Below are 57,671 nucleotides of genomic sequence, written 5' to 3'. Positions count from 1 at the left end.
CTTAAGTCTGCCTTGTCATTATTAAACTGCTGATACAATAACTCTTGAAACTTTACATCAGTTGTTTTGAAACCATATGTATTCGAATTTGCTATATTATTACCAATTGTATCTAATTGACTGTGTAATTGTGACATCGTATTTGTAGCTGTAGTCATGGTGCGTAGCATTCAATTGTCCCTCCAATCTGGCCTGCTAGTCTAAGCGCTATACTCTAAAAAGGCGTTCGCACTTTTCTTTATTATACTCTTCCAACTTCATTTACTGCTTTTTCCATGCTTTTATCGTAAGCTTGCAAGACTTTTTGGTTTGCTTCAAATGCACGATAAGCCGTCAACATATCTGTCATGGTTCTTGCAGTATCTACATTGGAACCCTCGACATATCCTTGTTGCATCGAAAAACTAGCATTTTCGGTGTCATATGCAGAAGTTAGGTTCGTACCATCAGATGTTTGAAATAAACCATTATCTTGCTTCATAAGCGTTTCAGGTTGTGCTGAAAATGAAATACCAATTTGCGCTACCGCCAAACCATCCTCATAAATTTGGCCATCTGATTCAACTTGAAAATCGTCGTTTTGAAGCTGTATACGCTCGCCTTCTGAATCTAGTACATACAAACCATTTGGATTCGTTAAGAAGCCTTCAGCGTCAATTGTGAAGCTTCCATTACGAGTATACGCTTCACCACCGGCAGAATTCTCTAATCGGTAAAAAATCGCACCTGTTTGACCAGTTTCCGCGTCTTGAGGTAATTGTCCATCGATTAAAGCAATATCTGTATTCAATTCAGTTTCTTTCAATTGGCCTTGTGTTAACAAACCAATTGTTTCTTGCATATATACCCCAGTATTTAGCTCGCCAACTCCTGTTAACTTTTTACCATTTAACGTCCCCTCGGAACTGAGTCTAGATAATAGCATATTTGGAAATGATCGAATGGTCGTTTGGTCTGCTTTATACCCAGGCGTATTGGCATTTGCCATATTATTCGTTAACAATTCAGTTTTTCTTTGTTGTGCAATCATGCCTGATGCAACAGTTTGAAATCCACGAAACATTTGTAGGACTCCTTTAGATTTAATGTCTTTCGCAAAGCACTTCGCAGAAAAACAGTGCTCCGACAGTAATAGGCTCTTCCGCTTTTCTTCTTATTGTTTAATTTTATCGATATGATTTAGCATTATTCCTGTTCCTATTGCAACGCAGTCCATTGGGTTTTCTGCAACAAATACAGGAACTTTTAACTCTCCCATAAGAAGGTGATCTATTCCGTGTAACAGTGCTCCACCACCGGTAATAATAACGCCACGATCAATAATATCTGCAGACAATTCAGGCGGTGTTTTTTCTAATACATTTTTCGCTGCTTGTATAATAAGAGCTACTGACTCACGTAATGCTTTTTCGATTTCCACAGATCTAATCGTAATTGTTCTAGGTAATCCACTAACCATATCACGTCCACGTATATCCATCTCTTCATGACGGCTATCTGGGAATACAGTACCAATTGTTATTTTAATATTTTCTGAAGTACGCTCCCCGATCAGTAGCTTGTACTCTTTTTTTATGTACTGAAGAATATCATTATCAAAAACATCCCCAGCGACTTTAATAGATTCCGAAGTTACGATATCACCCATCGAAAGTACGGCTACATCCGTTGTACCTCCACCGATATCGACAACCATATTACCACTTGGTTGGAAAATATCCATTCCAGCACCAATGGCAGCTACTTTTGGTTCTTCTTCCAGATAAATTTTCTTACCACCTGATTTTTCAGCAGCTTCACGAATGGCTTTTTGCTCTACACTCGTAATATTCGTAGGGCAGCAAATAAGGATACGTGGCTTTGATAAAAACCCTTTTACATTTAGTTTATTGATAAAGTGCTTTAACATAGCTTCCGTTATATCAAAATCAGCAATAACCCCGTCTTTCATAGGACGAATTGCCACGATATTACCAGGTGTTCTTCCTACCATCTGACGAGCTTCTTCTCCGACTGCAAGTACCCTATTTGTATTGCGATCTATCGCTACAACTGACGGCTCGTTTAAAACAATCCCTTTTCCTTTTACGTGAATGAGTACATTCGCTGTACCTAAATCAATTCCTATATCCTTGGCAAACATCACCTACGTTTCTCCTTCCCCACTAAACCTTTTTATCTAATTTTTTTCGTTATATTTCTAACTTATAATAGTATCATAAAAAAGACTTAAATACACCATTTAATACTACCTACAATCAAAAAGCTTGACAACAGAAAAAAGGTCGTGACTTGTTACAAATCACGACCTTTCCTATCTTCCTTTTTCGTTCTCCATTTTTGTTTCGTTGCTTCTCCACCTCGCAAATGCCTAACTGATTTATGGTATGCAAGAATTTCTTTAACTTCCTTTGCAAGCAGTGGATCTACTAAATGGAGTCTTTCCGTTAAATCTTTGTGAACAGTGCTTTTAGAGTGACCTGTTGTACTCGCTATGGCACGTACAGTTTTCTTTGTTTCAATGACCATCTCACCTAGCCGTATGCATCTATGACGAATTGTTTCGTGCACAAACTCTTCCTTTCCTTAATAAAGGAATACTTTTCATCACTTTATGCATACGTATAGGCTAATATGAATGATTGCTACTGCTGAATAAGGTTAAAATGCTAGTAATGATTCTGGATTGATCAATACACCATCTTCATACACTTCAAATTGCAAGTGAATTCCTGCTGTTGGATTCCATTCATTTTCTGCTGCAGTTGCTAGTGCTTGACCTTGCTCTACTTCGTCTCCTACTTTTACTAGAATGCCAGAAACTGAACGATAGGTAGTCTGCATTCCATTTGAGTGCGAAATAATAATTTCATCGCCTTCAAATGGATCTAAGTTTACTTCTTCAACTTTCCCACTCATTGCTGCTACTATTTCAAAAGGTTCGCCATTCATCGATAATGTCACACCTGTGTTGGTTACAAAAGTTTGATTGAACACAAGCAATGAATTTTCGCGTGTTGTTTCATCGGCTTCCATATCGTAATAGTGTTGCACAATTTCAACGCTTTCTAGCAATGTTTCTTTGAAAGGATATTTCATGGATTCTGCTTTCGCATTGGTCTCAATTACTACTTTTTCCGGGTCACCTGTATCGGTCCATTTAGATTCTTCTGCCGTGTCGCTTGTAACATACACATTATAACCCCAAATCATTCCAACAAATGCTACCGAAAACCCCGTATAAATTAGTGGCCAAAACCACGGCTTTTTCGGATTTGTATTCTTCTGAGAAGGCTTGTTCGTTTGTTCTTCTCTCATTTTCATCACCTCTAGTTGCTATTGTTTGCAATTGAGGAAGATTTTAAACATGAAGATAAAGATTTTATTTTTGTGCCCGTATAATAATGGAGAAGGATATCTTTGGAACCAACGGAATCATTCGCCAATACTTCCGCCCCGTATTGGCTCATCCCAACTCCGTGCCCATATCCAATAGTTTCTACAACCACTCTGTCGGTATCAAAACGAATATCAAAATCTGTAGAGGGTAGTCCTAATAATGTGCGTACTTCTCTACCAGTCCATGTTTTTCCATTCATTTGGAGTGATTCCACACGATTGGAATCTGTATTTGTAACTTGAAACGTTTGAATTATTTGGTCGGACCACTTTAATCCAAATGTGGATGCCCACTCTTTTTGTGTAAATTCAAACTGCTGGTTGACTTTTGGTGAGTACTGTTCCTCTTCTTTACTTGGGACTGAAACGAGGTAAGGAATCACATTTCCAGAATAATTTTCCGCACTTTCTGTTAATCCGTTACTAGTGGAAAAGAACATGGCAGTAATCAGTTCATCATTATAGACAATTATTTCTCCTGCAGTAGCTTTCACTACCTTTTCAAGTTTGGCTTCATATGATTCAAACGAAGCCCCCCACTTTTTCTTTCGCTCATCCTTACCTATATATACTTGCTTCTGTACAGTCTTAGAGATAGCCTTTTCTCCATAATCTGTCTCCCTTAGCACATACGTTCTTGCAGCAATAGACTGTGCCTTTAAAGCTTCTTCATGGAAAGTAATGGGCATTTCAGCAGCAACTACTCCTAAAATATATTCCTCCAGTGGGATCTTCTCTTGTACCCCCTTTACTTCGATTAATATAGGACAAGCAATTTCTTGCATGTGTTCTGGTGGAGCTACTAGTTCATCTTTTTCTTTCATCAATAAAAATGGTAACGACAAGAGGCCTATGCAAAGGAGTATTAGTAGAATATTTTGTTTCATAGAAATATAATATGTACCGGGATGCAGAAAAATGAGTTTTGCTAGAAAAAACTATATTTCTACTGGAATGTGAGTAGGACGGAGAGGAGCAGATACTGAGTTCCACTAAAATCCCCTCTAGTTACACACAAACACTCTCGAGTTCCACACAAACACTCTCAGTTACACACAAACCTCTCAGTTACACACAAACCTCTCAGTTACACACAAACACTCTTGAGTTCCACACAACCCTTCTCGAGTTACACACAAACACTCTTGAGTTCCACAAAACCCTTCTCTGGTTACACACAACCCTCTATCAAAATACAAAAAAACACAAAAAACTCCGTGCATGTATGAATGCACGGAGTTTTACATATATTAGACGAATTGAACAACTTTTTCTGATTCTTCGCTTCCAATACGCTCGATGTCTGCACCTAATGCAGCTAATTTTTTATCGAAATCGACATATCCACGATCTAAGTGGAACAGCTCAGTTACGCGAGTGATGCCTTCCGCGACAAGACCAGCAAGTATTAGAGCTGCTGCTGCGCGTAAATCAGTTGCGGCAACTTCGGCACCTTGTAACTCAGATGGAGATTCCATGATTACTGAGCGTCCTTCGATTTTCATGTTACCATTCATGCGACGGAATTCTTCGACATGCATGAAACGATTTTCGAATACAGTTTCGGTAATAATTCCTGTTCCATGAGAAGTCATCATCAATGCCATCATTTGTGATTGCATGTCAGTTGGGAATCCAGGATGAGGCATTGTTTTAATATCTACAGATTTAAGTTGGTTTGTTGCACGAATACGCAGTCCATCTTCTCCTTCTGAGATTTCAACGCCCATTTCTTGCATTTTAGAAATAAGTGCAGTCATGTGTTCTGGTACAGCATTTTCAATAATTACATCGCCTCTTGTGATAGCAGCTGCAACCATGAATGTACCAGCTTCGATACGGTCAGGAATAATATGATGTTCAGTACCGTGTAATTCAGTTACACCTTCAATGCGAATTGTATCAGTTCCAGCGCCTTTTACTTTTCCGCCCATTTCATTGATGAAGTTAGCTAAATCGACAATTTCAGGTTCTTTGGCAGCATTTTCGATTAAAGTAACACCTTCAGCTAATGCTGCTGCTGTCATAATATTTTCAGTTGCACCAACACTTGGTACGTCTAAATAAATTTTAGCCCCTTGTAAACGACCATCAATTTCAGCTTCTACATAACCATGGCCAAATGAAATTTTAGCACCCATTGCTTCAAAGCCTTTTAAATGTTGGTCAATTGGACGTGATCCAATTGCACAACCACCTGGAAGCGCAACACGAGCAAAACCATTACGCGCCAAAATTGGCCCCATTACTAAAATAGATGCACGCATTTTACTCACAAACTCAAATTGTGCTTCACTTGAAAGTTTATCCTGAGAATCAATAAGAACTTCATTTTTTTCTGGACTGTACGTTATAGTCGTATTTAAACTTCTTAACACTTCATTTATTGTCAAAACATCAGCAAGTGTCGGCACATCTTTTATTACATTAATACCCTTTGTAGCCAGTAAAGATGCTGCTAATACTGGAAGTACTGCATTTTTTGCACCTTCCACACGAACCTTACCATTTAAAGTTTGACCACCCTTAATAATAATTTTTTCCAATTCTTTCCCTCCGCGTTCTATATATTCATATTATATTTTATTGTATTTAAACAAAGACGAATGATGTTAGTATTTAGTAATTCAAAACAGTACTCATCATACTATTAAATTTGCTTATATACAAGCATTCAAAGCCCTATTTTCCAATGGAAATGTTATATTTTTAAAATTGCTTTAGTATACGTACATACAAGTGATTTCGTGTAGTTAATGTTAAATTACCCGAATTAGTACATCATAAAACCTATTTCCAAATATAATTTCCCAGGAAATAAGATACGATTCTACATGATCATACAAACTATCCCTGTATTTGCATGATCATGTAGAATCTAGTTTATCCAAAAATGTATTGAAGTTGATTAGACCAAGATGTTAAATCCAAGAAAAAACTTGCAACAGTTGAACCTATAACTATACTCGTCAAAATATAAAATAATTGTGCTTGAAATACTTTATTTTTTTTAATGAATTTCTCAATCATTAATGCCTGTAATGCATAGAATGAAATACCAATGAAAAATACATTCGCTAATATTGCAATAATTGCTTGCTCGCCATTTAGTAGTCCCATCTCCGCACTCCTTTTCAACCATCTTCCTTAGAATGTTACTTCTAAAAATGATAAAAAACGGACAGATATGAATCTGCCCGTTCGATACTAAATTCATTATCTGAATAAAATTAAATGTTACCCTCATGAACGTTGATACGATTCATAGCACGTTTCAAAGAAAGGTTTGCACGTTCAAAATCAACTGCATCTTGTTTCATTTGAAGACGTTCTTCTGCACGTTTCACAGCTGCTTTTGCACGAGCTAAATCGATACTTGAAGCAACTTCAGCAGATTGAGTTAAAATTGTTACCTTTTCAGGACGAACTTCAACAAATCCACCAGTTACTGCTACGTACTCTGATTTTCCATCTTTTTTTAACTTAACTGCACCAACTACAAGTGGTGCAACCATTGGAATATGTCCAGGTAAAATACCGATTTCACCAGATGCAGTATTAGCTATAACCATGTCTACTTCAGAATCGTATACCGGGCCGTCGGGAGTGACAATATTGACTGTAAGTGTCTTCATATTTTTACCTCCTGGTCCGATTTATTATACTTCTACGCCCATGCCTTTAGCTTTTGCAATAACTTCTTCAATGCGTCCAACTAAACGGAAAGCATCTTCTGGAAGGTGATCATATTTTCCATCAAGAATTTCTTTGAATCCTTGAACTGTTTCTTTAACAGGAACGTATGAACCTTTTTGACCAGTAAATTGTTCTGCAACATGGAAGTTTTGTGATAGATAGAACTGAATACGACGAGCACGGTTAACCGTTAACTTGTCTTCGTCTCCTAATTCATCCATACCTAAAATTGCAATGATATCTTGAAGCTCTCTGTAACGTTGTAATGTATATTGCACTTGACGTGCAACATCATAATGCTCTTGTCCTACAATTTCAGGAGAAAGTGCACGAGAAGAAGAAGCTAAAGGATCTACCGCTGGGTAAATACCCATTTCAGATAATTTACGCTCTAAGTTTGTTGTAGCATCTAAGTGAGCAAAAGTTGTTGCTGGAGCTGGATCCGTATAGTCATCGGCTGGTACATAAATCGCTTGGATTGATGTAACAGAACCAGTATTAGTTGATGTAATACGCTCTTGTAATTGTCCCATTTCTGTAGCAAGTGTTGGTTGGTAACCAGCTGCTGAAGGCATACGACCTAAAAGAGCTGAAACCTCAGAACCTGCTTGTGTGAAACGGAAGATATTATCGATGAATAAAAGTACGTCTGCACCTTGTTCATCACGGAAATATTCAGCCATTGTAAGACCAGATAATGCTACACGCATACGTGCACCAGGTGGTTCATTCATTTGACCGAATACCATTGCTGTTTTCTTAATAACGCCAGAATCGCTCATCTCATAGAATAAGTCATTTCCTTCACGTGTACGTTCACCAACACCAGCGAATACCGAAATACCACCGTGCTCTTGAGCAATGTTGTGAATAAGTTCTTGGATTAGAACTGTTTTACCTACACCGGCACCACCGAATAGACCGATTTTACCACCTTTAATATAAGGTGCTAGAAGATCTACTACTTTAATACCTGTTTCAAGAATTTCAATTTCTGTTGAAAGATGTTCAAATGTTGGAGCTGAACGGTGAATTGGATCACGGCGTTCTGATGCTGGTATTTCTTCTCCTAAGTCAATAACTTCACCAAGTACGTTAAATACACGTCCTAATGTAACGTCACCAACTGGAACAGAGATAGCTCTACCATGATCTGTAACTTCTGTACCACGCTTAAGACCATCTGTTGATGACATAGCAATTGTACGAACAGAGTCATCCCCCAAGTGTAAAGCTACTTCTAGCGTTAACGTAGTAGGCGCTTCGTTTGGACGCTCAATTGCTACAGTTAATGCATTATAAATAGCTGGTAATTGGCCGTTGTCAAACTTAACGTCAACAACTGGACCCATTACTTGCAATACTTGTCCTTTGTTCACTACTGTTCCCTCCTGTCTTACTTTTCTATCTTCGACTATTCTAAAGCCGATGCACCGCCGACAATTTCCGTAATTTCTTGCGTAATTGCTGCTTGTCGTGCTCGGTTATAAACTAAAGTTAAACCGCTAATCATGTCAGCTGCGTTATCTGTAGCATTCTTCATTGCAGTCATACGTGCTGAATGTTCACTTGCCTTACCGTCGAGTAATGCACCAAAAATAAGACTTTCCGCATATTGTGGAAGTAACACTTCTAGAATTGCTTCAGCTGAAGGCTCAAATTCATAAGAAGCATTAGTTGTAGCTAATTCTGATGCGATATCCGTAAGTGGCAGTACTTTTTTCTCAGTAACCTCATTAGAAATGGCACTGACAAAGTGGTTATAGTACATATAAAGTTCATCATATGTACCATCAGTGAACATACCAACAGCTTTCCGCGCTATTTCTTTAATATTGGAAAAAGTCGGCTGATCTGGCAAGCCAATTACTTCCCCGATTACATTTGAACCACGTTTTACGAAGAAGTCTCGTCCCATACGTCCAATTGCCAAAATAACATACTCATCTTTTGAAGAATGTCGTTCAGTTATTGCATTAGATACAGCACGAATTATATTACTGTTATATGCTCCAGCTAAACCACGATCTGCAGTGATGACAAGATATGCTGTTCTTTTCACAGGTCGAGAAGTTAACATTGGATGTCCACTATCAGTTGTTCCTGTTGCAATTGCAGCTACCACTTCTTGAATTTTATCCATGTAAGGACCAAATGCTTTCGCATTAGTTTCAGCACGTCTTAATTTAGAAGAAGAAACCATTTGCATGGCTTTTGTGATTTGACTTGTTTTCTTTGTTGACGTAATTTTATTTTTCACATCGCGTAATGATGCCACTAGTATTTCACCACCTTATCGTTTTTTTCACTTAGACAAAAGAATTATTCAGAAATAGCGAAAGTCTTTTTGAATGCAGTAAGTGCATTTGAAAGGTCTTCGTCTGAAGGAAGATCTTTTGTTGTGCGAATATGATCTAAAACGTTTGTGTGGTTTGTATCTATCCAATTAAGAAGTTCAGCTTCGAAACGAACTACATCTTTTACTGGAATATTATCTAAATGTCCACGAGTTAAAGCATATAAAATTAGAACTTGTTTCTCTACTTTAATAGGGCTATTCAAGCCTTGTTTTAATACTTCAACTGTGCGAACACCACGATCAAGTTTTCCTTGAGTAATCGGATCAAGATCTGAACCAAATTGAGAGAATGACTCAAGCTCACGGAATGATGCTAAGTCTAGACGAAGCGTACCCGCAACTTTTTTCATTGCTTTAATTTGAGCTGAACCACCTACACGAGATACAGATAAACCAGCATTAATCGCTGGACGTACGCCCGAGAAGAATAGATCAGATTGTAAGAAGATTTGACCATCCGTAATAGAAATTACGTTTGTTGGAATATAAGCAGAGATATCTCCAGCTTGTGTTTCAACGAATGGTAATGCAGTGATTGAACCTGCACCAAGTGTATCATTTAACTTCGCAGCACGTTCTAGTAAACGGCTATGTAAGTAGAATACATCCCCTGGATACGCTTCACGGCCTGGAGGACGACGAAGAAGTAATGAAAGTTCACGGTAAGCAGCTGCTTGTTTTGATAAATCATCATAAACGATTAAGACATGCTTGCCATCGAACATAAATTCTTCTGCCATTGTTACACCAGCATATGGAGCTAAGTATAGTAATGGAGCTGGTTGTGATGCAGATGCAGTCACAACGATTGTGTATTCTAGAGCACCTTTTTTACGAAGTGTTTCTACAACGTTACGAACAGTTGATTCTTTTTGACCAATTGCAACATAGATACAAATCATATCTTGGTCTGCTTGGTTAAGGATTGCATCAATCGCAACAGATGTTTTACCTGTTTGACGGTCACCGATGATTAACTCACGTTGTCCACGTCCGATTGGTACAAGTGCATCAATTGCTTTAATACCTGTTTGAAGTGGTTCATGAACAGATTTACGTGCCATGACTCCTTGTGCAGGACTTTCAATTGGACGAGATTTAGTAGTTGCAATAGGACCTAGTCCGTCAACTGGTTGTCCAAGTGGATTGACAACACGACCAATCAATTCTTTACCAACAGGAACTTCCATAATACGGCCAGTTCGACGTACTTCATCGCCTTCTTTGATGTCTGTGTATGGGCCTAGGATAACGATACCAACATTATTCGTTTCCAAGTTTTGTGCCATACCTAAAACACCTGTTGAGAATTCTAATAATTCTCCGGCCATGACGTTGTCGAGGCCATGAGCACGAGCGATACCGTCTCCGATTTGGATAACTGTACCCACGTCGCTAACTTTCATCTCAGATTCATAATTCTCAATCTGCTGTTTAATCAAGACACTGATTTCTTCAGCTTTGATGCTCATGTATGTCACCTCTCATAATTTCATAATATTAACCGATCAAGTTACGTTTTAAACGATCTAATTTAGTACTTAGACTGCTATCGTAAATGCGGTTTCCGATTTGTATACGAATACCACCAAGTAATGATGGATCCACAATATTTTCAATACGTAAAGATTGTTTCCCAACGTTTTTTGAAAAAACAGTTGAAATGCGCGCACGCTCATCTTCTGTTAATTCGCGAGTTGAGTATACTTTCGCTTCTGCAACACCTTGTGCATTATTCGAAAGTTCCATAAACTCATTAATAATTGAAATTACTTCGTCTAATCTTTTCTTTTCAATAAGCACTAAAAGTGTATTGATAATAATCGGATTTGCGTTTGTAAAGATTTCACGAATAAGCATTTTTTTCTTGTCTAGAGTTAGCTTTGGAGATGTGAATAATTCTTTCAAATCTTTATTGCCAGTCCAAACAATTTTAAGCTCGCGTAAATCTGTTTCCACTGAACGAAGCTCTTTCTTTTGTTGTGCAAGTTCAAATAATGCGATTGCGTAACGCTTTGCTACAGTTGAATTACTCAATTAGCTTCGCCTACCTTCGCAATCGTTTGCTCGATTAACGCACGATTATCTTCTTCGGAAACTTCTTTCCCAAGAACTTTAGATGCTGCAAGTACAGAAAGTGAAACGACTTCTTGTCGTACTGCTGCAATCGCTCTTTCTTTTTCTGTATCGATATCACGGATAGCTGATTCTTTCAAATGGATTGCTTCATTGCGAGCAATTGTGATAATTTCATCACGAGTTACATCGCCTTGTTTCTTCGCATTCTCTACAATCGCAATTGCTTCCGTACGTGCTTCTTTAAGTAAGTCACGTTGTTCTTCAAGTAATCGTTGTGATTCTTTACGGCTAGTTTCAGCTGCTACTATTTCACTTGCGACTAACTCTTCACGTTGAGTCATAATCCCCATCAGTGGACCCCATGCTACTTTCTTCAATAACAACATAAGTAATGTAAAGAAGAATAGTGTAGCTAGAATATCCCAAATGTTTAACCCAGTGCCACCAGCACCAAGTACAAGGTAATCAAAAGACACGATTGTTTCACTCCTTTCAAACGCTTTTAAGAGGTGGTACTTCTATAATGTAATAAATTGTTTTGATTCATTTTCAAACATAAAGAGAATGGCGGATATGATTCCGCCATAATAATTGTTTATTTGTTTAATACGATGAAAGCGATAACTGCTGCGATAATTGGAATCGCCTCAACTAATGCTACCCCGATGAACATAACTGTTTGTAAAGCTCCACGTGCTTCTGGTTGACGAGCGATACCTTCTAATGTTTTCGAAACGATCATACCATTACCTAAACCTGCACCTAGTGCCGCTAAACCTATTGCTATAGCTGCTGCTAAAAGACCAACTGAACCTACCATTTTGTAATTTCCTCCTTGGAATGTTGTTTTTTTTTTCTGTTTAGTAATACTAAACAGTTATATTAATGATTTGTCGACACTTTGTGCGACATATAAACCATCGTTAACATACAGAAAATGAAAGCTTGGATTCCGCCGATAAATAGCGAGAAACCTTGCCATGCCATTGCTGGAATAATTGCTCCAACAAAGCCGAAAATACTTGATGTTGCTAATCCTGCGATTAGTCCTAATAGAACTTCACCAGCATAGATATTACCGTAAAGACGAAGACCTAGTGTCAACGTATTTGCGAACTCTTCAATAATTTTTAGTGGGAATAAGAATGGCATAGGCTTGAAAAAGTCTTTTCCATATTCTTTCATACCCTTCATCTTAATGCCGTAGTAGTGTGTAAGTGCAATGATCATAACAGCAAGTGTCAACGTTACCGTTGGATCTGCTGTTGGTGATTTCCACCAAAGTACACCATCATACGATATGGAGAATGGAAGACCTAATACGTTTGCTACTGCAACGAACATGATAACTGTAATTCCAAGAATATGGAATCGGCCACCTGTTTTCCAGTCAAAGTTACTATTAATAATTCCTTTTACGAAGTCCATAATCCACTCCATAAAATTTTGCATACCAGTAGGCTTAAGCTTCAAGTTTCTTGTCGCAATATATGCGATCAAAAATACGATAAGTGTTGTAACGGCCAGCATTAAAATGTTTGACCAGTTTCCATACATACCTAGAAACTCAAATTCTGGATTTTTGTGTTCCACGATTCTTTCACCTCTCTTTCAAGTATTAAATACTAGTTTCTTGCATGAAACATTATCCGTTCTACAATAAGCAGAACATATGGAATCATTAATCCGACAACCGTGCCAATCAAATGGATTTCGTCTGGAAACGTAAGCGCTATTGCTACTGCTGCTATACCTGATCCAAATCGGTAAGCTGTACCAACACTTACTTTTTTCCCTCCTGGGCCATCTACAACACGATCAAATTTCTCCATTCTACGGACTAGAATCCAGAAATTATACAGACCAAATAAAGAACCTAGGGCTATACCTGCAAAAAAAGTCGAATACGGGGTAAATCCCCAACCTATTGCACAAACTGCGAGCAAAAAAAATTCATATTTTTTTTGCTTAGTAAAAATACCTTGCATTTCTAGCATTGGCCTTTAGTCTCCTGAATCATATTTTCGAATGGTAGCAATTAGCTTACACTCCAGCTCAAATGCCGGTTTGTAGCCAAATCACTTGAAATACTGGAGAGGTTCAAAAAGTGTGAACTATTCATATAACTGTGAATACACTCTCAAATTAGAACCCACAAGTTGTGAGAGAAATAGCAAAACACACTGTTATCCCTTGTAAAAAAGCCTCGCCTGGACGCTTTAAAAGATTTTTAAAGTTTTTGCTAAATTTAGTAAAAACTGCGAATCTAGTAGAAAGCTCATATCACAAGTGTTTCACGCATGAAACACCTATCATGATTGTCCTTTGTAAGCATACAATAGGGTCAAAATGATGTCAATTGCTCTGAGTGAAAAACTTCACATAACATACGGAATTGACAATTTATCGACAAATTTAACTTTAGTCAGCAAATCTCTTTTGCGACGTGGCGTATTTAATCACTCTTATTTTTTCTGTAAGTATTCTTTTAATGCGGCTACTATTTTTTGTGATGCTTTTCCGTCTCCGTAAGGATTACTGGCTTTTGACATAGAGTCATAAGCATCTTGACTGGACAGTAACTCATTCGTTAACTGATAAATTGTTTCTTCTTCCGTACCAGCTAGCTTCAATGTCCCCGCATCAATTCCTTCTGGTCGTTCCGTTGTATCGCGAAGAACGATTACTGGTTTACCTAGTGAAGGAGCTTCTTCTTGTACTCCGCCCGAATCCGTTAAAATAATATGGGAACGAGCTGCGAAGTTATGGAAATCTAGTACTTCTAGTGGTTCGATTAAATGAATACGATCGTTATCCCCTAAAATTTCACTTGCTATTTCGCGGACTGCTGGATTCATATGAACAGGATAAATAACTTGTACATCTTGATGTTGCTCAAGTATACGATTGATCGCACGGAACATATTTCTCATAGGTTCTCCTAAGTTTTCTCTGCGATGCGCAGTCAATAAAATAATTCTGCTATCTTTCAGTTTTTCTAAAATAGGATGTGAATAATCTTCTCTTACCGTCGTTTGAAGTGCATCTATTGCAGTATTCCCGGTTACATAAATTCGATCTGCTGGTTTATTTTCTGCAAGTAGATTGGCACGTGATTTTTCCGTAGGTGCAAAATGAATATCTGCCATTACTCCAGTAAGTTGACGATTCATCTCTTCCGGAAACGGCGAATGTTTATTCCAAGTGCGCAGCCCAGCTTCTACGTGACCAATGGTAATTTGATTATAAAAAGCAGCTAAACTCGCTACAAATGTAGTGGAAGTATCTCCATGAACTAGAACGATATCAGGTTTTGCCTCTTTCATAACAGCATCTAATCCCTCAAGTGCTCTAGTAGTAATATCTACTAATGTTTGGCGGTCTTTCATCATGTTTAAATCATAGTCTGGCTTAATCTTAAAAGTCTCTAGAACTTGATCTAACATTTGACGATGCTGAGCAGTTACTGTAACAATCGACTCGATTTCTTCTGAATGCTTTTGCAGCTCTAGAACAAGTGGCGCCATTTTAATAGCTTCTGGTCTCGTCCCGAAAATTGTCATTACTTTCCATTTACGCATGAAATTGTGACACTCCTTTTAATTATTAAGACATTATAAATACCTGCCTCTAGGTAGAGGCAGGAGTTTAACTTTTCCTATTTATTTTGTTCCGAATAGACGGTCTCCAGCGTCTCCTAGACCTGGTACGATGTAGCCGTGATCATTAAGTTTCTCATCTAGTGCAGCAATATAAATATCTACATCTGGATGTGCTTTTTGTAATGCTTCTACGCCTTCTGGTGCTGCGATTAGGCACATAAATTTAATGTTAACTGCTCCACGTTTTTTAAGTGAATTTACTGCTTCAATTGCTGAACCACCAGTTGCAAGCATTGGATCTACTAAGATGAAATCACGTTCTGCTACATCCGCAGGAAGTTTTACGTAGTATTCAACTGGTTGTAATGTTTCTGGATCTCTGTAAAGTCCGATATGCCCAACTTTTGCTGCAGGGATTAATTTTAATATCCCGTCAATCATTCCAATACCAGCGCGAAGAATTGGTACAATCCCCAATTTCTTTCCTGCTAATACTTGTGACTTAGTTTTTTGGACAGGTGTTTGTACTTCTGTTTCTTTCAATGGAAGGTCACGAGTAATTTCAAAGGCCATTAATGTCGCTACTTCAGCTACAAGTTCGCGAAACTCCTTTGTGCCTGTGTTTACATCTCTAATATATGTAAGTTTGTGTTGAATAAGTGGATGATCAAATACGAATACTTTTGGCATCTGGCTTATCTCCTCTATGTTTTATTTGCAATTCGTTTTATTATAACAAAAAACTCAGGATACTTACAGCAATCCTACATTTTTAATATTACGTCTATTTTATTTTGTGACATTGGTTTGTAAAAACAGAACTCTTGACCTATTTGGCAGTTAAATTTCTTTAATATTGGCAATTAAGAATCTCACTATTTTTTTCCGATACTTCTTGTTGAATATATCCTATGAGTTTATTAAACAATACCAAAAAATAGCTACCTTTCCAATACAGAAAAGTAGCTACCTTCAAAATATTCAATTAGCTATATAACGGGAAACGGTCTGTTAAAGCGGCAACTCTTTCTTTTGCTTCTTGAAGTACAGATGCATCTTCATGATTTTTCAATAATTTAGCGATGATCGAAGCAATCTCTTTCATCTCTTCTTCTTTGAATCCACGAGAAGTTGCTGCTGGCGTTCCAAGACGAACACCAGAAGTAATGAACGGACTTAGTTTTTCATAAGGAATTGTGTTTTTGTTTGCTGTAATACCCGCTTCATCAAGTACATGTTCTGCAACTTTCCCAGTTAAACCGATAGCAGAAACGTCTACAAGCATTAAGTGGTTATCTGTTCCACCTGAAACGATACGAAGACCTTCTGCAGTTAAACCATCTGCAAGTGTTTTTGCATTAGCAACTACTTGCGCTTGGTACTCTTTGAATTCAGGTTGTAACGCTTCACCAAACGCAACTGCTTTTGCAGCGATAACGTGCATTAATGGACCACCTTGAATTCCTGGGAAAATCGTTTTATCAATTTTCTTCGCGAACTCTTCTGTTGTAAGGATTAATCCCCCACGAGGTCCACGCAATGTTTTATGCGTAGTAGATGTTACGAAATGTGCGTGTGGTACTGGGTTTGGATGTAATCCAGCAGCAACAAGTCCTGCGATATGAGCCATATCTACAAAAAGGTACGCTCCTACTTCATCTGCAATTTCACGTAATTTAGGGAAATCAATAATACGAGAATATGCACTAGCTCCAGCAACGATCATTTTAGGTTTATGTTCTAATGCTCTAGCACGAACAACTTCATAATCGATTACTTCCGTTTCTTCCGTTACTCCATAATCTACGAAGTTATAAAGTATTCCACTAAAGTTAACTGGAGAACCGTGAGTTAAATGTCCACCATGAGATAAGTTCATACCTAAAATAGTGTCACCTGGTTGTAAAGCTGTCATGTAAACGGCCATATTCGCTTGTGAACCTGAATGTGGTTGTACGTTTGCATGTTCAGCTCCGAAAATTTCTTTCAAACGATCACGTGCAATATTTTCCACTACGTCGACATGCTCACAACCACCATAGTAACGTTTACCAGGGTAGCCCTCTGCATATTTATTTGTTAGTACAGAACCTTGTGCTTCCATAACTGCCTCTGATACAAAGTTTTCTGATGCGATTAACTCGATGTTCGCTTGTTGACGTTTTTTCTCCGCAAGCATAGCTTCGTATACTGCTGGATCTTGTGATAGAATCTTTTCCACTATTATTCCTCCTTGAATATCATGCGTATAATGCACGTTCTCCGCCAATTAGCTTTGGACGTGTTTTTGCAATCGTAACGACCGCTTCCCCTACTTGCTTAATGGACACGCGAATTGGTACAGCTACTGGTTGTAGTTGCATACCAATAAGGGTTTGTCCTATATCAATGCCGGCTTGTGCTTGCACATGCTCGACCACTACAGGGTCCTGTAATTGAGTGTACGCAAAAGCAGACATTGAGCCTCCTGCGCGAACAACTGGAATAACTGAAACTTCCGGTAATCTAAAAAGTTGCTGTGCTTTTCTTTCCATAGTAATTGCACGATTTATATGTTCACAGCCTTGGAAAGCAAGATGAACTTTATTTCTTTTGGCAAATGCTTGTAATGGTCCAAATAATACTTCTGCTACTTCTAATCCACCGGCTGTACCAATTTTCTCACCGATTATTTCTGAAGTTGAACAGCCAATAACAAATAAATCATTTTCTTTTAAATTAGCTTGCTGCTCTACTTCCATTAGAAGTTGTTCCATTTGTTGTTTCCACAAAGCTTTTGCTTCCATTAGAAATCACCTTCTTCTGTCAAGTCTAGCGCTTTCGCTTTAGTTCTCTAACGCAGTGATTTTTTCTATACGACGTTCGTGGCGTCCGCCTTCGAAGTCTTGAGCTAGCCATGTTGCAACGATCTCTCTTGCAAGACCTGCACCAATTACGCGTTCCCCCATTGCAAGGATGTTTGAATCATTGTGACATCTTGTTGCTTTCGCTGAGAACACATCATGCACTAATGCACAACGAATACCTTTGACCTTGTTTGCTGCTATAGACATACCAATACCTGTACCACAAATTAAAATCCCACGATTAAATTTCCCACTTGCTACACCTTCAGAAACTGGCATTGCATAATCAGGATAATCTACGGAATCATTACTTTTAGGACCAAAATCCTCATAGGAAAGTCCAAGTTCTTCTAATTGTTGAATAATTTCTTTTCGGAGATTATTCCCACCGTGATCGGAAGAAATTGCAATTTTCAACTTGTTCCCTCTTTTCTGTTTAGCACTCAAATTCATCATACCATTTTTCCTCAAAAAAAAATACAATTCAATTAAAGTGAATTGTATTTTAAAAGCCTATTTTGAAGAATTTCTATCAAATTGGTTAATAACCTTGTATAATTCGCTCGATTGGTCCTTTAATCCGAACGATAATTGCTCAATTTTATCAATTGATCGTGCTTGCTCATCTGTTGAACTTCTTACTTCTTCTGCTCCAGCTGAGGTTTGTTCTGCAATTGCCGCAACTTCTTGAGATTGTCTTGCAGTATGTTCAATATTTATCAATTGTTTTTCCACGAATCTCGAAATTTCTAAAACGGAATCTGCCATTTCGTGAATTTTATTCGACATACCTTCTACTGCTACATTCGTTTCAGAGACACGTTTTGCTTCTCCAACAGCAAAACTCACTTGCTCTGTCATTTGTTGGACAACAGTTTGCACATCATTTTGAATAGCTAGTATTAAAGAAGAAATGCCTTGTGCTGCTTTTCTGCTTTGATCTGCTAACTTACGTACTTCTTCTGCTACAACCGCGAAGCCTTTTCCATGCTCACCGGCCCGGGCTGCTTCAATAGAAGCGTTTAGAGCCAATAAGTTTGTTTGTGCAGCAATATCTCCAACTAATTGAATAATATTTTCCACTTGCTTAGCATTCTCTTCTAATTGATGTATATTCACTAATGCCGATTCATTACCAGAAGCAATTTTTTGAATTCCTTGTACGAGAGTTTGAATAACATTTGTAGTTTGTGTTAATTGTTGCATCATTTCCTTTGATTGGATAGAAGACCTCTCCGCTCGCTCATTTACTTCCGTTGCAAGAATTCGAACATCTTCTACTGATTCTGCAGTTTCTTGTATAGCAATCGCTGAACTTTCTGCACCTTGTGATATATCTCCAATTGTTTGTGCAATTACTTCTGCTTGCTGAGCTGCAATCGTCGACTCTTTTGATAATTGATTCACTGTAACATTGGTTTTTTCAAAATTTTCTTCAATACCTTGCACCATTTCTCTTAAGTTCAAAAGCATCGCTTGAAAAGCAACGGCTACCGAATGTATTTCATCATTCGTTTTAGGGATGTCCACATCGATCCCAATCTTCCCTTGAGAAGCTAATGTGGCTGCTCTTTCTAAACTAAACAACGGTTTGATCAGTAGTCCACTGAAAAAATAAGCTAAAACTCCAGACCATAAAATCCCTAATGTATATGTAAGTATTTCAAATTGAAAAGATCCGATTCCGATGGATGCTTCAATTAGGAGAGGCTGTAAATAATGAATAAATAAAGCACTTGCTGTGTAGGTGACGAGCGCTAGAATGGTAACAAACAACACAATTTTCTTCTGTAATCCAAATGCGTGCTTTTTCTTTTCTGCCATCCTATATATCCCCCCGCAGTTTTTTTACTAGTTCATCTGTTAATGTATGTAATTCCTGAAACGTCTTTTCATATGTATGTAAATCACCACCATATGGATCAGATACATCTTGTATATCTAGCGGAGTCGCAAATTCTTTGTACATTGACACTTTCGTAGCTATTTCTGGGAATGCGTGAATGATTAGTTGTTTGTGAGATGCTGTCATTGTCAGCACAATATCTGCCCACTCTAACATTTGCTCATTTAAAGAAGAGGAGACATGATTAGAGTGTATGCGTGCATTTTCCAATACCATTAGCGCATTTTTAGATATCTCCCCTCCATCCATAGCGTAAATACCAGCAGAACGTACTTCTATTCCCGTTATATCACGCGCTGCCAAAATAGCCTCTGCCATTGGACTTCTACATGTATTTCCTGTACAAACAAATAAAATATTCATCCTCTATTCCCTCTTCTCTAGTATATATTAAGTATTTTAATTTTTATAAGATTATTGTTATTTTTTAAAAGATAAAATAGGAGATTTCTAATTAGATAAAGTTAAGATACCCATTATTAATAAAACAAGTCCAGCTAACTTGATGATCAGTGCTCGATTCATAAAAGCATGCTTATAGATTATTTTTTGTGCAATAAAGATTGCCAAGAAGGAAAAAATTCCAGAACTCAAAATAAATAAGAGTTTTTCTACTTCAAGCATACCAAATGAAATACTAACTGAAAAGGTATCTATGCTCGCAACTACCGCAAGAATATAAGGAGACAATAGTGGAGCTTGTTTTGGAGATTGAGTTAACATCATTTGTAACCCAACTAAAGCCAGTAAAATTCCTGATAAATAGGGACTTGCTTGATGTAAATAACTTTGAACAAGCACTCCAGCAAAATAACCAATTAACGGGAAAAGCATATGTAAAGACGCAACCCAACAAGCTAAGGTAAATATTTGTTTCTTATAAGATACAAGTGAAAATAAAATGAGTACATCTACGGAAACTAACGCTCCAGCTAAAATTTCTCTCCACAAAAAAATCTCCCCCGTCCATTTACATACTTAAATGTATGCATAAGATTAGAAGAGAATTCTTTACAATCAAATTTGCCTTTGTTTATTTGCTTGTGCTTGTCGCTTTGGATAGGTGGATTGTCGTGTTCGCGTGGGTTTTTGTCGTGTTCGCGAACCGGATTGTCTCGCTTAGCTAATTGCTTCCAGTTATTATGATACATTTGGCCCTCTGAGCAGCAGATAGAAGAGGGCCTCCTTTTGATTGGACGCCCTGACGTAAAAGTTTAAAGCGGAAACCAATTGCCACTTGCGGCCTTTTCTAATCGGTTCATAATTGCACTGCCCACACCATTTTTCGAAAACACAGGTGCTAGTACAACATCTGCATCCGTTTCGTCGCAATTCCTTAAAGCTTCATAGAGACGTTTTGCCGCCTCTTCTAGCTGCTCTTCTTTTCCTAATGTAAAAAAGTAATCCACAGCTACGGATTGGAATTGTTCACTTGCAATTAACGCAACTTTTTTTTGTTCCTTATGTAAAGTTTCAATTGCTTCTTGTACTATTTCTAGAGAAGAATCTATTAAGTAAACAGGTGCGTTTGGAGCGTAATGAGCGTATTTCATTCCCGGTGCTCGCGGTGCTTCTTCCCGATCAGTTGGTTTAGATTCATTTACGAGTCCAATTACCTTTTCTAGCATTTCTTTCGTTACTCCACCTGGGCGAAGAATCGTCGGGATATCCGATGTACAATCTAAAACCGTAGACTCAAGTCCAATTCCAGTTGCTCCGCCATCTAAGATAAATGGTATTTTTCCATTTAAGTCATCCCATACATGCCCTGCATTCGTTGGACTTGGTTTTCCACTTCTATTAGCACTTGGAGCAGCAACAGGACGTTTCAAACGACGTAATAATTCAAGAGCTACTGGATGTTCTGGCATACGGACGCCTACTGAATCTAGTCCAGCGGAAACATTTTTTGCAAGAGAATTTGGTTTTAACGGTAATATTAATGTAAGCGGACCCGGCCAAAATGCATCGATACAAAAACCAGCTACTTCTGGAATATAAGTAGTAAATGCCAAAATTTCCTCTACTCCCCCTACATGAACAATAAGAGGATTATCTTGCGGTCTACCTTTTGCTTCAAAGATTTTGCGAACTGCATCTTCGTTGGTAGCATCAGCTCCTAAACCGTAAACTGTTTCTGTTGGAAAAGCGACCGTTTCCCCAGCTTTCAACAAATCCACAGCCTGTGCATAACCTTTCTCTTTTGTGGATAAGTTATCCACACTCGCTATTTCCGTTTTCATCTCGTTATTCCTCCTTTCTAGTGAACTTATACACAAAATGTTAATAACCTTCTGAATTTTGTGGATAATTATGTGAAAAACTTATCTTTAAACCATTCCCAAACAAAGAATTTCGGCTTTTCTTCTACTTCTTCATCTTTGTAACAAACTTTTGGAAATAATGCACACCACCAGTTATCCCCACGTCCATTTCCAATCTTAATAACGATCGAATCTACCTGTTTTTGAGTTGAAATTCCTTCATTCCACACTTTTGGTGGAAATAACGCTAGCCCTGTGGATATAATAATTTTTTCGTCTAACTTTTCTGACAACTTATCCACAATTGGTTTTAGTTCATCCACAGCATTTTGTGGATTACTTTCATACTTCATTAATATCGGCTCGATTGACTCTTTTATTTCATTTTTGATTTGCTGATCTTCTATAGTATTGCTATTTGCTATTAATCGAAAACGCATTCCATCTGCTTGATCCGTTTGTTGAAATAGAAGAAATAAAATCAATTGCATGATTAGTAACATCCATATAAATAAAATAATCGAATCTATTTTTTGTACAGCACTAGTTGCTCTCTTTATCTCGTAATCTGGTAACATTGTCCATTCCCCCTTAGGAGCATTGTTACCAATAGATTCATATTTTATTCAACTATTGTGCAAAAAACGAAACGATCTTTTTTATTCATATCTTGCACCACTTCTACCAATGCATTTGGAAAAGCTACTTGAAGCATTTCTTGCACTGCTAAACCTTGTTCATATCCTATTTCAAAGCCAATGAAACTAGCCTTATTCATCATATCAGGCAGCTGCTGCGCCATTTTACGATACAGTTGCAATCCATCTTCTTCTGCAAATAATGCCAGATGTGGTTCATAATCTATGACAGTATCTGAAAGAGTTTTTGCTTCATCATGTCCAATGTACGGGGGATTCGACAAGACTATATCCCATTTTTGATCCTGAATCGGTTCTAGTAAATCACCTTGTTTAAACGTAATATCCGCACTTAAAATTTGAGCATTTTTCATTGCTACTGCTAGTGCAGCTGACGAAATATCAGTGGCGGTAACTTGTAACCTAGGTATTTCTTTTTTTATAGAAATCGCGATTGCTCCACTGCCAGTACCTATATCAGCAAGTTTTACGGTATTATTTGCATCAAAAAGAGATTGTGTGCGTTTTTCCACTTCTTCTATTAACTCTTCTGTTTCTGGACGTGGAATTAGAACATCTTCGTTCACAAAGAAATCTCGACCGTAAAACGTTTCTTGCTGGATAATATATTGAAACGGACGTCCAGTTGCGTGCTCTTCGATATATGCCCAAAACGTCCCGAAGTCACCTGTGGATATCTCTTCGTACATGGCCATCATGAGTTGTGAATAACTTTTTCCAAGAACATGCTGCAATAAGTATCTAGCTACTTCTTTTTCTCGATTATTTTCTACTAAAAAAGAAGAAGCCCGATTGAGGGCCTCATAAATTGTCTTACACATTGGAGTCATTCAATCTTTCTAGTTTTTCCGCTTGGTCTTCTAAAATTAGTGCATCAATTACTTCGTCCAGCTTGCCTTCTAAAATTTGGTCTAGTTTTTGAATCGTTAATCCAATACGGTGATCTGTTACACGATTTTGTGGATAATTGTACGTGCGAATTCGTTCAGATCTGTCACCTGTTCCAACTGCTGATTTTCGCACAGCATCATATTCTGCTTGTGCTTCTCGATGGAATTTATCGGCAACACGCGCTCTAAGAATCTTCATTGCTTTTTCTTTATTTTTTATTTGTGATTTTTCATCTTGCATGGAAACTGTAATACCAGTTGGTAAATGCGTCAAACGGACAGCGGACATGGTTGTGTTAACTGATTGTCCACCTGCACCAGATGATGCAAATGTATCGGTACGAATTTCTTTGTCATGAATTTCTACTTCTACTTCCTCTACTTCCGGAAGTACTGCAACTGTCGCAGTCGATGTATGAATACGGCCACCCGATTCAGTTTCTGGAACACGTTGTACTCGGTGCGCACCATTTTCATATTTCATTTTCGAATGGGCGTTAGCACCATTGATCATAAAAATAATCTCCTTAAAGCCACCAAGTCCTGTTGGGTTTGAGTCCATAATTTCAACTTTCCAGTTTTGGGTTTCTGCAAAACGACTGTACATACGGAAAAGGTTACCTGCAAAAAGTGCAGCTTCATCTCCACCTGCCGCTCCGCGAATTTCCATAATAACGTTTTTGTCGTCATTTGGATCTTTCGGTATTAATAATATTTTTAGTCGTGCTTCAAGCTCTTCAATTTGAGCTTCTAAATCAGTTACTTCTTCTTTGACCATATCGCGCATTTCAGCATCTAGCTTATCTTCTAGCATAATCTTTGCTTCTTTATACTGGCTCTTCACTTCTTTATATTCACGATATGCATCCACCGTATTTTGTAAATCGGATTGTTCTTTTGAATATTTCCTTAAATTATTTAAATCATTGACCACTTCTGGGTCACTTAGTAATTCGTTTAACTTATCGTAACGATCTTCTACCGATTGTAAACGATCAAACATGGACCTCACCTCGTTCTTTTAGTCTTTGTACACTAACCTTTTTTATAGGGCTCCGCTAAAATACAAACTATACTGTTGATTTCCGTTACAGGCGGACGCTTTCCGCGGGCGGTCCGTGAGCCCCCTCGTCGCTACGCTCCTGCGGGGTCTCACCTGGACACGCTTTTCCCGCTGGAGTCGCCGCCTTTCACTGCAATCAACAAAATATTTAATAATCAACAGTTATATTTTTACAAAGGTGGATTGGCATGGCATCTTCTGCATACCGGATAATAGGAATCATTTCCACCGATTTGAATTTGCTCGCCAGTGTATACTGGTTTTCTATCTTCGTCCACCCGTAAATTCATAATCGCTTTTTTATGACAGAACCAACATATCGTTTTCATTTCTTCAATTTTATCCGCATAGATTAACATATAGCGACTGCCTTCAAACATTTCATTTTGAAAATCATTTTTAAGACCAAACCCCATTACTGGGATATTTAACTCGTCTACTACTTTTGTTAGTTGTAAAACATGCTCTTTTTTCAGAAATTGCACTTCATCGATTAAGATGCAGTAAGGTGTTAAAGTTTGCGCACTTACTAGTTCATATAAATTCGTATCATCGTAAATAGCTGTAGCTTTTCTTTTAAGTCCAATCCTACTCGATATATATCCTACTTCATCGCGTGTATCTATGCCGGGAGTAAATATTAGGACTGGTTTATTTTGTTCTTCATAGTTATGAGCTACTTTTAGTATTTCAATCGACTTTCCACTATTCATCGCACCGTACTTAAAAAATAATTGGGCCATATTATTTCTCCTTGTAAATCGTTCTCTATATTATCTCTTCTATTTATAACATATAGAAGTATGTATCGGCACTTTTATATTGCTTAATATATAACAGAAATAAATTAAAAATACCTGTAAAGCACGGTGTGCCTTACAGGTATTTGGTTTCTTATTCTTGAATGTCTTCTTTGATACCGTATTTTTTGTTGAAACGATCCACACGGCCATCTGCTGCTGCGAATTTTTGACGCCCAGTATAAAATGGGTGACATTCGTTACAGAACTCGACTTTAATGTCAGATTTTACAGAACCAGTTGTGAATGCGTTACCACATGAACATGATACTGTTGCTTCTTTGTAATCTGGATGAATTCCTGCTTTCATTACTATCTCTCCTCTCGCCCTGAACCATCTGGAACAGAGTTGGTTATGAAACTGATACCTTACACGATCCGATAACAATCAATCGTATATGTAACAGAAATGTATAAACTCACGTTAATATAGTACCACGGGCGGAATATAATTACAAGTACTTAATTCTATTTAGATAGAAAAGTTAATTTATAAAGTAACTTTTCCGCTACGGTGGGCTTTCATTTCTCCTGCTAACTGCTCAAAAAATGCTTCGTTCGTATCTGTTTGTCCAAGCTTTTTCATGAACCGTTCTGTGAAATCATGAGAATCTGAGAATGTTTTACGAATAGCCCAAAGTTTATCCAATTGCTCTTTTGGTATAAGCAACTCTTCTTTTCTTGTCCCAGAACGACGAATATCTAATGCTGGGAAAATACGACGCTCTGCAAGATGACGATCTAAGTGGAGCTCCATATTTCCTGTCCCTTTAAATTCTTCGTAAATTACTTCATCCATACGAGATCCAGTATCGATCAAAGCCGTAGCCAAAATTGTTAAGCTTCCGCCTTCTTCAATATTACGTGCAGCACCGAAAAATCGTTTTGGACGATGGAACGCTGCCGGGTCAATACCACCTGATAATGTACGTCCACTTGGTGGAATTACTAAGTTGTAGGCACGAGCAAGACGCGTAATAGAATCCATTAAAATGATGACATCACGTTTATGTTCTACTAAACGCATCGCTCTTTCTAGTACAAGCTCTGCCACTTTTACATGGTTTTCTGGTACTTCATCAAACGTCGAACTTACAACATCTGCTTTTACAGAGCGCTCGATATCTGTTACTTCTTCTGGACGCTCATCTATTAATAGAACAATTAATTCTGCATTCGGATAATTGGTTGTAATTGAATTAGCAATTTCTTTTATCAATAATGTTTTTCCTGCTTTAGGAGGAGCAACGATTAATCCACGCTGTCCAAATCCAACAGGCGACACTAAATCCATAATACGAGTGGATAAATGATCAGAATTTGTTTCTAACTTAATATGACGATCTGGATATAATGCTGTTAGACCCGGGAAATGTACACGTTCTTTCGCTGTTTCAGGGTCTTCTCCATTAACAAGCTCTACATGCAATAATCCGTAATAACGTTCACTTTCTTTTGGAGGGCGTACTTTACCAGTAACTTTGTCTCCATTACGAAGATCAAATCTTCTAATTTGTGAAGCAGAAATATAAATATCTTCTGAGCTAGGAGAATAGTTAATCGGACGCAAGAATCCAAATCCTTCTTGCTGAATGATTTCTAAAACACCTTCCATAAAGAAGAAACCTTCTTGCTCTGCACGGGATTTTAAAATAGCAAAAATAAGCTCTTTTTTAGATAACTTACTGTATGCTGCTACTTTAAATTTACGCGCAAGGGCATAAAGTTCTTTCAGTGTCATGTTTTCTAGTTCATTAATTGTTGTTTGTGTCATCGGCAAGTCGCACCATTCTTTATTTTATTTTTAGTTTTACTATTTTTTTTGGGTAAATAGGGAATGAAGTTAATAAGCAAAGCGGGATGCTAAAGACTTATAGTAGAGGATACCCGACTACTAAGTAGTCGGGTATTCATAAGGAAAGATCAACCTTATAACACTAAGTTTGGTTTTTTACTTAAGCTATGGCGGCCTTCAACAAATCTTACTGTACCTGATTTCGCACGCATAACGATAGAATGCGTCGAACTGAAAGCACCTTTAAATTGTACTCCACGAAGAAGTTCTCCGTCTGTAACACCAGTTGCTGCAAAAATTGCATCATCGCCTTTTACTAGATCTTCCATACGTAAGATTTTGTTTACGTCTAGACCCATTTTGATACAACGTGCAAGCTCTGCTTCATCTTGTGGTACAAGTTTTCCTTGGATTTCTCCACCTAAACATTTTAAACCTACAGCTGCGATTACCCCTTCAGGTGCTCCACCCATACCGAATAAAATATCTACTCCTGTATCATCAAATGCTGTGTTAATAGCTCCTGCAACATCGCCATCTGTGATTAACTTAATGCGAGCTCCTGTAGCACGAATTTCATCGATAATTTGTTGATGACGAGGGCGGCCTAAAATTGTAGCCACTACATCTTCAATATTTTTATTTTTTGCACGTGCAACTGCTTTTAAATTGTCTAAAACAGATGCATTTATATCAACTTGACCTACAGATTCAGGGCCTACAGCTAGTTTCTCCATATACATATCTGGAGCATGAAGTAGATTTCCACGATCTGCAACTGCAAGTACTGCAAGTGCATTCCATCCACCTGCAGCAACGATATTTGTACCTTCTAAAGGATCCACTGCAATGTCAACTTCAGGTCCATCAGTTCCAAGACCAAGTTTTTCACCAATGTATAACATTGGTGCCTCGTCCATTTCACCTTCTCCAATAACTACAACACCTCGCATTGGGATTGTGTCAAATACCGTACGCATTGCAGTAGTTGCTGCGTCATCTGCTTCATTTTTCAATCCGCGTCCCATCCAGCGTGCTGATGCTATTGCTGCTGCTTCTGTTACACGAACTAACTCCATTGATAAACTACGTTCCATCTAATGTCTGCCCCCTGTTTTTACGTTTCTTATTATTCCGTACTGTGTTTCTTCCTGTATCATTGTAGCATATTTGTCCATTATGAATAGAAAAAATTTAGTCATTATTCACTTCTATTTCTTCGATCTGTACGCGTCTAATGTCCGCTCCGAGTCCTTGAAGTTTCTCAACAATTGAGCTATACCCACGTTCTATATGGTATATATCTTGGATTTCCGTTTCTCCATCTGCTATCAAACCTGCAATAACTAATGCTGCTCCAGCTCGTAAATCACTCGCACGAACGATTGCTGCTTCTAATTTTGTAGGACCATTGATAACAGCAGTACGTCCATCTACACGACCATTCGCACTCATTCTGCGAAGCTCATCAATTTGCTTAAACCTAGCAGAATAAATGGAGTCAGTAATAACAGAAGAACCAGTTGCTTGTGTCATTAGTACAGAGAAAGGCTGCTGTAAATCGGTTGGAAAACCTGGATATACAAGCGTTTTAACATCGACAGCTTGTATACTAGTTGTTTTAGGTATGAATATTTTTTCTTCAAATACTTCTACCTTTACACCCATTTCACGAAGCTTTGACGTTAATGCTTCCACATGAAATGGAATAACATTATCAATCGTAATACCGTCACCTGCAACTGCTGCCATAATCATAAATGTACCTGCCTCAATACGATCTGGAATGATTGTGTGCTTAGTACCATGTAATTCTTCTACACCATCAATTCGAATAACATTTGTACCTGCACCTTTGATCTTCGCACCCATATTGGATAATAATGTTGCAACATCAATAATTTCTGGCTCTTTTGCTGCATTTTCAATAATCGTTCTACCTTTTGCCTTTACTGCTGCAAGCATTATATTAATAGTTGCGCCAACACTTACTACGTCTAGATAAATTTTAGCTCCTGCTAATTCTTCTGCACGTAAATAAATGGCACCGTGCTCATTTGTTACTTTAGCTCCTAATGCTTCAAAGCCTTTAATATGCTGATCTATTGGACGTGGTCCTAAATGGCAACCACCTGGTAACCCGATAGCAGCCTTTTTGAATCTTCCTAAAAGGGCGCCCATTAAATAATATGAAGCACGAAGTTTTTTAATATTGCCATTTGGTAATGGCATATCTACTACGTTTGTCGGATCAATCGTCATTGTTCCATTTTCAAAAGTAACAATAGCCCCTACTTCTTCTAAAATTTCTTTCAATGTTAAAACATCCGATATTTCCGGTAGACCTTCAATTGTAACAGGAGAATCAGCCAATAAAGATGCAGGAATTAGTGCAACTGCGCTATTTTTGGCTCCACTCACTTTAATCGTCCCTTGAAGACGTTTTGCACCTCTTATTTTATAAACTTCCATATGTTTCTCCTTCGTCTTGTTACTCGCTTTTACGATTGTTCCAATCCGTTAGAAATCCTTCAATGCCTTTATCCGTTAAAGGATGGTGGAATAGTTGTTTTAATACTTTAATCGGTGTTGTAGCTATATGTGCACCGTTTAGTGCAGCATCTGTAATATGTTGTGGATGTCTAATCGATGCAGCAATAATTTCTGTTTCGATGTTATGAATTTCAAAAATCTGCGCAATTTTAGCAATAAGTTCCATACCATCATGTCCAATATCATCTAAACGGCCAAGAAAAGGAGATACATATGTCGCTCCTGCACGCGCTGCTAATAATGCTTGGTTTGCACTAAAAATAAGCGTTACATTTGTTTTAATACCTTCAGAACGGAATACTGAACATGCTTTTAAACCTTCGGGAGTCATTGGTAGTTTCACAGTGATATTCGGAGCAATTGCAGCAAGCTCGCGTCCTTCTTTAATCATACCTTCTGCGTCTAATGCGATTACCTCTGCACTGACAGAACCATCAACTAAATCAGTAATTTCACGAAGACGATCATGAAAAGAAATATTTTCTTTCGCTACTAAGGATGGATTCGTTGTTACGCCTGACAAAATACCCCATGCGTGCGCTTCTTTTATTTCTTCAAAGTTAGCAGTATCTATAAAAAATTTCATATGATTATTATCCTCCTCAGGATGGAAAAATAGGAGAAGGTTCAAACTAAATTGAACGCTTCTTCTTTCTATTTAAGTTGCTATCTTATGCTTTGTTTGAACTTCCAAATATGCGCATTTTACCAATTACTGTTGCTTTAATCGCGTCACGTGCTGGTGTCAGGTATTTACGTGGATCGTATTGTTCTTGATGTTCATCTAAATATGCACGAATTGCTCTTGTTGCAGAGATTTGACTTTCAGTATTGACGTTAATTTTTGCTGTCCCAAGAGAAATAGAACGCTCGATATCATGTGTCGGAATTCCAGTACCACCATGTAATACTAGCGGTAAATCTGCAAGCCCTGCAATCTCTTCCATTTCTTTAAACCCTAAGTTTGGTTCACCTTTGTATGGACCGTGAACGGAACCTAATGCTGGTGCTAAGCAATCGATCGCTGTACGTTTTACTAATTCTGCACATTCAACTGGATCTGCATAAATTACACCTTCAGCTATAACATCGTCTTCTTGTCCACCAACTGTTCCTAATTCAGCTTCTACTGAAACATTACGTGCATGTGCATATTCCACTACTTTAGAAGTAACTTCCACATTCTCTTCAAATGCGTGGTGGGAAGCGTCAATCATGACAGATGTGAAACCAGCGTCAATCGCCTCTTTACATTTTTCAAAGCTCGAGCCATGATCTAAGTGAATCGCAACTGGAACTGTTGTTTGATACGATTCCATTAATCCTTTTACCATATATACAACGGATATGAAACCACCCATATATTTTGCTGCACCTTCAGATACTCCTAAAATAACTGGAGATTTTTCTTCTTCTGCTGCTTGTAAAATAGCTTGAGTAAATTCAAGGTTATTAATATTAAATTGCCCTACTGCATAACCTTCTTTTTTTCCTTTTTCAAGCATTTCTTTCATTGATACTAAAGCCATTCAAATGGACCTCCTCTATTTACCTTTTATATTCATTTCTTTTCATACTTTTTCTATCTGGTTATTTGCTAGACGTGAGCTACCCAAGGCCAAATTACATTTTGCTAAAGTGAAGTTAAGCGTTCCTCATCATAAAGCGAAATTTGCTTGTCTTTGTTTAAACGACGTCCTCCAGTTTCTTTTCTAATCATAACAAAAACAGGCGATGTTTTCCACTGCCTGCTTATGACCTACTTATTTAATAAATCACGGACTGCATCTCTTACTTCAAATATATCAAAAGGTTTTATAAAATAGGCGACCGCTCCTAAATCCTTTGATTCTTGGATTAAATCTAACTCACCATATGCAGTCATCATCATCACTGGAGTATTCGACCATTCTTTTGTTAGCTTCCTTAAGATCTGAATTCCATCCATCCCTGGAATTTTCATGTCCAATAAAATACCGTCAATATTTTCCTTTTCAACAGTTGCTAACGCTTCCAATCCATTAGAAGCTAAACTTACTTTATATCCTTCTTGTAAAAACACCTCTTCTAAAAGCAATCTTATGCCTAACTGATCATCGACTATTAAGATATGTTTTACCATAACTTACTCCCCTTTTTTATATATCTTATTCTCTTTATATTCGCCATATATATCCACTTCACCTTTTTAAATTATCAGAAAATTTAATTATCTCCATATAATATTGAGTAAGTTGAGTATTTTGGTGTATTTATCTTTATTATATTTTAACATATTTTTTCCTTTTGATAATATTTTATTTATTTAAGTAAAAAAGTGTAAATTTATGATAAGAGGAGAAGACTCTCGAGTTCCACACAAACACTCTTGAGCTCCACAATCCCCTTCTAAAAATACAAAAATAGGTGAGAAAGTGACTATGTCACTTTCTCACCTATTCCTTTTCTTTTAACTTAAAGTTAAAGATTTGTTCTTATTCACCTACAGAAGCTTTGATGAATTCACGGAACAACGGTTGTGGACGTTGTGGACGTGATACGAATTCTGGGTGGAACTGAGAAGCTACGAAGAATGGGTGATCTGGAAGCTCGATGATTTCGATAAGACGACCATCTGGGCTTGTACCAGAGAACATAAATCCTGCTGCTTCAAATGCTTCACGGAATTCATTATTGAACTCGTAACGATGACGATGACGTTCGTACACTAGCTCTTCGCCATATGCTTGGTGCGCTTTAGAACCAGGAGTTAATTTACATGGGAAAAGTCCAAGACGAAGTGTTCCGCCTAAGTCTTCCACATCTTTTTGTTCTGGCAATAAATCGATGATTGCATGTTCTGTAGTTGGATCTAACTCTGTAGAATGAGCTCCTTCTAGTTTAAGAATTGAACGAGCAAATTCTATTGTAGCAAGTTGCATACCTAAACAAATACCTAGGAAAGGAACATTGTTTTCACGTGCAAATTTAGTAGCAGAGATTTTCCCTTCTACTCCGCGGTCTCCAAATCCACCAGGAACTATGATTCCGTCTACATCTGAAAGTATTTCTGCAACATTTGCATCATTTACTTCTTCTGCATTTACCCACTTCACTTCTACATCTGCATCGAATTGGAATCCAGCATGTTTCATTGCTTCTACAACTGAAATGTATGCATCTTGAAGTTCTACGTATTTACCAACTAAGCCAATACGAACTTTTTTCGATAATGATTTCACTTGGTCTACTAAAGCTTTCCAATCAGTCATATCTGCTGGTTTTGTATTTAATTTCAAATGATCTACAACAATTTGATCTAAATTTTGTGCTTGAAGATTTAATGGGATTTCGTATAGAGTGTCAGCGTCGATACACTCAATTACTTCTTCTGGTTTAAGATCACAGAAAAGCCCAATTTTATCTTTCATATCTTGAGGAACTGGCATTTCAGAACGTAGGACAATTACGTTTGGTTGAATACCTAGGCTGCGCAATTCTTTTACACTATGTTGTGTTGGTTTTGTTTTCATTTCACCTGCAGCTTTGATGAATGGAACTAGTGTACAGTGAATATACATAACATTGTCATTACCAACGTCACGTTTCATTTGACGAATTGTTTCTAGGAATGGAAGTGATTCGATATCGCCTACTGTTCCGCCAATTTCTGTAATTACGATATCTGCATTTGTTTCTTTTGCTGCCAAGAACAGTCGATCTTTAATTTCATTCGTAATATGTGGAATTACTTGAACTGTTCCACCATTGTAATCACCGCGACGTTCTTTTCTTAGAACAGAAGAATATACTTTTCCTGTTGTGATATTAGAGTATTTATTTAGGTTAATGTCGATAAAACGCTCATAGTGACCTAAATCTAAATCAGTTTCTGCTCCGTCATCTGTTACAAAAACTTCTCCGTGTTGATATGGACTCATCGTACCTGGGTCTAAGTTGATGTAAGGATCAAATTTTTGAATTGTTATGTTCAATCCTCTGTTTTTCAAAAGACGCCCAAGAGATGCAGCTGTAATTCCTTTACCAAGTGAAGATACAACCCCACCTGTTACAAATATAAATTTAGTCATTTTTGTGTTCCTCCTATATGTAATCAATTTCGCCTTGGCATATTTATATCCATATTCGACAGGCATTAATACGAATCTGGACAAGCCTATATAATAATAAAAAGCGCTCCGCCTGCTATATTGCAGGGGAGCGCGTATACACATGGATAATGTCTCTTCAAAAAGAGCCCAATAAAATCTTATAGCGGATTGGGAAAGAAGTCAAGAATTATTCTTCTTCCTCATCATCTTCATCGTCCAAATCTTCATCGATTTCAAATTCGTCTTCTTCTTCATCGATTATATCTTCTTCAACTACTTCATCGATTTCAACTCCAACTTCAACAAATCCAACTACTTCATCTTCGTCGTCGTCATCGTCGTCTTCTGCAAATTCATCAAATTCTTCTTCGAAAATAATTTCATCTTCTTCCATATCATCTAGATCATCAGAAGTTTTTGATTTCTTTTTACGAACTTTAACTGTAGGAGCTGATTCTTCTTCAATCTGTTCTACTGGATACCATTCTCTAAGACCCCATTGGTTTTCAGCAATTGCTAAAAAGCGGCCATCGATGTTCATATCTGTATAGAATTGCGGCTTACGTTCTGCCATTTCCTCATCTGTAAATTCATTTAGGGTTTGAATTTCTGTAAATAATTCACCTAGTGTTAAGGAATTCTTTTTATCTTCTAAAATCGCATATCCTAAATCTATAAACGATTCTTCTCGTAGTTGTGCTAAAGTCATTTTACGAAATTTCAATTCGTTGCACGTCCTTTCTGTGTCCGTTTGCATACATCCCATTATATACAAACATTTATGTAATATGCTACCTTCATTTACTCTTTTTGAAAAGGGATATGTTTGAACCAGCCAAACCGAATAAATAAATTGATAGTATCAACAATGGAATTGAGCCCAGTCTCTTATTATATAGGAAAAATGTTAGAAGTAGCAGTATTATAATGACCATTATGTGAATTGGTTTTTTCATGCTAGTGCTCCTTCTCAACATTTTAAGTTTATTATACAAAAAAAAAGAAAGAGTGTCTCGATTTTCCTCGAGACACTTAACTTTTACATATTTCTTCTGTACTGTCCACCAACCTCGTATAAAGCATTTGTAATTTGTCCAAGACTTGCTTTTTGAACAGTTGACATAAGCTCTTCAAAGATATTGCCGCCAGTTACCGCTACTTGTTTTAAACGATTAAGTGCTTCCTCTGTTTCAGTAGGGCTTTTAGCTTGGAAGTTTCGTAAATTGACGATTTGTGTGTCTTTTTCGTCTTTTGTAGCACGCGCTATTTCCATATTGTTAATATCCTCTTCTGTAGCAGGATTTGGATTTAAGTAAGTATTCACACCGATAATTGGTAGTTCACCAGTATGTTTTTTCATTTCATAAAACATCGATTCTTCTTGAATTTTACCTCGTTGGTATTGTGTTTCCATCGCACCAAGTACGCCGCCACGATCATTAATACGGTCAAATTCGGTTAATACTGCTTCTTCTACAAGGTTCGTTAACTCATCCACGATGAATGCACCTTGTAGTGGATTTTCATTTTTCGACAAACCATGCTCTTTTGTGATGATCATTTGAATCGCCATTGCTCGACGAACCGATTCTTCTGTTGGTGTTGTAATTGCTTCATCGTAAGCATTTGTGTGTAGAGAATTACAGTTATCTTGTAATGCCATCAATGCTTGTAGCGTTGTACGAATGTCATTGAAGTCAATTTCCTGTGCATGCAAGCTACGTCCAGATGTTTGAACATGGTACTTAAGCTTTTGACTGCGATCATTTGCGCCGTATTTATCACGCATTACTACTGCCCAAATTCGACGAGCTACGCGCCCGATCACTGTGTACTCTGGGTCCAATCCATTCGAGAAGAAGAACGATAAGTTTGGTGCAAAGTCATCAATGTTCATGCCACGACTTAAGTAATACTCGACAAAAGTGAAGCCATTTGAAAGAGTAAATGCAAGCTGTGAAATTGGGTTCGCACCTGCTTCCGCTATATGGTAGCCGGAAATGGAAACAGAATAATAGTTACGCACTTTTTTATCGATGAAATACTGTTGAATATCACCCATCATACGCAATGCAAATTCTGTAGAGAAAATACAAGTATTCTGTCCTTGATCTTCTTTCAAAATATCCGCTTGAACTGTGCCTCGAACTACTTGAAGCGTTGCATCTTTCACTTCCACATATTCTTCTAAAGTTAGTGTGCGTCCCAGTTCTACTTCCCGAATGCGAACTTGCTGATCAATTGCTGTATTCATGAACATTGCTAAAATAATTGGAGCAGGTCCATTAATCGTCATCGACACAGAAGTAGCTGGTGCGCATAAATCGAAGCCATCATATAACTTTTTCATGTCATCTAATGTACAAACACTTACACCTGATTCTCCAACTTTCCCATAAATATCCGGACGGTGATCTGGATCTTCTCCGTAAAGTGTTACTGAATCGAATGCAGTAGATAAACGTTTCGCATCATCATCTTTCGACAAATAATGGAACCGGCGATTCGTACGTTCTGGTGTTCCTTCTCCAGCAAATTGACGCTTTGGATCTTCTCCTTCACGTTTGAAAGGGAAAACTCCTGCTGTATATGGGAATGAACCTGGAACATTTTCTTTGTACACCCATTTTAAAATCTCGCCATAATCGACGAATGCAGGAAGTACCACTCGTGGTATTTTCAAACCAGATAAGCTTTCTGTGCGCAGAACGGTACGAATTTCTTTATCACGAACTTTTGTGACAAATTCATCTCCAGCGTATGCCTCTTTCAAAGCATCCCAGTTTTCTAATATACGCTTAGATTCAGCTGTTAATTCCTCCCGTACACCATTTACTAAAGACTCGAGTGATTGAACCAATACATCATTTGGAGCTTTTTCTTTTACTTCTTGAATTGCACCTTCTAGTTGGAATAATCGTCTTGCAAAAGCAACTTGTTCTTCTGATTTTTTATGATATCCACGAACAGTGTCTGTAATTTCACGAAGGTAATAGTAACGATCATTTGGAATGATGACATTTTGCTTCTGTGTTTTGACGAATTGATCGAAAGACGTTTCCCAATCAGATCCTGTTTTTTTATTCAACACTCCAACCAATGCCGCAAATAAAGAATTCGTTCCTTTATCATTGAATTGGCTAGCAATTGTTCCATAAACCGGCATCGTACCTATATCATCATGCCAAAGTTCACGGCTTCGTTGATACTGTTTTTGTACTTGACGAAGTGCATCTTCGGAACCTTTACGTTCGAATTTGTTGATAACAATTAAATCTGCATAGTCAATCATGTCGATTTTTTCCAATTGAGACGGCGCACCGAACTCACTTGTCATCACATACATGGAAACGTCTGATACATTAGCGATTTCAGCATCACCTTGCCCGATACCACTTGTTTCAACAATGATTAAATCAAAGCCAGCAACTTTCACTACATCTAGAACATCTGCAAGAGCTCCTGACAATTCTGTACGGGATCCACGAGTTGCTAAACTACGCATATATACGCGTTTGTTAAAGATTGCATTCATACGAATACGGTCTCCAAGTAAAGCTCCACCCGTTTTTTGTTTCGTTGGATCAATCGATAGAACGACTATTTTCTTATCCGGAAGTTCTTGAAGGAAGCGGCGAATTAATTCATCCGTTAACGAACTTTTTCCTGCTCCTCCAGTTCCTGTAATACCAAGCACTGGTGTACCTTTTGAAAGACTCTTTGCTTGCTCTAGCATGGATATCGCTTCAGGATCTTGTGTTTGATGCGCTTCTTCTGCAACCGTGATTAAATGTGCAAGCTGCGGAAGGTCTTCAGTAGTAACAGATGCAATTTCATCTATTGCTCCGGAAGATTGTGTTGGCACATCGCACTCTCTTAACATTTCATTGATCATCCCTTGAAGACCTAGTTTACGGCCGTCTTCAGGTGAGAAAATACCAGAAATCCCGTATTCTTGTAGTTCTTTTATTTCTCTTGGAATGATTACTCCACCGCCGCCGCCATATATTCGAATATGTGGCGCACCTCGTTCATCGAGTAAATCCTTCATATATTTAAAATACTCAACATGTCCACCTTGATAGGAAGATATTGCGATTCCTTGCACATCTTCTTGAATAGCGGCATTGACTACTTCTTCTACTGACCGGTTGTGTCCCAAGTGAATCACTTCTGCTCCACTTGCTTGTAAAATACGGCGCATAATATTAATTGATGCATCATGTCCGTCAAATAGACTTGATGCTGATACAAAACGAACGTGATTTGTTGGACGGTATACTTCTATCGTAGACATGTTGTTCCCCCTTAGTTTGTGTACATTTCTTTGTGCAGTGACTGGCACTTACCGCCCCATCCCTCTGAGTACGTATTCTAGTTGTAGTTCTGTAAATTGTTCGATTGTATATTCCTTGTGCAATGCCCATCTTCGGAATGCCCACATTTGTCCTTGGACGACTAGTGTATGGGCGTAAAGATGACATTGTTCTTTTGTTAGCTCAAGTTCCCCTGTTTGTTTGCAGCCAACAAGAATTTTCCGGAAAATATCAACCATTTCTAATTCTTTATTGAGTACATATTCAAGCGCACTTTTAGGTAAAGATTTTGTTTCTTGGTACATAACAACAAACTCATCTTCCATGCCATCTATTACCCCATAATAGTGGCGAATGGCTGTTGTTAAACCATCAATCGTTCCTTTTTCATGTGAAATTTCGACGAGCTTGTTATGTACCTCGTTGTAAATGCTATCGCATACAAAATAGAGCACATCTTCCTTCGTTCGAATGTATTCGTACAGTGTTCCAATACTGAATCCGGCTGCTTTAGCAATTTCTCTCGTAGTTGTTCGGTGGAAGCCTTTTTCTTTGAATAATGTAACTGCTGCACGAATTATTTGTTGACGTCTTTTTTCAATGAGGCTTTCATCCTTCACAGAGGTCGGGACTTCATGCTTCTTGTCCATAGACAACGTTTATTTTGTCAGCATGCGAGAAATAACAAGACGTTGAATTTCTTGTGTACCCTCGTAAATCTGAGTTATTTTCGCATCACGCATAAAGCGTTCTACTGGATAGTCTTTTGTATAGCCATAACCACCGAATACTTGTACTGCCTCTGTCGTCACCTTCATCGCTGTATCGCCTGCCATTAGTTTCGCCATCGCTGATTCTTTCCCGTAAGAAAGACCATTTGATTCAAGCCAAGCTGCTTGGTATGTTAACAAACGCGACGCTTCGATTGAAGTTGCCATATCTGCTAGTTTGAATGAAATTCCTTGGTTTGCTGTGATTGGCTTGCCAAATTGAACGCGCTCTTTTGCGTAATTCACGGATGCATCTAGCGCACCTTGTGCAATACCGACTGCTTGAGCAGCAATTCCGTTTCGCCCACCATCCAATGTTTTCATTGCAATGATAAACCCTTGTCCTTCTTCTCCAAGAAGGTTTTCTTTTGGAACGCGGCAATTATCGAAAATTATTTCTGTTGTTGGTGAAGAACGAATCCCCATTTTCTTTTCTTTCTTCCCTACTGAGAATCCTGGGAAGCCCGCTTCTATGATGAATGCACTTGTTCCTTTATGCTTCGATTCAGGATCCGTTACAGCAAAGACAACATAAGTGTCTGCAATACCACCGTTTGTAATGAAGATCTTCGAACCATTTAATACATATTCATCGCCATCTAATTTAGCATTCGTTCTCATGCCCCCAGCATCTGAACCTGCACCTGGCTCTGTTAAGCCATATCCACCAATTGCTTTACCTTCTGCCATTGGACGAAGATATTTTTGTTTTTGCTCTTCATTGCCATATTTGAAAATGGGCCATCCAGCAAGAGAAGTATGTGCAGAAAGTGTTACACCTATTGATGCATCTACGCGTGATAATTCTTCTACAGCTATACAATAGGCAAGATAGTCAGATCCAATTCCGCCGTATTCTTCTGGCCAAGGAATACCTGTTAGGCCTAGTTCTGCCATTTTATCGAAGATTCCACGGTCAAAACTTTCTTCTTCGTCACGCTCAGCTGCTGTTGGTGCTACTTCTTTTTCTGCAAATCCACGTACCATTTTACGAATCATTTCATGTTCTTCTGATAGTTGAAAATTCATCTATTATCCCGCCCTTTTTTAGTTTTAATTAGTTTCTACAAGCTGATTTTCGCTCCAATCAGCGAAACTTTCTACCTATATTAAATACTAGCTAAAGTTAATTTATTAGGTGTTTACTGATTACGATTCGTTGAATTTCACTTGTGCCTTCGTAGATTTCTGTCACTTTTGCATCACGGAAGTAGCGTTCTACTGGATAGTCTTCTGTATAGCCGTAGCCACCGAAAACTTGTACCGCTTCAATCGCAACATCTACTGCTGTTTTAGAAGCAAATAACTTGGCCATCGATGCTTCTTTTCCACAAGGAATTTTTTGTTGGTGCAAACTTGCTGCCCGGTAAACAAGTAGTCTTGCAGCTTCTACAGCCGTCCCCATATCTGCAAGCTTAAAGCCAATTCCTTGGTTTGCGGCAATTGGCTTACCAAATTGCACACGTTCTTTTGCATATCCCACAGCCGCTTCAAAAGCCGCTTCTGCAATTCCAAGTGCTTGCGTTGCAATACCAATGCGACCAGCGTTCAAGTTGGCCATTGCAATTTTGAATCCGTCGCCTTCTTCTCCTAGGAGGTTCGCTACAGGAATTTTCATATCTTCGAAGGTTAACTGAACCGTTCTAGACCCATGTAAGCCCATTTTCTTTTCATCTTTTCCGACGATAAAACCTGGTGTCTCCTTTTCAACGATGAAAGCAGATATCCCTTTTGAACCGAGGCTTGGATCCGTTGATGCAAAGACTATATTTACATCCGCTTCTCCACCATTTGTGATAAATACTTTCGAGCCGTTTAGCACATAATGATCATCTTTTTTAACTGCCTTTGTTTTTAATGATGCCGCATCTGAACCCGCAGATGGCTCAGTCAAACAAAATGCACCTAAGTATTCACCAGAAGCAAGTTTCGGAACATATTTGTTTTTCTGTACTTCATTGCCGAAATAAAGAATTGGATTTGTTCCAACAGATGTATGGACGGATAAAATAACTCCGACTACTGCGCTCATTTTGGAAAGTTCATTAATTGCAATGATATAACTTGTATAGTCCATTCCAGCCCCACCGTACTCTTCGGGAACTGTTATTCCCATTAAGCCAAGTTCGCCCATTTTCTTTATAATTTCTCGAGGAAATTCCCCTTGTTCCATTCGTTCAATAAATGGCTCAATTTCTGTTTTCGCAAAATCACGAACCATGTTACGCATCATTAATTGCTCTTCGTTGAATGTTAGTTCCATCATGTGCGCCTCCTCTATTACTCGTAAATATAGAAGCCTCGACCAGATTTTTTCCCTAACCAGCCTGCTTTTACGTACTTACGCAGTAACGGACATGGGCGGTATTTACTGTCACCAAAGCCTTCATGTAAAATCTCCATAATGTATAGACATGTATCTAACCCGATAAAGTCTGCTAGCTGGAGTGGTCCCATTGGGTGATTCATGCCTAGTTTCATCACATCATCGATTGCTTCTTTTGTTGCTACCCCTTCATAGAGGGTGTAAATTGCTTCGTTGATCATTGGCATTAGAATTCGATTGGAAACGAACCCTGGAAAATCATTTACTTCTACAGGTACTTTACTTAGCTTTTTAGTCATTTCTTCAATCGCTGTGTATACTTCATCTGATGTCGCTAAACCGCGGATGATTTCTACTAGCTTCATAACTGGTACTGGATTCATAAAGTGCATGCCAATTACTTGTTCTGGACGTTTTGTAACTGCTCCAATTTCAGTAATTGGTAGAGACGATGTGTTTGTTGCTAAAATCGTATGTTTTGGCGTAATTTCATCTAATTGTTTAAAAATAGATTGCTTGATTTCCATATTTTCTACAGCCGCTTCTATTACTAAATCCACGTCGCTTGCGTCTTCGATCGAAAGTGATTTCGTAATCTTATTTAAGACTGCTAGTTTTTCATCTTCTGTCATGCGGCCTTTTTCCACGTTACGTGATAGGTTTTTCGTAATTGTTTGGATTCCACGATCGTAGAATTGTTGTTCACGGTCGTTTAGTTTCACGTCAAATCCTGCTTGTGCACAAACTTGCGCAATACCTGCACCCATTTGTCCAGCACCGATTACCATTATTGTTTGGATTGTCATGCTTGTAGTCCTCCTGTTTTTGGAACCTCAATCATAATTGCATCACCTTGGCCACCACCGGAACATATAGAAGCTATTCCAATTCCTCCACCACGACGTTTTAACTCATAAGCTAATGTAAGGATGATACGTGCTCCGGATGCACCAATTGGATGCCCTAGTGCTACTGCTCCACCATTTACATTTACTTTTTCTTCGTCAAGTCCAGCAAGTTCACTACTTACTAATGCAACTGCTGCAAATGCTTCATTTATCTCAAATAGGTCAATGTCTTTCAGAGACTTCCCGGTTTTTTCTAGTAATTTGTTAATGACTAATCCTGGTGTTTGTGGGAAGTTTTCTGGTTCTATTGCTATTTCTGCATGTCCTAATATATAAGCAAGTGGCTCTTTTCCAAGCTCTTTTGCTTTTTCTTCATTCGTCAGTATCATTGCACAAGCACCATCGTTAATCCCAGGTGCATTTCCAGCTGTAATGGTTCCTTCGCTGCCAAATGCAGGTTTTAGCTGAGCCAGTGATGCAAGCGTTGTACCACGTCGTGGAGACTCGTCTTCTTTCACGCTCAGTAGATCCCCTTTGCGTTGTGGGATTTCTACTGCAATTATTTCTTCTGCAAAAATTCCATTATCAATTGATTTTAAAGCACGATCATGACTTCGGAATGACCAAGCATCTTGCTTTTCACGGCTTAACTCAAACTTTTCTGCCGTGGAGTTACCGTATGTTCCCATATGAACATGTAATGGATGAAATGAACAAGAAAGTCCGTCAGAGATCATTCCGTCTACGATTTGTGCATCTCCCATACGAAGTCCGAAACGTCCCTTTGGTAAATAATAAGGAGCATTCGACATCGATTCCATGCCACCTGCAACAATTATGTCCTCGTCTCCTAGTCGAATTAACTGGTCTGCAAGCGTTACACTACGCATCCCTGAAGCACACACTTTGTTAATCGTTTCTGTTTTTACAGACCAAGGAATCCCTGCCTTTGCTGCCGCTTGTCTAGATGGAATTTGCCCCTGCCCTGCTTGAAGTACCGTCCCCATGATTACTTCATCGACTTGATCAGCTGTAATCCCTGCACGAGTTAACGCTTCTTTAATCGCTACTCCACCAAGGTCTGAAGCCGTTAAACTACTTAAAGCTCCACCAAATTTCCCAAATGCCGTACGTGCCCCATCCAAAATTACTGTCTTCGTCAAAATAGCCACCCCTTTTTTGAAATCGTTTTCATAATGAATCAAATAAAAATTGACTGAACGCTCGCTCGACTTTGTTAGAAAGTAAAAGAGAGTGCTTCCACTCCCTTTTATTGTTATTTCTAGTTTACTAAACTAGCATTAATTTGGCAATACTGAATTATCTAATTATTGAATAATTTTCTCTACAATTACTTCTTCTTCTATTTCTTCCACTGGTGGGAGAACTTCTCCAAAGATAGAACGTTCAAGTAATTCAGCGATATCATAAGTACCTACTGTATCCTCTACTTCTTTTGCTTTTGTACCATCTGATAACATCGTTAAGCAGTATGGACATCCAGATGAAATAATTGTCGGATTCACTTCTAACGCTTGTTCTGTACGGGCCACATTGACACGATTCCCAACATGTTCTTCCATCCACATTAGTCCGCCACCTGCCCCGCAACACATTCCAGATTCGCGGTTACGATCCATTTCAACGAGTTTAACTCCTGGAATTGCTTTCAATACTTCACGAGGTGCATCATATACTTCGTTGTATCTACCCAAGTAACAAGAATCATGGAAAGTAATTGTTTCTTCCACTGCATATTGCGGTTTCAAGCGACCTGCTTGTACTAAATCGTACAACATTTCTGTATGATGAAGAACTTCCCCACTCCAACCGAAATCACTGTATTCATTTTTAAAGATATTATATGCATGCGGATCAATTGTTACGATTTTTGTTACGCCAGCTTTTTCAAATTCACTAATATTAGCAGTTGCTAACTCTTGGAATAAAAACTCATTCCCAAGACGACGTGGTGTGTCTCCTGAGTTCTTTTCTTTATTGCCTAGTATCGCAAATTTCACTCCAGCTTCGTTCATCAATTTTGCAAATGATAACGCTATTTTTTGTGAACGGCTATCAAATGACCCCATGGAACCAACCCAGAATAAGTATTCAAATTCTTCTGACGCCTTTGATACATCTTTTACTGTTGGAATATAAATATCTGGACGAACATCTCTCCAGTTTTCTTTTTCTTTGCGGTTAAGGCCCCATGGATTACCTTGGCGCTCGATATTAGTCATTGCGCGTTGTGCATCCGGGTTTACTTTCCCTTCCGTCATTACTAAGTAACGGCGAAGGTCAATAATTTTATCAACATGCTCATTCATTACTGGACATTGATCTTCACAGTTACGGCAAGTTGTACAAGCCCAAATTTCTTCTTCTGTGATTACGTCTCCAATTAGAGATGGGCTATAAATATCTGTAATTAATGCGCCTTCTGCTCCAGCAGCCATCGCAAGTTGGTTCCCTTTAGTACCTTGGAATGCTAATGCTGGTACCCAAGGTTTTTTCTTCGTTTCAACAGCTCCTGTGAATGTTAAATGATCACGAAGTTTCACGATTAAATCCATCGGAGATAACATTTTACCAGTTCCTGTTGCAGGACACATATTCGTACAGCGACCACATTCTACACATGCGTATAGATCGATCATTTGTGCTTGCGTAAAATCTTGAATACGACCTACACCAAATGAAGGTACTGTTTCTTCATCCGATTCCTCATCTTCTTCCTCTTCAAAATTGATCGGTTGAAGTTTGCCAACTTTGTCCAAACGGTGGAAGTAAACGTTTGCAGGACCAGTGATCAAATGGAAATGCTTTGATTGTGGAACATACACTAAGAATGTTAGTAAGATTATTAAATGCACCCACCACATAACATAGAAAACAGCGGCTGCAGCGACTTCAGGTAACCATCCGAAAATAGTAGCGAATGCTGATGCAACAGGTTCTGTCCAAGCCGCACTATGATCGTGCCAAATCATTCCCATACCATTACCGATCAAAACAGAAAGCATTAATCCACTTAGGAAAATTAGCACTAGACCATTTTTCCATCCGCGTTTTAAGCGAACTAATTTCTCTACATATCGGCGATAAAACGCCCATACAACTGCTACTAAAATAAGTAATGTGACAATTTCTTGGAAGAAAGTAAACGCTGGATATAATGGTCCAAGTGGTAAATGAGAACCTGGCGCTAAACCTTTCCAAATAAAATCAATTGCTCCAGCTTGAACAAGTAAGAAACCATAGAAGAACATAACGTGCATGATTCCACTTTTCTTGTCTTTTAATAGTTTCTTTTGTCCAAATACATAAACCCATATTTTGCCGAGCCTTTCTTTCATATTGTCTTCAAACTCAACTTTTTTCCCAAGTTTGATATATGCATACCTTGTTTTTAATAAATATGCGAACAAACCAACTCCATACAATAGGACTGCGAAAAACAGCACCCAGTTTGCGATTAATAATGGATTCATCTTATTTCTCCCCCTCTTGAGTTGTAAAATGACATTTTGAATAGAATACCATTTGTTTAGTAAATTAATATATAGTTATATTAATAATAGAACTGAGCGAGTGTTCAGTCAATAGTTATTTGCTAGAATTTTCTGTTTATAGTTATATTGGAGGATGTTTTTTTGGTGGAGAGTCCTAATTTTCGACGTAAATCCTCGGAGTTCCACAAAAACCCTCTCGCGTTCCACACAAACCCTCTCAGTTACACACAAATCCACGGAGTTCCACGCAAAACACTCTCTAAAAACAAAAAAACCACTTCTTTTCAGAAGTAGTCTCATAGTCTTAATTTCATCATACTTATTCCTCGTCTTTTTTTACGCTTCCTACGTTTTTAAATACTTTTGCACTTCGGATATATTCTACATCGGACACATTTTCTCGCGAGTTCGCAACTCTTGCCGCTGCAAATAGATAATCAGATAGGCGATTCAAATAGCGTTGCACAACTGCTGGTACATCCTCTTCTGCTTTTGTGAGCGTAACTACAAGACGTTCTGCACGTCTAGTAACTGTACGAGCAATATGAAGTGTTGCAGCTGCTGGTGTTCCTCCAGGTAGGATAAAACGTTCTAGAGCCGGTCCTTCTTCTACTAGCACATCAATGCGTTTTTCCATTGCTTCGATTGGTTCATCCGTCATTTTGTATACACGTTTATTAGATACATTCGCTAAATCTCCACCACAATCGAATAGTTCGTGCTGGATTGTTTCTAAATCCTCTAACATATCTGCAAAAAGAGCCGGATTTAACTCTGTCACTGCTTTTCCGATAAATGAATTTACTTCATCTATTGTGCCATATGCTTCTACTCGAATATCGTCTTTACTCGTTCTTCCCCCGATTAAACCTGTTTGTCCTTTATCGCCCGTTTTTGTATATATTTTCATCTAATCCATCTCCCTTTATCGTTTGTGATATGCCATACCAAATCCGTGTGACACTATTCGCCTTCGTAAATAATAGTTGGTAAAACCTGCCTACATCATCTCGCAATTTGCGCATGCTTGCTTCCATCGGCACAATTCCTCTACCAATTTCAGTTGCAATGACAATCACTTCCACAACTTCATCCCATTGTTCCATCTGTAAAAGCAATATACCCAAATCTGGTTCTGCTATATGTTCAACACCATAGACAACAACCACTTCTGTATTTGGCGATAAGACCTGTGTTTCAGATGCAGCATCTATCCAATCTACCTGATGTTTTCTACCTACGTGTAGCATTTTTTCTACATATGCTCGTTTTCCATTAAATGCTCCACCCAAAATGACGTGCACGGTTTCCCCTCCAGTACATCTTTTTTATCTGCCCAGTGCAGCGTATACTTACTTCCATGTGGGACATCCCATTCCCAAAAAGTCTTGTCATTGTCTATAAATTTGGATAACAAATATCGGATTGGACCACCATGTGTAATGAAAATAGGATTCTTTATCTCTTCTACCAACTGATAAAAAACGGATATTACTCTGCCTTCCATATCATCTAGTGACTCTCCATTAGGAGGAGCTACTGACCGTGGATTATCAATCCATGCCTGATATATTGGGTTTTCTTTTAACTCTTCATATGTTTTATATTCCCAATCTCCAAAAGAACATTCTCGTAGATTTTCAATCGGAGTGTAGGAAATATGTTCAAATAGTAATCCTGCAGTCTGCCTACATCTTAGCAAATCACTGCCTACAATTTGTCCTCTTTCGGCGTATAACTCTTTTGTTTTTATTCCTTCTAAAATAGGTTCATCTGTCCAACCAATATACTTTTTTTGCTGATTTCCTTGCGTTGGAAAATGCCTTATGAAAATAACAGTAAAAGGGTAAGCCACAATATCACCTCCGTAAGTTCCACACTTGCACCTAATATGTCTCCGGTAACACCACCAAAATGTTTCAATACCCAACTTCTATATAAGCGAATAAATGCGAAAATCACGACTAAAAATGTGATCGCTATAAACCATTCCGTCATCCATCCTAATACAATAATACCAATAATAATATTCATACTTGTAGCTATTTGCAAAGCATTTGAATTCATCTTCTTTTTAAAGAAATATGCAAGTCCACTCTCTTTTGCACTTTTCGTTATCGCAAATAAAACAGTTAACGTTGCGCGTGAAAAAAAGGGGATAAGTACAAGAAATATCCAGTGAAAAGAGTCGAATGATAGCACTTCAGCAACAATAATTATTTTCCCGACAACTAAAAAAACGACTGCCATCACACCGAATGCACCAACACGAGGATCATCTAAAATTTCTAAACGTTTCGCTCTGTCCTTATAAGAAAAAAACGCATCCGACAGATCGATAAACCCATCCATATGAAGGCCCCCAGCTAACAAAACCCCAAGCATTACAACACCAAAAGCTGTCATAAGTGAACTCCAATCAAATGTTAGAAGTAAACAAATTACTCCTCCCATTGCAGCACCTATCCACGGGTAAATACTATACATACCAGTTATTTGATTACGCTCCATCGGTAAATTTTTGTTCACGGGAACAATGGTGAAAAATTGAAGTGCTAACAACAAACTAGTCACTTATTCACCTCTAAAATAGCCAGTATCTCTTGCCATTTCACATGCTTTTTAACATGTTGTGCCCATTCATTTATTTGATCATCAGAAGCAGCATTGGTCGTTTTTGCTACTCCATCCTCTTCTTCTAGTTCATTGTCCATAAAAGGGATAACCCCTAAAACGTTTACTCCTGTATACGCTTCTATGAAATCGATGCCGTCTCGGAATAATGAAAGATCTCCGCGAAACTTATTAATGATTATCCCTTTAACTCTAGCTCTTTGTGCTTCTGGCAGTAATGCAAGTGTTCCAACAATCGATGCAAACACTCCGCCATACTCGATATTTGCTACTAAGAGAACCGGTACATTTGCTAAATCGGCAACATGCATATTTACTAATTCTCTCTCCTTTAAATTCATTTCAACAGGACTTCCTGCACCTTCTAAAATCACGTATTCGTAGGAATCAGCTAGTGTTGCCAAACTATTTTTTATAAGCCTTTGTCCTTCTGTAAAAAACTGTTCTCGGTAATCCATTCCATTCATTCGATTTTCTGTTTTTCCAAGAATAATAACGGCTGTTTCCATATTTCTAGTAGGTTTCAGTAATATTGGGTTCATCTCCGGTAAATATGGAGTCTTTGCAGCCCGTGCTTGCAGTGCTTGTGAAACACTAATTTCGAGACCTTCCTCCGTTTGAATACTCAAGCTCGACATATTTTGCGACTTGAAAGGTGCTACTCGTTTTCCTTCATCCGCTAACAGTCGACAAATAGCAGTACATACTAAACTTTTTCCTACACTAGAAGCCGTCCCTTGTACCATTAATCCATTCACCTATTTACCCTCATTTCCACTGATGTTTTAGTCCATATTCCATCTCGTATGCTTCGTCTGCTTTTGCAACAAGGTTTACGTGAATTCGTCCTATCCACTTTTGATAAAGAATAACACTTTCATAGGTTGATAAAGGTTCATCAAGTACTTCATTTGAAACAATAACAACAACTTTTGCCTTTTCTAGTAACTGATCAATTGCTTGATATAATTGTTTCTCTACTTTTTCCATTTCACCTTCATATAGTTCATTTGCAAGCCATGTCGTCACACAATCCCAAAGAATCCCATCACCTGATTGAATAGTAGGTATCACTTGTTCAAAATGGCGAGGTTGCTCGGTCGTGACCCAATCGACTGGATAGCTTTCACGATCTATTTGATGTTTTTGAATACGCTTTGTCATTTCTCCATCCACCGCTACTCCAGAAGCTATATAGACATTCCGGGTTGCTTGCTCATTCATCAGATATTGTTCGGCGAAGCTACTCTTGCCGCTCCGAACGCCACCAGTTATGAAGACGAGTTTTCCTCGAACCATGTGGTCATCTCCTTTTGCAAAAGCTCCATCTGGGACTTTTCTTTCATTCCGACGCGAAACCACAAGCCATTCAATCCCTTAAAGTTTTCGGTATGGCGAAGTACGCATCCTTTTGCCAATAAATACTCAAAAAAGTCCTTTGAATAAGTAGAATCCGGTAGTTGAAAACAAAGGAAATTAGTTACAGAAGGAAGCACCGTACAATTCCACTTTTCTAGGAACTCATTAAATTCTTCCCGCATTTTTTTAGCAAAAGTAATGGCTTGAAATCTATAATTCTCTTCTTTCAAGCACTCTGCACCAATCGTCGTTGCAATCGCATTACTATTCCAGTGAGGCATTCTTGAACGTATATCCTGTATAATATGCTCGTTTGCAATTGCATAGCCCAATCTTAAACCGGGTATTGCATACATTTTTGTCATCGAACGAACGACTATGACATTTGGAAATTCTTTTAGTAAGGTAATAAATGATTCCAATTCATCTACGAAATCTAAAAAAGCTTCGTCTAGTATTACTTCACAAGTATGTTTTTTTGCATAGGCTGCAATGTTTTTTATGTCTTCAAGTGGGGCCAAAAAACCAGTTGGATTATTCGGTCGGCATATATAAATCACATCTGCAAACTCTATTTCCCGCTTTATTTCTTCCATTGGTAATGCATGAATTGCGATGATTTCTTTTATGTCTACATGATACGTAGAAAGTGTAGCTTCGTATTCTGAAAACGTAGGATGAATGATTACTGCACGTTTATGCTCATAGCGCTTCGCAAGACTTGCAAAAACTTCCGCTGCTCCGTTCCCAACAATTACTCGCTCTTTGGATACCCCGTGATAGTTCGCTGCTGCCGATAAAAATGGTTCCCCAAGTGGATCCGGATACGTCGTGATTAATTCTACGTATGATTCCCAGCGTTCTTTTACAAATGACGGGGCTCCTAAAGGATTTACATTTTCACTAAAATCGATGACTGTTTTGGGCATCGTAATCCCAAGTCGTTCGTATACATGATGCGCATTTGCACCGTGATTAGGTAAAGACAAGTAATACCCCTCCTATGACCGTCATGCATAGCCAAAACAAAAATACCGCTGTATGCATATGTGAGATGGTGCCCTTAATGTGTTTGGCTTGTAATGGAACTTCTCCAATTCCCATTAATGCGCGATTAGAGACAATTCCTTTATATGTATTTACACCACCGAGCTGGATGCCAAGCTGGTAGGCAGTTGCTGCTTCTAAATAACCACTATTCGGACTAGGATGCTTTTTCGCATCATACCAAAAGCCTTTTATGCGCTTGCCAAAAGGAATTGCACTTTCCTTTTTTCCAAAAAGCATCATAATAAAACCCGTGATTCGACTTGGAATATAGTTCACGATATCATCTAATTTTGCAGCTGCATAGCCAAAATCTTTGTACTTTTCATTTTTGTACCCGACCATCGAATCGAGCGTGTTAATCGCTTTGTACGCCCAAAGTGCAGGTGCTCCCGCAAAAATGAATGCGTAGAAAAGTGGAGCAGTAATGCCATCACTAATATTTTCTGAAACAGTTTCTACTACCCCTCGCGTAATCTCTTTTTCATCTAAATGATCCGTATCTCTTCCGACAATCCAAGAAAGTTTTTGTCTTGCAGTTGGTAAATCCTTTGCTACAAGTGGATTGTATACGTCCATTGCGGCATCTTTCAAGCTTTTCTGTGCAAGTCCAGATGCTATGAGTATGCTTTCTACTGAAACTCCAACGACTAGATGAATGGAATATGCTGCTTTTACTAGTGCAATTGTTAAGAGGAAAGTTCCCCCAACGACGATTAGTACAAGGCCAATTCCTTTCGCTTTCCTCGCACCGCCTTTGTTCAATAGAGTAGTTAGTTTAGATATCAAATTTCCAATCCATCTTACCGGATGTGGCCAAGTAGGTGGATCGCCGATTATTCGGTCCAGTAATAATCCAACAGCAATCGCGATTAGATGCGGGCCCATTATGAATTCCAGCCTTTCGCTATTTTATACGTTTTAATGGCTTCTATTGTGCATTCATACACACCAAGTCCAATTTTCTTGCCAATTTCAGTAATTGGCCCAGCGTAAGGAATTTGTTCTCCCATTTGCGTAGCAGCAATTAGTACACTATCAGTAGAAGTTCCAGTCGCGATCGTTCCAGTACGTGGATCTATTACAGATTCTGCCGTCAGTGCTTTCGTTTTTGCTTCTGTTGCCGTAATGACTGCTTGAAGAAATGCTTCTTCTGCTAGTTCGCCGTTTACAATAATCCATGTGTTGATCGTACCGATTGCTGGGAACGCCTCTACTTCATGAGCTCTCGATACATCTACCGCATTTCCGACGCCAGCCGTTACCATAATAACTACGGAACCAAAGTCCCCTGCGTATTCTCTAATGACTGCATCCTTTGTATATACTGCGGTCATCATTCCAACTGTTTCGGTTTCGGAAAAACCGTGATTTGTTAGAAATTCCTGCATTTCGATTTGCACATTATCAATATTATATAAAGCATCTACTCTTCTATTCACAAACGTTCGATACCAGCCACTTCCAGGATTAATAACGGCCGATGACCATGTTCTTAATTGATATGCTGATTGGAAAACGACTAATTCATCATCCACACGGAAGTTCTTCAATGTAATTGGTTGGTAATCCTTTTTTTCATGTACATCTGGTAAAATCGTCACTTGTGGCTTCGGTTGTTCTGGATGAGGACTTGTACTCACTCTTGCATTATAAACATTTTCAATCAGGTTTTTCCTTACCACTTCATGTGGCTCACCAAGTGCTTTTATTTCCCCTTTTTCAAGGAGCAATAGTCGATCACAATATAGAGAGGCTAGATTAATATCATGAAATACACTCACAATCGTTATTCCTTTTTCAATTGCCTGTGTTTTAATCGTGTCCAGCAATTGTTTTTGGTGTGCAATATCTAAATGATTTGTCGGTTCATCGAGCAGTAAAATTTGTGCATTTTGAGCAAGTGCTTGTGCTACAAAAACACGTTGTTGCTCTCCTCCAGACAAGAGGTCAAGCGATTGATGTTCGTATCTACTAATTCCCATTTGTAACATCGCTTCTTGCACCACAGCTTCATCTTCTTCAGACCATGTGGAAAACCATCCACTTTGATGTGGATATCGACCAAGAGAAACCGTTTCACGTACTGTATGTGAAAATGCATGACTATGTAATTGAGGTAGAACAGCCATCTTTTTGGCAAGTTCTTTGGAAGGGTAATCTTCTAATAGTTTTCCATCGATTTGTACAAACCCATTTGATTTATGCAAAATACCACTCATGACCTTCAGTAACGTCGATTTCCCGCTTCCGTTTGGACCAAGGATTCCAAGCATTTCACCCTTTCCAACTTGAAAAGAGACGTTTTTAACAATTAGCTGATGGTCATAGCCACCCGATAAATTTTCTACTTTTAACAAATTATACGCCCCCTTTTTTCCGTTGTTTAAAGAAGATAAATGCAAATACTGGTGCACCGATAAATGCGGTAATAATACCGATTGGTAATTCTGTTGGTGCAATAATCGTTCTAGAAACTAAATCACAAATGATTAATAAGGAAGCTCCGTTAATAAAACTAAGTGGTAATACGTGCCGGTTATCTGAACCAAATAGTAATCTTGTCATATGAGGAACTACTAGCCCGACAAATCCAATGGTTCCAGACACAGCAACCGCTGAGCCTGTAAGCATAGATCCCCCAATTAATATCATCATTTTACGTTTTTTTACATCTACCCCTAAATGCTTCGCACGTTCTTCTCCGAACAGCATCGCATTTAGTTCTCTTCTGTTGAGCCACAATAAAAATGTGCCAATTATTATAAAAGGTAATGCCATTTGAATGTAACTCCACCCACGCATGGACACACTACCTAATAGCCAACTAATAATTTGGCGTAACTCTTCTCCCGTAAGTGCAATCATAAGCGAAATAACAGATCCTAAAAATGAACTAAAAATAATGCCTGTTAATATTAGCGTCTCCATTTTCATGGAACGATCGACTAGCTTCGCAAATAAAATCACGAGTAGCATTGTTCCAAAGGCACCAATCATACTAAAAATAGGCAATGTATACATACCTAAAAAAGGAACCGAAATACTGAAAAAGAGTGTAGCCACGGCACCTACTGAGGCACCGGACGACACTCCTAACGTATATGGATCGGCAAGCGGATTTTTAAGTAATGCCTGAAATGCCGCCCCAGAAATGGCTAAAGATGCGCCAACTAATCCTGCCAGGATGACACGAGGCATGCGAATTTTCCAAAAAATATTGGTCGCTATTCCGTCCGCCCCTATATTCCATAACGTACTGATCGGTACCTTTACAGACCCGATCGATAAACCTAGCCAAATTGCTACAATTAGCGTAACAACAGACAAGATGTAACCGATCGTCGTTTTACTCACTAAATACCTCTGGATAAACCGCTTTCGCTATTGCTTCTAACGCTTCCCCTAGACGTGGACCTGTTCTGCTTACTAAATTCTCATCCACTTGAACGACTGCATCATTTTTCACCGCAGTAACAGAATCAAATCCGTCACGTGCTTTCACTTTATTTATGATGTCATCTACATAGCTGTATGAAATAATCATTACATCTGGATTGCGGCTAACAATTTCTTCTGGTTCAATCTTAAACCAACCTTCTTGATCCGCTGCAATATTTTCTGCATTTATCATATCGAACATTTCTTGCATGAATGTGCCATTCCCAGCTGTATAAATGTCAGGAACATCTGAATTTTCTACAAAAACTGTTTTCTTCGTTTCTACACTTGCTACTTTTTCTTTTACTTCTTCCACTTTTGCTTTCATATCTTCTATAATTTGTTGAGCTTCTGGTAATTTTCCAGTAGCACGGCCTATTTCTTCAATTGTTGTATACGTTTCGTTGAAGTCCGCTGCATTTTTCACAACGAAAACTTCCACGCCAGCATCGCGGATTTGTTGTAAACCTGCTTCACCCACGCCTATCATAGATTCATGTGCAAATACGATGTCTGGGTTCATCGCTACGATCTTTTCTACATTAAATTCCTGCCCACCGATTTTCTCTTTTTCAAGCGCTTCTGCTGGATAGTTATCATAATCATTTACACCAACGATTTCAGCATTCAATCCTAGTCCAAATAAAATTTCTGTGTTACTCGGGATCATCGACACGATGGTTTTTGGCGCTTCTTCCAGCGTAATTTCATTGCCAACCACATCGGTCATTGTAAGTGGGAATGCTGTTTCTTCTACAGTAGCTTCCTGTTGTGTATCATCAGTTGAATTTTCAACTGGTGCTGCTTCTTCTCCGTTACATCCAACTAGCAAAAGCGTTGCTAATATGGACATGATCAATAATTGCCATAGCTTTTTCATTTTTCTTTCCTCCTATTTTTGTGCAAATAAAAAATCTCTCGTCCTAAGAACGAGAGATAGATATAGGTATAAATCTGCGAGGAAAATTGGACCAGGCCGACTTACACCAAACCTATCCTCGTAGGCAAAGGGTGTAAATACATACAGGCAGGTTTCCTGGCTTATGACACAAAAAGTATCACATACAGTGGCGGGACCGCGTTGGACTTGAACCAACTTCCCTTTTAACCCAAGCAATCCGTCACTTGAGCACCTCTATGTAAAAATATGAATAATGCATTTACTTATTATACATCATAAAATATTATTGTCGACAACGATTTTGGTATTTCCGGACGGATAGTTCGGCGGTGTCAGTCACCGTGGGATCTCACCATTTGTTAATGGCACCTACCATTTTTCTATTTAATTTATAAATCACGAATACTAAAATATAGCAAAATCGATATACGACTTATCCGAAAATAAGTGCAAAAAGGGACTTTTCTCGTGTTTTTGCGCTTATTTTAAAATATGTCGTGTGTGGGTTTTGGGCATTTTGGAGTTTGGAAGTATTTTTTTGGTGGGTTGGTTTGGGTGGGGTAGTTTTAGGAGCGCATTCTTTTTTTAGCCACAAATTGAGGAACATTTGTGGCTAAAAAAAGAATGCTTGGTGGGTTTGGTTCGATTTTGTTTAAGACCCGCCCCGGTGTTAGCCACAAATTGGGGGGCATTTGAGTCTAACACAGGGGCGGGGAAGCGGTTCTATTTGGGTGATTGTTTGAAAGAGAAAAAATTGTCACTTCATAGTGGCGGTATCCAAAACAAAACTGCGTCCTGTCCCTGTGTCAGACTCAAATATTTTTTCAATTTGTGGCTGACACAGGGACAGGCTCCTAAACTACACCAGAAAAACACATACAGCGCCGAGGAGTTCGACACAAATGCTCCTTCAATTTGTGGCTAACTCCTCGGCGCGCTCCTAAAGTACACTTCTTAAAATTAAAAATGGCCGAGAATGTGACTGGGTCACTTTCTCGGCCATTTTTTCTATTAAGTAATTACATTTTCTCAGGAGCAGCTACGCCGATTAAACGTAGGGCATTCGCAATTGTTTGGCGAGCAGATGTTACTAACGCAAGACGCGCTTGTGAAAGATCTACTCTTTCGGCATCAAGCACTTTATCCGCATTATAGAAACTATGGAATGTGGACGCTAATTCTTGGATATATGTTGTCACACGGTGAGGTGCACGAAGTTTCGCAGCATCTGCTACTACTTGTGGGAAGTCACCAACTTTTTTCAATAAGTCTAATTCTTTTTCACTTTGCAATAAATCAAGTAAATCTGTTGAAGCTTTCATTCCTTGTGTTTCAGCTGAACGCAGGATTGAACAAATACGTGCATGTGCATATTGTGCATAGAACACAGGGTTTTCATTCGATTGAGAAACAGCTAAATCTAAGTCGAAGTCCATATGAGAATCCCCAGAACGCATTCCGAAGAAATAACGAACCGCATCTAATCCAACCTCTTCTACTAATTCACGCATTGTTACTGCTTTACCAGTACGTTTACTCATTTTCATTTTTTCGCCGTCTTTATACAGCTGAACCATTTGAATCACTGATACTTCTAATTTTTCGCGCTCGTATCCAAGTGCTTCAATAGCAGCTTTCATACGTGGAATATATCCGTGGTGATCAGCACCCCAAATATTAATTAATTGATCGAATCCACGAACTAACTTATCTTCATGGTAAGCAATATCCGGTAGTAAATACGTGAAAGAGCCATCACTCTTGATCAATACACGGTCTTTGTCATCACCAAATGTAGTCGAACGGAACCAAGTTGCTCCTTCTTCTTCAAAGATATGACCATTTGCACGTAACTTTTCTAAAGCAATATCGATTTTCCCATTTTCGTACAAAGAAGTTTCAGAGAACCAGTTGTCAAAGCCAACGCGGAAATCAGCTAAATCTTTTTGTAATTTAGCAAGTTCGATTTTCAAACCATGTGCACGGAATTCTTTATAACGATCTTCATCCGACATTGAAACAAACTTATCTCCATGCTCTTTTATTAAATCCGCTGCGATATCAATAATATCTTTTCCACGGTATCCATTTTCCGGCATTTCTTTTTCTAATCCTAGCGCTTCAAAATAACGTACTTCAATAGAAATAGCTAAATTATGAATTTGATTACCAGCGTCATTAATATAATATTCACGAGCTACATCGTATCCAGCGAAATCCAATACATTACACAAAGAATCTCCTACAGATGCACCACGAGCATGCCCTAAATGTAAGTCACCAGTTGGGTTTGCAGAAACGAACTCCACTTGGATTTTTACTCCAGTACCCGCTGTTGTACGACCATAGTTTTCTGCTTCTGTTAATACAGCTTTAACTACATCTTGTAAATAGTCTTTACGAACTGTGATGTTCATGAACCCTGGACCTGCAATGTCAATTTTTTCCATCATTGTTCCTGCCATATCTATGCTAGCAATGATTGCTTCTGCTACTTGACGAGGATTTTTCT

At 38.4% G+C, this 57,671-nt stretch carries 58 protein-coding genes and 1 riboswitch (2 of these 59 cut by a window edge); all 58 genes read right to left on the bottom strand.

What is annotated here, in order from left to right; all coding sequences use genetic code 11:
• Positions 1 to 170: the beginning of a flagellar hook-basal body protein gene (locus C7437_RS08975; RefSeq protein WP_111439337.1), read on the bottom strand. It extends 670 nt beyond the left edge of the window; the window shows 170 of its 840 coding nt (coding positions 1-170); the start codon lies at positions 168 to 170; its stop codon lies off the left edge, out of view.
• Positions 171 to 241: 71 nt separating this feature from the next.
• Positions 242 to 1,063, bottom strand: a complete 822-nt coding sequence (locus C7437_RS08970; RefSeq protein ID WP_111439336.1) for a flagellar hook-basal body protein — start codon at positions 1,061 to 1,063, stop codon at positions 242 to 244.
• A 90-nt stretch (positions 1,064 to 1,153) separates the two neighbouring features.
• Positions 1,154 to 2,143, bottom strand: coding sequence for a rod shape-determining protein (mreB, locus tag C7437_RS08965; protein ID WP_111439414.1), 990 nt, complete (start codon positions 2,141 to 2,143; stop codon positions 1,154 to 1,156).
• A gap of 152 nt (positions 2,144 to 2,295) precedes the next feature.
• Complete coding sequence (locus tag C7437_RS08960; protein WP_111439335.1) at positions 2,296 to 2,571, bottom strand: sporulation transcriptional regulator SpoIIID; 276 nt, start codon at positions 2,569 to 2,571, stop codon at positions 2,296 to 2,298.
• 90 nt (positions 2,572 to 2,661) lie between these two features.
• Positions 2,662 to 3,318, bottom strand: coding sequence for a M23 family metallopeptidase (locus C7437_RS08955; RefSeq protein WP_111439334.1), 657 nt, complete (start codon positions 3,316 to 3,318; stop codon positions 2,662 to 2,664).
• An 11-nt stretch (positions 3,319 to 3,329) separates the two neighbouring features.
• Positions 3,330 to 4,244: a stage II sporulation protein D gene (spoIID, locus tag C7437_RS08950; RefSeq protein ID WP_245909253.1), complete on the bottom strand. Its 915-nt coding sequence runs from the start codon at positions 4,242 to 4,244 to the stop codon at positions 3,330 to 3,332.
• Positions 4,245 to 4,649: 405 nt separating this feature from the next.
• A complete protein-coding gene (gene murA, locus C7437_RS08945) occupies positions 4,650 to 5,945 on the bottom strand; it encodes a UDP-N-acetylglucosamine 1-carboxyvinyltransferase (RefSeq protein ID WP_111439332.1) in 1,296 nt (431 codons plus the stop codon).
• A gap of 337 nt (positions 5,946 to 6,282) precedes the next feature.
• Positions 6,283 to 6,519, bottom strand: a complete 237-nt coding sequence (locus C7437_RS08940) for a DUF1146 family protein (RefSeq protein ID WP_111439331.1) — start codon at positions 6,517 to 6,519, stop codon at positions 6,283 to 6,285.
• A gap of 110 nt (positions 6,520 to 6,629) precedes the next feature.
• Positions 6,630 to 7,034, bottom strand: coding sequence for a F0F1 ATP synthase subunit epsilon (locus tag C7437_RS08935; protein ID WP_111439330.1), 405 nt, complete (start codon positions 7,032 to 7,034; stop codon positions 6,630 to 6,632).
• Positions 7,035 to 7,058: 24 nt separating this feature from the next.
• On the bottom strand, positions 7,059 to 8,474 hold the full coding sequence (gene atpD / locus C7437_RS08930; RefSeq protein WP_111439329.1) for a F0F1 ATP synthase subunit beta: 1,416 nt from the start codon (positions 8,472 to 8,474) through the stop codon (positions 7,059 to 7,061).
• 35 nt (positions 8,475 to 8,509) lie between these two features.
• Complete coding sequence (locus tag C7437_RS08925) at positions 8,510 to 9,373, bottom strand: F0F1 ATP synthase subunit gamma (RefSeq protein WP_111439328.1); 864 nt, start codon at positions 9,371 to 9,373, stop codon at positions 8,510 to 8,512.
• Positions 9,374 to 9,417: 44 nt separating this feature from the next.
• The gene (gene atpA, locus C7437_RS08920) at positions 9,418 to 10,926 is read right to left on the bottom strand and encodes a F0F1 ATP synthase subunit alpha (protein ID WP_111439327.1); all 1,509 of its coding nucleotides are present in this window, start codon (positions 10,924 to 10,926) and stop codon (positions 9,418 to 9,420) included.
• A 28-nt stretch (positions 10,927 to 10,954) separates the two neighbouring features.
• Complete coding sequence (locus C7437_RS08915) at positions 10,955 to 11,491, bottom strand: F0F1 ATP synthase subunit delta (RefSeq protein ID WP_111439326.1); 537 nt, start codon at positions 11,489 to 11,491, stop codon at positions 10,955 to 10,957.
• Positions 11,488 to 12,009 (bottom strand): F0F1 ATP synthase subunit B, encoded by a 522-nt coding sequence (gene atpF / locus C7437_RS08910; RefSeq protein WP_111439325.1) that lies wholly within the window; start codon positions 12,007 to 12,009, stop codon positions 11,488 to 11,490. The genes C7437_RS08915 and atpF overlap by 4 nt, the downstream gene beginning before the upstream one ends.
• Before the next feature lie 119 nt (positions 12,010 to 12,128).
• Entirely contained in the window at positions 12,129 to 12,353 is a 225-nt protein-coding gene (atpE, locus tag C7437_RS08905) for a F0F1 ATP synthase subunit C (RefSeq protein ID WP_111439324.1), read from the bottom strand.
• A gap of 62 nt (positions 12,354 to 12,415) precedes the next feature.
• Entirely contained in the window at positions 12,416 to 13,126 is a 711-nt protein-coding gene (gene atpB / locus C7437_RS08900) for a F0F1 ATP synthase subunit A (RefSeq protein WP_111439323.1), read from the bottom strand.
• A gap of 32 nt (positions 13,127 to 13,158) precedes the next feature.
• On the bottom strand, positions 13,159 to 13,530 hold the full coding sequence (locus C7437_RS08895; protein WP_111439322.1) for an ATP synthase subunit I: 372 nt from the start codon (positions 13,528 to 13,530) through the stop codon (positions 13,159 to 13,161).
• A gap of 468 nt (positions 13,531 to 13,998) precedes the next feature.
• Positions 13,999 to 15,114: a non-hydrolyzing UDP-N-acetylglucosamine 2-epimerase gene (gene wecB, locus C7437_RS08890; protein ID WP_111439321.1), complete on the bottom strand. Its 1,116-nt coding sequence runs from the start codon at positions 15,112 to 15,114 to the stop codon at positions 13,999 to 14,001.
• Positions 15,115 to 15,195: 81 nt separating this feature from the next.
• Positions 15,196 to 15,825 carry a uracil phosphoribosyltransferase gene (gene upp, locus C7437_RS08885; RefSeq protein WP_111439320.1) on the bottom strand — a complete coding sequence of 210 codons (630 nt, stop codon included), beginning with the start codon at positions 15,823 to 15,825 and terminating at the stop codon, positions 15,196 to 15,198.
• Positions 15,826 to 16,120: 295 nt separating this feature from the next.
• Entirely contained in the window at positions 16,121 to 17,356 is a 1,236-nt protein-coding gene (glyA, locus tag C7437_RS08880; protein WP_111439319.1) for a serine hydroxymethyltransferase, read from the bottom strand.
• Between the two features lie 19 nt (positions 17,357 to 17,375).
• The gene (locus C7437_RS08875; RefSeq protein ID WP_111439318.1) at positions 17,376 to 17,921 is read right to left on the bottom strand and encodes a TIGR01440 family protein; all 546 of its coding nucleotides are present in this window, start codon (positions 17,919 to 17,921) and stop codon (positions 17,376 to 17,378) included.
• A 39-nt stretch (positions 17,922 to 17,960) separates the two neighbouring features.
• A complete protein-coding gene (gene rpiB, locus C7437_RS08870; protein ID WP_111439317.1) occupies positions 17,961 to 18,398 on the bottom strand; it encodes a ribose 5-phosphate isomerase B in 438 nt (145 codons plus the stop codon).
• A 96-nt stretch (positions 18,399 to 18,494) separates the two neighbouring features.
• Entirely contained in the window at positions 18,495 to 19,805 is a 1,311-nt protein-coding gene (locus tag C7437_RS08865) for a methyl-accepting chemotaxis protein (protein ID WP_111439316.1), read from the bottom strand.
• A gap of 1 nt (position 19,806) precedes the next feature.
• Positions 19,807 to 20,250, bottom strand: a complete 444-nt coding sequence (locus C7437_RS08860; RefSeq protein WP_111439315.1) for a low molecular weight protein arginine phosphatase — start codon at positions 20,248 to 20,250, stop codon at positions 19,807 to 19,809.
• Between the two features lie 87 nt (positions 20,251 to 20,337).
• Positions 20,338 to 20,838 (bottom strand): manganese efflux pump, encoded by a 501-nt coding sequence (locus C7437_RS08855; protein ID WP_111439314.1) that lies wholly within the window; start codon positions 20,836 to 20,838, stop codon positions 20,338 to 20,340.
• Between the two features lie 263 nt (positions 20,839 to 21,101).
• Positions 21,102 to 22,130 carry an L-threonylcarbamoyladenylate synthase gene (locus tag C7437_RS08845; protein WP_111439312.1) on the bottom strand — a complete coding sequence of 343 codons (1,029 nt, stop codon included), beginning with the start codon at positions 22,128 to 22,130 and terminating at the stop codon, positions 21,102 to 21,104.
• Between the two features lie 68 nt (positions 22,131 to 22,198).
• Positions 22,199 to 22,729 carry a stage II sporulation protein R gene (locus tag C7437_RS08840; protein ID WP_111439311.1) on the bottom strand — a complete coding sequence of 177 codons (531 nt, stop codon included), beginning with the start codon at positions 22,727 to 22,729 and terminating at the stop codon, positions 22,199 to 22,201.
• A 44-nt stretch (positions 22,730 to 22,773) separates the two neighbouring features.
• A complete protein-coding gene (gene prmC / locus C7437_RS08835; protein WP_342767784.1) occupies positions 22,774 to 23,631 on the bottom strand; it encodes a peptide chain release factor N(5)-glutamine methyltransferase in 858 nt (285 codons plus the stop codon).
• Positions 23,624 to 24,703 (bottom strand): peptide chain release factor 1, encoded by a 1,080-nt coding sequence (gene prfA, locus C7437_RS08830; protein WP_111439309.1) that lies wholly within the window; start codon positions 24,701 to 24,703, stop codon positions 23,624 to 23,626. Before prfA ends, prmC begins: the two co-directional genes overlap by 8 nt.
• Positions 24,704 to 24,933: 230 nt before the next feature.
• Complete coding sequence (locus tag C7437_RS08825; RefSeq protein WP_111439308.1) at positions 24,934 to 25,506, bottom strand: thymidine kinase; 573 nt, start codon at positions 25,504 to 25,506, stop codon at positions 24,934 to 24,936.
• A gap of 151 nt (positions 25,507 to 25,657) precedes the next feature.
• Complete coding sequence (rpmE, locus tag C7437_RS08820; RefSeq protein ID WP_111439307.1) at positions 25,658 to 25,873, bottom strand: 50S ribosomal protein L31; 216 nt, start codon at positions 25,871 to 25,873, stop codon at positions 25,658 to 25,660.
• A gap of 180 nt (positions 25,874 to 26,053) precedes the next feature.
• Entirely contained in the window at positions 26,054 to 27,337 is a 1,284-nt protein-coding gene (gene rho / locus C7437_RS08815; protein WP_111439306.1) for a transcription termination factor Rho, read from the bottom strand.
• A gap of 155 nt (positions 27,338 to 27,492) precedes the next feature.
• Positions 27,493 to 28,455 (bottom strand): class II fructose-bisphosphatase, encoded by a 963-nt coding sequence (glpX, locus tag C7437_RS08810; RefSeq protein WP_111439305.1) that lies wholly within the window; start codon positions 28,453 to 28,455, stop codon positions 27,493 to 27,495.
• A 97-nt stretch (positions 28,456 to 28,552) separates the two neighbouring features.
• Positions 28,553 to 29,830 carry a UDP-N-acetylglucosamine 1-carboxyvinyltransferase gene (locus tag C7437_RS08805; protein WP_111439304.1) on the bottom strand — a complete coding sequence of 426 codons (1,278 nt, stop codon included), beginning with the start codon at positions 29,828 to 29,830 and terminating at the stop codon, positions 28,553 to 28,555.
• 19 nt (positions 29,831 to 29,849) lie between these two features.
• Positions 29,850 to 30,497 carry a fructose-6-phosphate aldolase gene (gene fsa / locus C7437_RS08800; protein WP_111439303.1) on the bottom strand — a complete coding sequence of 216 codons (648 nt, stop codon included), beginning with the start codon at positions 30,495 to 30,497 and terminating at the stop codon, positions 29,850 to 29,852.
• 85 nt (positions 30,498 to 30,582) lie between these two features.
• Complete coding sequence (locus tag C7437_RS08795) at positions 30,583 to 31,440, bottom strand: class II fructose-bisphosphate aldolase (RefSeq protein WP_111439302.1); 858 nt, start codon at positions 31,438 to 31,440, stop codon at positions 30,583 to 30,585.
• A 230-nt stretch (positions 31,441 to 31,670) separates the two neighbouring features.
• Positions 31,671 to 32,033: a response regulator gene (locus C7437_RS08790; protein WP_111439301.1), complete on the bottom strand. Its 363-nt coding sequence runs from the start codon at positions 32,031 to 32,033 to the stop codon at positions 31,671 to 31,673.
• Between the two features lie 352 nt (positions 32,034 to 32,385).
• Entirely contained in the window at positions 32,386 to 33,981 is a 1,596-nt protein-coding gene (locus C7437_RS08785) for a CTP synthase (protein WP_111439300.1), read from the bottom strand.
• A gap of 208 nt (positions 33,982 to 34,189) precedes the next feature.
• On the bottom strand, positions 34,190 to 34,726 hold the full coding sequence (gene rpoE / locus C7437_RS08780; protein WP_111439299.1) for a DNA-directed RNA polymerase subunit delta: 537 nt from the start codon (positions 34,724 to 34,726) through the stop codon (positions 34,190 to 34,192).
• A gap of 315 nt (positions 34,727 to 35,041) precedes the next feature.
• A complete protein-coding gene (gene icmF / locus C7437_RS08775) occupies positions 35,042 to 38,299 on the bottom strand; it encodes a fused isobutyryl-CoA mutase/GTPase IcmF (RefSeq protein WP_111439298.1) in 3,258 nt (1,085 codons plus the stop codon).
• A 48-nt stretch (positions 38,300 to 38,347) separates the two neighbouring features.
• A complete protein-coding gene (locus C7437_RS08770; RefSeq protein WP_111439297.1) occupies positions 38,348 to 38,968 on the bottom strand; it encodes a TetR/AcrR family transcriptional regulator in 621 nt (206 codons plus the stop codon).
• A gap of 9 nt (positions 38,969 to 38,977) precedes the next feature.
• Positions 38,978 to 40,117, bottom strand: a complete 1,140-nt coding sequence (locus tag C7437_RS08765; RefSeq protein ID WP_111439296.1) for an acyl-CoA dehydrogenase — start codon at positions 40,115 to 40,117, stop codon at positions 38,978 to 38,980.
• 97 nt (positions 40,118 to 40,214) lie between these two features.
• Positions 40,215 to 41,351 (bottom strand): acyl-CoA dehydrogenase, encoded by a 1,137-nt coding sequence (locus C7437_RS08760; RefSeq protein ID WP_111439295.1) that lies wholly within the window; start codon positions 41,349 to 41,351, stop codon positions 40,215 to 40,217.
• 17 nt (positions 41,352 to 41,368) lie between these two features.
• Entirely contained in the window at positions 41,369 to 42,220 is an 852-nt protein-coding gene (locus C7437_RS08755; protein WP_111439294.1) for a 3-hydroxybutyryl-CoA dehydrogenase, read from the bottom strand.
• On the bottom strand, positions 42,217 to 43,425 hold the full coding sequence (locus C7437_RS08750) for an acetyl-CoA C-acetyltransferase (protein WP_111439293.1): 1,209 nt from the start codon (positions 43,423 to 43,425) through the stop codon (positions 42,217 to 42,219). The genes C7437_RS08755 and C7437_RS08750 overlap by 4 nt, the downstream gene beginning before the upstream one ends.
• 165 nt (positions 43,426 to 43,590) lie before the next feature.
• Positions 43,591 to 45,756 (bottom strand): (Fe-S)-binding protein, encoded by a 2,166-nt coding sequence (locus C7437_RS08745; RefSeq protein ID WP_111439292.1) that lies wholly within the window; start codon positions 45,754 to 45,756, stop codon positions 43,591 to 43,593.
• 340 nt (positions 45,757 to 46,096) lie between these two features.
• Complete coding sequence (locus C7437_RS08740) at positions 46,097 to 46,687, bottom strand: cob(I)yrinic acid a,c-diamide adenosyltransferase (protein WP_111439291.1); 591 nt, start codon at positions 46,685 to 46,687, stop codon at positions 46,097 to 46,099.
• Positions 46,659 to 47,081, bottom strand: coding sequence for a bifunctional adenosylcobinamide kinase/adenosylcobinamide-phosphate guanylyltransferase (locus tag C7437_RS08735; protein WP_146249621.1), 423 nt, complete (start codon positions 47,079 to 47,081; stop codon positions 46,659 to 46,661). The genes C7437_RS08740 and C7437_RS08735 overlap by 29 nt, the downstream gene beginning before the upstream one ends.
• Positions 47,033 to 47,632, bottom strand: coding sequence for a histidine phosphatase family protein (locus C7437_RS08730; protein WP_170122347.1), 600 nt, complete (start codon positions 47,630 to 47,632; stop codon positions 47,033 to 47,035). Before C7437_RS08730 ends, C7437_RS08735 begins: the two co-directional genes overlap by 49 nt.
• Positions 47,602 to 48,351, bottom strand: coding sequence for an adenosylcobinamide-GDP ribazoletransferase (gene cobS, locus C7437_RS08725; protein ID WP_245909252.1), 750 nt, complete (start codon positions 48,349 to 48,351; stop codon positions 47,602 to 47,604). The genes C7437_RS08730 and cobS overlap by 31 nt, the downstream gene beginning before the upstream one ends.
• On the bottom strand, positions 48,348 to 49,169 hold the full coding sequence (locus tag C7437_RS08720) for a cobyric acid synthase (protein WP_111439288.1): 822 nt from the start codon (positions 49,167 to 49,169) through the stop codon (positions 48,348 to 48,350). Before C7437_RS08720 ends, cobS begins: the two co-directional genes overlap by 4 nt.
• A gap of 10 nt (positions 49,170 to 49,179) precedes the next feature.
• Positions 49,180 to 49,710, bottom strand: coding sequence for a bifunctional adenosylcobinamide kinase/adenosylcobinamide-phosphate guanylyltransferase (locus tag C7437_RS08715; RefSeq protein ID WP_111439287.1), 531 nt, complete (start codon positions 49,708 to 49,710; stop codon positions 49,180 to 49,182).
• Positions 49,683 to 50,759: a pyridoxal phosphate-dependent aminotransferase gene (locus tag C7437_RS08710; protein WP_111439286.1), complete on the bottom strand. Its 1,077-nt coding sequence runs from the start codon at positions 50,757 to 50,759 to the stop codon at positions 49,683 to 49,685. Before C7437_RS08710 ends, C7437_RS08715 begins: the two co-directional genes overlap by 28 nt.
• Complete coding sequence (cbiB, locus tag C7437_RS08705; RefSeq protein ID WP_111439285.1) at positions 50,746 to 51,705, bottom strand: adenosylcobinamide-phosphate synthase CbiB; 960 nt, start codon at positions 51,703 to 51,705, stop codon at positions 50,746 to 50,748. Before cbiB ends, C7437_RS08710 begins: the two co-directional genes overlap by 14 nt.
• A complete protein-coding gene (locus C7437_RS08700) occupies positions 51,705 to 53,177 on the bottom strand; it encodes an adenosylcobinamide amidohydrolase (RefSeq protein ID WP_111439284.1) in 1,473 nt (490 codons plus the stop codon). Before C7437_RS08700 ends, cbiB begins: the two co-directional genes overlap by 1 nt.
• Before the next feature lies 1 nt (position 53,178).
• Positions 53,179 to 54,174, bottom strand: coding sequence for a FecCD family ABC transporter permease (locus C7437_RS08695; protein WP_111439283.1), 996 nt, complete (start codon positions 54,172 to 54,174; stop codon positions 53,179 to 53,181).
• Positions 54,167 to 55,138 (bottom strand): ABC transporter substrate-binding protein, encoded by a 972-nt coding sequence (locus C7437_RS08690; RefSeq protein WP_111439282.1) that lies wholly within the window; start codon positions 55,136 to 55,138, stop codon positions 54,167 to 54,169. Before C7437_RS08690 ends, C7437_RS08695 begins: the two co-directional genes overlap by 8 nt.
• Before the next feature lie 129 nt (positions 55,139 to 55,267).
• Positions 55,268 to 55,410: riboswitch (cobalamin riboswitch) on the bottom strand.
• 768 nt (positions 55,411 to 56,178) lie between these two features.
• Positions 56,179 to 57,671, bottom strand: partial view of an arginine--tRNA ligase gene (gene argS, locus C7437_RS08680; protein WP_111439280.1) — the 3' portion only. It continues 175 nt past the right edge of the window; 1,493 of the gene's 1,668 nt are visible here — the last part of the coding sequence; its start codon lies off the right edge, out of view; its stop codon occupies positions 56,179 to 56,181.

The organism is Psychrobacillus insolitus (assembly GCF_003254155.1).
GTDB lineage: Bacteria > Bacillota > Bacilli > Bacillales_A > Planococcaceae > Psychrobacillus > Psychrobacillus insolitus.
Note: the sequence above shows the minus strand (reverse complement) of the source record. Positions and strands in the feature narration are given on the sequence as shown.

Coding starts and splice junctions, on each gene's coding strand:
- C7437_RS08970 (WP_111439336.1), bottom strand. CDS start 1,063: ATGTTTCGTGGATTTCAAACTGTTGCATCAGGCATGATTGCACAACAA.
- mreB (WP_111439414.1), bottom strand. CDS start 2,143: ATGTTTGCCAAGGATATAGGAATTGATTTAGGTACAGCGAATGTACTC.
- C7437_RS08955 (WP_111439334.1), bottom strand. CDS start 3,318: ATGAGAGAAGAACAAACGAACAAGCCTTCTCAGAAGAATACAAATCCG.
- C7437_RS08940 (WP_111439331.1), bottom strand. CDS start 6,519: ATGGGACTACTAAATGGCGAGCAAGCAATTATTGCAATATTAGCGAAT.
- C7437_RS08935 (WP_111439330.1), bottom strand. CDS start 7,034: ATGAAGACACTTACAGTCAATATTGTCACTCCCGACGGCCCGGTATAC.
- atpA (WP_111439327.1), bottom strand. CDS start 10,926: ATGAGCATCAAAGCTGAAGAAATCAGTGTCTTGATTAAACAGCAGATT.
- atpE (WP_111439324.1), bottom strand. CDS start 12,353: ATGGTAGGTTCAGTTGGTCTTTTAGCAGCAGCTATAGCAATAGGTTTA.
- C7437_RS08895 (WP_111439322.1), bottom strand. CDS start 13,530: ATGCTAGAAATGCAAGGTATTTTTACTAAGCAAAAAAAATATGAATTT.
- wecB (WP_111439321.1), bottom strand. CDS start 15,114: ATGCGTAAATGGAAAGTAATGACAATTTTCGGGACGAGACCAGAAGCT.
- upp (WP_111439320.1), bottom strand. CDS start 15,825: ATGCCAAAAGTATTCGTATTTGATCATCCACTTATTCAACACAAACTT.
- C7437_RS08875 (WP_111439318.1), bottom strand. CDS start 17,921: ATGGAAGCAAAAGCTTTGTGGAAACAACAAATGGAACAACTTCTAATG.
- C7437_RS08865 (WP_111439316.1), bottom strand. CDS start 19,805: ATGGCAGAAAAGAAAAAGCACGCATTTGGATTACAGAAGAAAATTGTG.
- C7437_RS08860 (WP_111439315.1), bottom strand. CDS start 20,250: ATGAATATTTTATTTGTTTGTACAGGAAATACATGTAGAAGTCCAATG.
- C7437_RS08845 (WP_111439312.1), bottom strand. CDS start 22,130: ATGAAAACGGAAATAGCGAGTGTGGATAACTTATCCACAAAAGAGAAA.
- C7437_RS08840 (WP_111439311.1), bottom strand. CDS start 22,729: ATGTTACCAGATTACGAGATAAAGAGAGCAACTAGTGCTGTACAAAAA.
- prmC (WP_342767784.1), bottom strand. CDS start 23,631: ATGTGTAAGACAATTTATGAGGCCCTCAATCGGGCTTCTTCTTTTTTA.
- prfA (WP_111439309.1), bottom strand. CDS start 24,703: ATGTTTGATCGTTTACAATCGGTAGAAGATCGTTACGATAAGTTAAAC.
- C7437_RS08825 (WP_111439308.1), bottom strand. CDS start 25,506: ATGGCCCAATTATTTTTTAAGTACGGTGCGATGAATAGTGGAAAGTCG.
- rpmE (WP_111439307.1), bottom strand. CDS start 25,873: ATGAAAGCAGGAATTCATCCAGATTACAAAGAAGCAACAGTATCATGT.
- rho (WP_111439306.1), bottom strand. CDS start 27,337: ATGACACAAACAACAATTAATGAACTAGAAAACATGACACTGAAAGAA.
- glpX (WP_111439305.1), bottom strand. CDS start 28,455: ATGGAACGTAGTTTATCAATGGAGTTAGTTCGTGTAACAGAAGCAGCA.
- C7437_RS08805 (WP_111439304.1), bottom strand. CDS start 29,830: ATGGAAGTTTATAAAATAAGAGGTGCAAAACGTCTTCAAGGGACGATT.
- fsa (WP_111439303.1), bottom strand. CDS start 30,497: ATGAAATTTTTTATAGATACTGCTAACTTTGAAGAAATAAAAGAAGCG.
- C7437_RS08795 (WP_111439302.1), bottom strand. CDS start 31,440: ATGGCTTTAGTATCAATGAAAGAAATGCTTGAAAAAGGAAAAAAAGAA.
- C7437_RS08790 (WP_111439301.1), bottom strand. CDS start 32,033: ATGGTAAAACATATCTTAATAGTCGATGATCAGTTAGGCATAAGATTG.
- C7437_RS08785 (WP_111439300.1), bottom strand. CDS start 33,981: ATGACTAAATTTATATTTGTAACAGGTGGGGTTGTATCTTCACTTGGT.
- icmF (WP_111439298.1), bottom strand. CDS start 38,299: ATGTCTACGATAGAAGTATACCGTCCAACAAATCACGTTCGTTTTGTA.
- C7437_RS08770 (WP_111439297.1), bottom strand. CDS start 38,968: ATGGACAAGAAGCATGAAGTCCCGACCTCTGTGAAGGATGAAAGCCTC.
- C7437_RS08765 (WP_111439296.1), bottom strand. CDS start 40,117: ATGAATTTTCAACTATCAGAAGAACATGAAATGATTCGTAAAATGGTA.
- C7437_RS08760 (WP_111439295.1), bottom strand. CDS start 41,351: ATGGAACTAACATTCAACGAAGAGCAATTAATGATGCGTAACATGGTT.
- C7437_RS08755 (WP_111439294.1), bottom strand. CDS start 42,220: ATGACAATCCAAACAATAATGGTAATCGGTGCTGGACAAATGGGTGCA.
- C7437_RS08745 (WP_111439292.1), bottom strand. CDS start 45,756: ATGAATCCATTATTAATCGCAAACTGGGTGCTGTTTTTCGCAGTCCTA.
- C7437_RS08740 (WP_111439291.1), bottom strand. CDS start 46,687: ATGAAAATATATACAAAAACGGGCGATAAAGGACAAACAGGTTTAATC.
- C7437_RS08715 (WP_111439287.1), bottom strand. CDS start 49,710: ATGGTTCGAGGAAAACTCGTCTTCATAACTGGTGGCGTTCGGAGCGGC.
- cbiB (WP_111439285.1), bottom strand. CDS start 51,705: ATGGGCCCGCATCTAATCGCGATTGCTGTTGGATTATTACTGGACCGA.
- C7437_RS08690 (WP_111439282.1), bottom strand. CDS start 55,138: ATGAAAAAGCTATGGCAATTATTGATCATGTCCATATTAGCAACGCTT.